This window comes from Legionella drancourtii LLAP12 (genome assembly GCF_000162755.2).
GTDB lineage: Bacteria > Pseudomonadota > Gammaproteobacteria > Legionellales > Legionellaceae > Legionella > Legionella drancourtii.
In genome coordinates, this window is sequence record NZ_JH413833.1 from 14,014 (window position 1) to 71,684 (window position 57,671).

Sequence of the window (57,671 nt, forward strand, 5' to 3'; positions counted from 1 at the left end):
AATCAGCATCATATTCAGAATCAGCATCATATTCAGAATCAGCATCATGTTCAGAATCAGCATCATGTTCACCAAAGCTACTACTTACATCTGAACTACGCTGAACATCTGGTTGTGCTATAGCCGTATCAGCCTCTATAATTTTAGCATGAGCAGCAGTCACAAATGATTGTTCAAAATCAGAAGGTGATGGTGGTAGTAGTATCTCAGCATCCTCACCAAGACTGTTTGCATTTGAGTCAAATACATCGGAACTACTTTGAGACGATGAGCGATTTGCGGTACTTACAAAACTCGGCATATCCTTATTATTGTCTGCCCCTTGAGTGGCGAAAGAAAAGGTTAAATTTTTAGTTACTAATTTTTTATCTTCTTTATTTCTTGCTTTACTAATTAGCCATTTGCCTAAAGGACTTTCAGGCCCAAATTCAGTAATAAACGTTGTACTGCTCTGTGGATGCTCATGAGCTACAGCCAAAGCTGCTTGTGCTAGCTTATATGCAGCTAGATTGTCTTTAACTCCTTTAAATACTAAAGCAAGCTCAGCATATGCTTGAATTTTTTGTTTGGCAGTAAAATCTTTCTCGATAGGTTTTGTGCTCTTTAAAACAAGCCAAAGAGGATTTTCAGTTTTTTGATAAAGTTTATTCAACGTATGGACATCAAATGTTGCTGGCTCTAATGTAAATGACTTTTTTAAATCCGCTCTGCGCAGATCAATCCCTAATGCCTGATGAATATCAGAATAGGCAGAAGGATCCCCTGACACTACAATAGTGATTCCATTTCTTGCATCTAATCCAAATATTCCGGGATAGGCTTGGGTTAGGACAGTTTTTAAATATCCAGAGGGACTCACAACACCTTCATGCTTAGTATTTTCTGATGGCGAGTTCATGTTAAGATCTAAAATAGATCTTAACATAACCCATTGTTTTTCCTTCTCTTTCATTTTAGGAGGAAGCTTACTGAATAGTTCTCTGGCGAACACGATAGCGGCTACTTTATTTTGAACAACATTAGCAATATCCTTTACGCTTTTAACGGTTTGTTGCGTAACATCTAGAAGATATTGATTCTCTGTTGGAAATTGCAATTCTTTGAATGGCATCTCTATCCGCATTATATTTTGAAACGGCTGTGCAGTAATAAATGGGATTTCTCTTTTTTGTTCTTTGCGAACATTGTCCGATACTTTATAGCTTGTACTTGCTGCAATATACTCATCTGACTTTAATAGTCCTGCCCGATACTCCTTATAGATATTGTTTATTTCCTGTTCGTAAACAGCTAATTCCCCAAATTGATCCATGATTTGCTTATATTCTGGTGATTGAACTCGTGAACATACTCTCTCTAGCAATTCCTTAGGCTCTATCCCTGTACCATCATCGTTAATTAATTCCGTCAAAGAAGGTAAATTCTTATACGAGCGAATTAAGCTATTTAATTTATCTGTATATATATCAATAGTTTCTAATTGCTCCTTTTTATTGTCCTTTCCACAAACTTGAATCTGATTTCTTAAAAAAGATAACTGAATACTTAGTCGTTGAAAGTCACTTACTAGATTTACCTCGTTCATTACTATTTCTTCGATTCTATGTACAATAATCTTAGGTAAATGATTTTCTATTGCCGAAACGGCCACATTCCGTTGTTTCCATATCTCCATTTTTTTTTGCACTGCATCATAATTTTCTTGAATACCCTGAATTGGTGGCATTTAAGCTCTCCGGGATAAATAGAAGTTTCCCCATTATTTTTAGTGTAGTATCATATTTCTGTGTGAACAAAAATATAACAGAAATTTTTGTTATATTTTCACTTAGAATGGTAAACATGAAGAAATTATCCCTAAAAACCTGCCGCTAACGGTAAATTGGTTACCGCCTCTATCGAGGTTAAGAATGTCGTTGCAGATAAAGCGATGAGGTTAGCAAGCCTGGCTACAAACAGGCTTGCTTTAGATTAACTTGACAGCTAAGGGTTGTAAAACTGGATGACGCGGTAAAGCCCAGACTTTTTTATTTCAATGCTGCTTGGCTGGATGAGATTCTTTTAGTAAAAATCCGGCAATCAACAAACTGGCCAAAAAGCATAAGGGCATGACTAATAAGGCAATTTGATAGCTTTGTGTGCTGTATACATGCACACCATTAACTACATGCCAAGAATTAGTGTGCTGTAGTATATAACCGACTAAAGGTTGAAATATTGCTCCGCCAATGAGTACAGACAAATTGTTAAAGCCAGAAGCTGTACCAACTAACTCAGGCGCATTATTTTCTTTGACTACGGCAAAACTTACTGTTTGGCCACCTGCTCCTAAACCTAATACAAATAAAACAAAAGGGGTCCAACCATAAGTTAATCCGGGTAAATAAAGCAATGTCAGCGTGGCAATTAAGCCCAAAGCCGCACTAAGAATCAAAGCAATACGTCGGCTTTCAATCTTATCACTTAGCCATCCTAATAATGGACTACCAACACCAATCCCTATCCAAATCATACTACACAAGCCAGAAGCGGCAACCACACTGATTTGAAATTTTTCTTGCAAATAAGGAACGCCCCAAAGTGCTGCAAATACAGCTATTGGCGTCCAAATCGCGAAAGCGTAACTACCAATAATCCAGGTATGGGCATGTTTACAAACGGCTACAAGTCGTTTCCATTCATCACGTAAATAATGTTGCGGAGCAGTTTGATTTTGCTGATGTGGGTAATCGCGTATGTACAGCCAAAAAAATGCGGCCAAAATAAAACCAATAACAGACAAAATGAAGCTCGCATTTCGCCAACCCACACCTTGAATTAGATAAGCTAAGGGTACTTCGCCAAACATAGCACCAACCGAGCTCATCAATTGGGCAATACCCGCTAAAATAGCAAAATAATAAGGTGGAAACCAACGCGATAATAAAACCAAGACACCAATAAAAGAAAATGCCGAGCCAATTCCAATTAAAAAACGACCAATACAAGCAGTAAATACACTATCTGTTGAGGCAAAAAAAGCGGAGCCCAAAGCGCAAAGAATAATAGCAAAAGTCATTAATTTTCTAGGGCCATAGCGGTCATATAAAACCCCTGCTGGCAATTGGGTTGGCGCATAGGCATAAAAATAAAAAGCAGAAATAAAACCAAAGCCCTCGCCAGTAACACCAAAAGTTTTCATCATGGACTCGGCCATAACGCTAGGCGCTACTTGTAAAATAAATTCATATAAATAAAACGATGCAGCCAGAAAAAATATAAAATAAGCAGTTGCAAGATTGCCACTCGCTCCTTGATTTGTCTTCTCAGTGTAATATGCGCTCAATTTAAAGTCACTCCGTTGTGGGTAGCACATTTAATCTTATAGCCATTTAGTTTGTCAACATGATTTTGTTGAATTCAATGTGCCTATTATTAGCCAGACTAGGATAATCTCTTAAAAACCGCATCCCTTCCCCATTGCTATTAAGTTAAGGATTTAGGCTTCAAATTTTTCAGAGCCTGTCGTCCCCGCTTAGGCGGGGATCCATTCCTCACTGGCTATAATGCCAATTCATGGATGGTTTCTCGCCTGCGCGGGAATGACAGATTTCCTTAACTTAATGGCAGTGATCCCTTCCCCCCAATGAACATAGCCATCAAGCTAAGGAGTTTAACCTTGTCTATCCTAAGCCCGAACAGCTTTGAAATCTATCAAAAAACATTTTTCCTTTAACTTGACACCATTCCCTATCTTGACACGCAGCTTCGAGATAGCATCATCAATTTAATTAGCTATGCGTAATTAACTATGCGGATACACCGCTCCTAAAATTGCTGGGCGTTTAGATCCAGTAATCGCACTTAAATCCAAGGCTTTCTTATTTATTGTCTGTGCCGCTAACCAAGCAAAGAGCATTGCTTCCAAATAGTCAGGACTAATCCCTATATCGGCAATACTCATAACAACCGTTTGTGGTAGTAAATCAGCAATCATTTGATGTAAAACGATATTATGCGTACCACCACCACATAAATACAATTCCTTTACTTTTTTCCGTGCATTAATAACCGTATCAGCAATAGTATGGGCAGTAAAGGCCACCAATGTTTTTTGCACATCTACAGCTTTATATTCAGGCTTTAAATAGGATTCTAACCACGCCAAAGAAAAATACTCCTTGCCAATGCTCTTTGGTGCCGCAAGTTGAATAAATGAGTCAGCCAGTAACTGAACTAATAAAGGCTTAATCACTTCACCCTGTTTGGCCCATGCCCCATCAACATCGTAAGCTTTTTCCTGATGCTTGGCAATCCACGCATCCATTAAACAATTTCCAGGGCCTGCATCCCAACCCTTAGTCGGTTCATTAGCATTGATAAAGGTAATATTGCTAATACCGCCAATATTTACTAAAGCAACATTAGCTCGGTCTTTGGCAAATAATTCCTGATGGTAAAGTGGCGCAAATGGCGCAGCTTGTCCACCATTTACTAAATCGCGCGTGCGAAAATCGGCCACTACAGTAATACCCGTTAGAGAAGAAATTGTATGGCCACAGCCTAATTGAAGCGTATAAGGAATACTACTACTTGTATCGTGGCATAGTGTTTGACCATGACTTCCTATAGCACAAATATCATCGGATAATAAGTTAGCTTCCTGCAATAAATCATTTGCAGCACCAGCAAATTCTTGTCCTATTAGGGTATTTAATTGGCAAATGGATGCGAGGCTTAAATCAGTACCATCAAGTACCTGATCAATACGTTGTTTCAGTGCATCACTGTATTTTTTGGTGATGCCGCACAGCAATTGATTGGAGGACATATCAACAAGTGCCGCGTCAATACCATCCATGCTGGTACCGGACATTAAGCCGATGTATAAAGCCATTTTAATCTCCACAGATAGAGAGGGATTATTGCAATTTATCAATCTCTGCCTATACCGCGCAGCTTGTCCGCGAGGTATAAGGATATGAGGTTTTCCCGAACTGATTAAGAAGTTACAGGTTATTAAAGTCTAAAACAATTATAAAAATTTCTAGTCGTTATTTCCGCTATTTCTGCATAACTTACCCCACGCAGCTCGGCTAAAGCCTCAGCAACATACTTTACTAAAGCAGGATGATTTTGCTTACCACGAAATGGTACCGGTGCTAAATAAGGCGAATCGGTTTCAATGAGCATTCTATCTAGCGGGATTTTTCGCGCTACTTCTTGTAATGCAGTCGCATTTTTAAACGTTACAATGCCAGAAAATGAAATATAAAAATTCAGATCAATCGCTTGATGTGCAATGTCTAGACTCTCCGCAAAACAATGCATAACGCCACCAATTTTTTGTGCGTTTTCTTCAGCCATTAATTTAATCGTATCTTCAGCCGCTTGTCGTGTATGAATAATCAAAGGCTTAGCTGTCATTAGTGACGCGTTAATATGTGCTTTAAAACGCGCTCTCTGCTCTTCTTGTGCCTCTTCAGTATGAGTACGGTAGTAATCAAGACCCGTTTCACCTAAAGCAATACACGCAGGGTTTGCCGCTAAATCACAGAGCATTTGTGCTGTAACCGGGTAATCCATTTCGGTATTCGGGTGAACGCCTACTGAAATACTAATATTGGGATAAGCGGCAGCTAATTGCTCCAATTTAGGGTAGTCGCTTAATTCCACACAAACACATAAAAAGTGTTGTACCCCATTGTCTTTTGCTTGCGCTAATACATTAGCCATATCCTGATTAAAATCGGTTAAATCCAAAAAATTTAAATGGCAATGCGAATCAACTAACATAAGTAAATAACCTCAAATTAAATAGTGTCTGTCAACTGGTGTGATTTTAGCATTCCCGCTAAATAAGTCTCAATTTTATTACATAAATAGCGACTATTTTCACTAACAAATTGCACTCCTATTCCAGGCAATTTATTTCCTTGAGCTCCCTTAGGAGTAATCCAGACTATCTTACCTTCAACCTGATACAATTCATGCTCATCCATTAATTTTACCGATAAGTTTAAAACGATGCTAAGCGGATACAAATGATGAGTACGAATAAACAAGCCTCCGCCTTTAATAAACGGCATATAAGCGGAATATAAAGACGATTGACTATCAAATGAGCAGCTTATTTGTTGCGTTTTATCCATATCGATGCTCCTATAAATCAAACAATAAATCTTCCAGGACTAAAGTGTGATTTACATTCATATTATGGCTTAGTTTTCGTTGCAATGTATTGATTTTATCGATTTGTGCAAAAATCATCAGCGGATTTAATAATGAGGCCAGTTTATTCAGCTGATTTATGGCAGGCCCAGTAATTGCGACTTGATGGACTCGCATCATCTGTACTTGTGAATAGACCAAATAAAAAAACCAGAGCAGCGTATTAAGCTCAAACTGCGTCCATTGAGCCGCCATGATACAAGGATGCGTTTTTTTTTCAATCACCGCAATTAAGCCATCAAGAATTGATTCAGCCTGATTCATAACTACTGCTTGCTCTGACTCTTGGGAATACTGCTCACCAAGCGTTAAAAGGTTGGTGGCGACTAAGTTGGTTTGCGATGAAAAACGAATTACTTGACAGCGGCTCAATACCGTAGGTAACACGGTGCTTAACTGCTGCGCCATCAATAAAAAAAGTGTGTGCTCCGCTGGCTCTTCCAAAATTTTTAATAATGCATTTGCCGAGGCCGTATTCATTCGATCTGCGGACTCAATAATGATTAAGCGATGAACCGCACGTTGCGGCGTTAAATAAGAATAATTTTGTAATTCCCTAATCTGATCGATTTTAATTGGCCCACCATTTTTTTCCGGCTTAATCCATTCCACATCAGGATGCTGATTGCCGGCTGTCATTTGGCAATCAACACATGCATGACAGGGTTTATGTTCTTTATTCTTACAAACAACCAATTGGATAAATTGCTTCGTAAAATCCAGAAGCGCACGATCGAATGCGCCAACAAATAGCATTGCCTGTGGGATACGCCCCTGCTTCCATGCTGATTGCAAATGCTCCCATTGTGCTGGATAAGTACTCATGCCTTATGCTCTATAAACTCTTTCAATACGCATTGAATCGCCAGCTGAACTTCATGCAATGGCAAACCAGCATCAATGAGTACTGCATTAGGATTAGTACGCACATGATGAATGTAACTGCTATGGACTCGATGAAAGAAGTCAATAGACTGTTGTTCTATACGGTCAAACTCACCGCGAGATTTAACCCGCTTCATCCCTTCTTCAGGGCTAATATCTAAATACAAGGTCAAATCTGGTTTAAAACCATCCAAGGCAAAGGCTGATAACTGTTGGATCATTTGTTCATTCAAACCACGTCCACCACCTTGGTAAGCCATGGTCGAGAGTTCAAAGCGATCGGCAATAACCCAGGTTCCTTGTTGCAACGCAGGCTTAATTACTTGTTCAAGAAGTTGTATTCTTGCTGTATACAATAATAATAATTCACTTTTATCATCTAAAACACCCTTATATTCAGTGCCCTTAATGATCTGCCGCAATAACTCACCAATGACGGTACCACCAGGTTCACGAGTAGTAATCGTCTTAATTTCCAACCGAGTCAAATAATCAATAACCGTACTGACCGCGGTAGACTTGCCGGCGCCTTCCAATCCTTCAATAACGATTAACTTCCCGGTTGCAGATGACATTAAGATCCCTTGTGTTGGTATTGATGTATCGCCTGTCTTTGTTGCAGGTAAGTTTCAGAAAATTGATGGGTACCATCACCTTTAGCAACAAAATATAAATAATTAGACAATTGTGGATGCGATGCAGCATCCAACGCTTCTTTACTCACCATGGCAATAGGCGTTGGAGGTAAACCTCGATAGCGATAGGAGTTATATGGCGAATCAACCTGCATATCATTATGGGATAACTTGCCAGTATACGCCGCTCCTAAGCCATAAATAACTGTAGGATCCATCTGTAACGGCAATTTTTTTATTAATACGATTAACCATAACCCCCGAAATAAGCTGACGCTCTTGAGGCACTGCTGTTTCTTTTTCAATAATTGATGCCGCTGTGAGTAATTCATACGGATTTTTATAGGGTAAATTGGGCGCTCTATTGGCCCATACTGTATTTAAATAACTTATCAACTTACGATGAGCATGTTCCAATAGGCTTTTACTACTGCTACCACCTTGATATTGATAGGTGTCCGCTAAAACCAAACCTTCTGCATTAGAATGATTTTCCTGAATTAAAGACCAATCGCTCGGGTGATAATCTAGGTAAGATGCCTTTGCCAGATCTTGCGCTATTTTCTGCTGAGTTGTACCGGCAATAATGGTGAAGTTTTGTGTTAACACATCTCCAGAGACAACTCGGTAGAGCAATTGTATTGCTGTCTCACCGGGTTTAATTTGATACACGCCCGCTTTTAAGCGCTGTGACAGACCGGTAACACGAATAATCATGAGTAGTGGTCGTTGGTAATGAATTAAATTCTTCTCTTTTAACGTTTGTACAAATTGCGATGCCGATGTAGTACGATCAAGGTTGATAATAACTGGAAGCTCTTGTTTCGCTAAAAGCGGTTTGGCTACTAAACTGTAAAAATTCCAAAATAAATAAGAAAAAGACACAAAAAACAGTATTACTCCATAAAGTATCAGTTTTTTATGTCTTATAGAGGCCATTTAGACTCGCTTAAATACTAAGCTACCGTTGGTTCCACCAAAACCTAATGAATTACTCAACACATAGTCAATTGTTCGCTCTTGTGCTTTATGTGCGACGTAATTCAAATCACAGCCTTCATCTGGGTTATCCAAATTAATGGTTGGTGGGGCAATTTGATCTTGAATTGCCATAATACTGATAATGGCCTCTACAGAACCAGCCGCACCTAATAAGTGTCCAGTCATGGATTTTGTAGAACTTACTGCTAAATCATAAGCATGGTTTTTAAATATACGCTTGATTGCTTTAGTTTCATTTAAATCATTAAGATAAGTAGAAGTTCCGTGTGCATTAATGTAGTCAATTTGCTGAGGATCAATGCCTGCATCGTTAATAGCGGCTTCCATCGCACGTGTAGCACCATCAGCGTCTTCATCAGGCGCTGTAATATGATAAGCATCACCCGACATACCAAAACCAGCCAGTTCCGCATATATCTTCGCGCCACGGGCTTTTGCATGCTCATATTCTTCTAATACGAGAATACCAGCCCCCTCACCCATTACAAAACCATCTCTATCTTTATCAAAAGGTCTGGATGCCTTTTCTGGTTCATTATTGCGTTTAGACAAAGAACGTACTGCAGAGAATCCGGCTAAACACAGAGGCGTTAAGGTCATTTCCGCACCACCGCAAACCATAACATCAGCATCACCGTAAGTGATCATACGCCCTGCCAGACCAATATTATGTGTTCCAGTAGTACATGCAGTAACTACAGAAATATTAGGCCCCTTCAGGTTATGTCGAATTGAAATCTGTCCGGCAACCATATTAATAATACCTGCAGGAACGAAAAATGGAGAAACTTTACGAGGACCACCAGCTAACAGCCTGTCTTCATTATTGGCAATTGTTTGGATACCACCAATACCGGCCCCCACCGCGACACCAATACGATTTGCATTCGTTGCATCAATTTTCAGCCCCGAATCCAATATTGCCTCATCTGCAGCGGCAATACCGAATTGGGTGAATGGATCCATCTTTCGCGCATCTTTAAGCGGCACATAATCTTCAATGTTAAAGTTTTTAACTTTAGCCCAAATTTGTGTACTGTACTCAGCAGTATCAAAATCTTCAGCTACTGTTACTCCACTAACACCGGCTAATATGTTCTGCCAAGTATCTTTTACATTTAATCCGACAGGGGTAAGCATCCCCATACCGGTAACAACTACGCGCCGCTTACTCAATGAATACTCCTCGAAGAATTAAGCTTCTTCTTTATCTAAATTAGATTCAATATAATCAATTGCTTCTTGAATCGTGGTAATTTTTTCAGCTTTCTCATCAGGAATTTCTGTTTCAAATTCTTCTTCAAGAGCCATAACTAATTCGACAGTATCTAAAGAATCAGCACCTAAATCATCAACAAATGATGCATCATTTTTCAGGTCTTCTTCTTTAACGCCTAATTGTTCAACAACAATTTTGCGTACACGATCTTCAACAGTACTCATAACTTGATTTTCCTCTTTCGGTTGATAGAAACTTTTTAAAATTCTGGGGGTAAATACCATTCCCATTTAACTACTTAGTATCTCGCCTAAACCCCATACTACAAGCATTTAACGGTCAAAGTTAAATGGAAGTGGTATAGTTTATTCATTTATACAGATAACGCAAGTGCATTAATCCATGTACATGCCACCATTTACATGAATCGTACTACCTGTAATATATTTAGCATCATCGGATGCCAAAAAAGCAACAGCATTCGCAATATCTTCTGGTTGTCCTAATTTGCGTAAAGGAATTCTTTTCAACATTTCTTCCTTTACCATATCAGGTAACGCAGCCGTCATATCCGTATCAATAAAACCAGGTGCAACAACATTTACAGTAATGTTCCTGCTACCAATTTCTTGCGCTAAAGACTTAGTGAAACCAACAACACCAGCTTTTGCGGCCGTATAATTTACTTGGCCTGTATTTCCACTCGAGCCCACAACAGAACCAATAGAAATGATACGTCCCCAACGCGATCTAAACATCGGTTTTATACAAATTTTAGACATTCTGTATATGGAATTCAAATTCGTTTCAATAACATTGAACCATTCATCATCGTCCATACGCAATAATAAATTATCAGCGGTAATTCCCGCATTATTGACCAGGATTGCTGGAACCTGCCCTGCTTCTGCTAAAGTCGCCATTACCTGTTCTATTTGCTCAGCACTTGTAACGTTAAGAACAAGGCCTTTTCCAGTCAAATTTTCTTTTTTAAAATATTCATCAATTAGCTCAGCACCTTTTTCAGTGGTTGCAGTGCCATAAACAAATGCTCCGTTTTGTGCTAGCTTCAAAGCAATGGCCTGGCCGATGCCACGGCTAGCTCCTGTTACTAAGGCGACTTTGCCCTCTAAATTCTTCATTGACGTTCCTTAAACAAATACATGCCATGAATTCGTATTTATGTAGATTAACCACCTACATGAACTACAATCATACCCACACCAACTTAAACTAATTGTTCTACTACTTGATCTAAGTTAATAGTATCGTAAATGCTAATTGAATTTAAAGATCTGTCTATTCTTTTAATTAAGCCACTCAGAACTTTTCCAGGACCGCTCTCGAGAATCAATTCAACATTATTATTCTTGAAGAATTGAATGGTTTCAACCCAACGCACAGGACTATATAATTGGGCTTTCAGTTTTTCTCTTATCTCTTGTACTGACTGATAAATACTCACATCAACATTGCTAACCACTTTAATCACAGGCTTTTTGAAGTCAACCTCGGCTAAATATGCAGCAAAAGATTCAGCAGCATCAGATAATAGAGGGCAATGACAAGGAACACTCACAGGAATAATTTTAGCAAGTCGTGCTCCAGCATCTTCTGCCAAGGCAATAACGCGCAGCACCGCTGGAGTATGACCGGCTACTACGATTTGCTCCGTTGAATTAAAATTTGCAGGGGTAACAACTTCATTAGCCTGACTAGCTTCCAGACACAAAAGGTTCACTTGTTCTTCATTAAAACCAATAACAGCAGCCATGGCGCCAGCACCTAGAGGTATAGCTTGCTGCATAACTTGGCCACGATGCGCTACCAAACGAGCGGCATCCATTAAAGACAATGCACCAGCACAAACCAAGGCAGGATATTCACCTAAACTATGACCAGCCATAAATTCAGGCTTAGCAATGCCCTGCTGTTCTAAAAGTCGATAGACAGCAACATCTGCAGTTAGCATAGCAACTTGAGTATATTCTGTTTGATTAAGGCGCTCTGCTGGCCCGTGTTGAACGAGTTGCCATAAATCATAGCCCACGGCCTCAGAAGCCTCTGCAAAAACATCCACAACAATGGGATATTGCAATTCAAAATCAGCCAACATACCTACAGATTGTGATCCTTGCCCAGGAAATACAAATGCTGTTTTTACCATAATAAAATTAACTCCGAACTAAAATTCAACTTAAATTTCGTTTTGAGCAACGTTAGGATTCTTTAAAAAGGCGTCATATTGGTTCATGCCAAAGTCAAGAAAGCCTATATTTTGCTCAGGATGACAAATATTGTGTTGTCTAATAACGAATAACCATAGCGCCCCAAGTCATTCCACCACCAAAAGACTCAATCAATAATAACTCGTCTCGTTTAATTTGATTGCTTCTAATAGAATGGTTCAGAGCCAAAGGAATAGAAGCAGCAGAAGTATTGCCTTGAGTACCAATAGTAACAATAACTTTTGACATAGGAAGTTCTAATTTTTTGGCTATAGCTTGAATAATGCGCATATTAGCTTGATGAGGAATTAACCATTGAATGTCCGACTTTTTCAATTGACTAAGCTCTAAAACTTCATCAACAACCCCGCCCATTATATTAACGGCTAATTTAAACACTTCATTACCGCGCATATTAATTGTTGCGCGCTCCATCAGAAATGTTGCGTTGGCAAGGTTTAAAAATTTTTCGGCATCATAGGAAGCATGTAATACACTCCCCAAGATACCTGGCTTATCACTAGCACTTAAAATAACTGCTCCAGCACCATCGCCAAATAATACACAGGTCGACCGATCGTTCCAATCAACGGCGCGCGACATACTTTCGCTGCCAATAACCAGAACATGCTTTGCAGCGCCTGAAGCAATATACTGCTTTGCAATATCCATTACGTAAACAAACCCGCTGCATGCAGCACCTACATCAAACGCAGGAATAGGTTTTTCAATCTTTAATGCATGTTGTACATAGCAAGCAACACCAGGAAAAAAATGATCTGGAGTACATGTTGCAACGACAATTAAGTCAATTTCATTTGCATCAAGACCGGAAGCATTTAAGGCCTGCTCCGCTGCTTTCGATGCCATATAGGACGTCGTTTCATGTTCTTGGGCAATACTGCGACTACTGATACCTGTCCTGGAAACAATCCATTCATCACTGGTATCCAACATCGATTCCAGTTCAACATTAGTAAGTTGTTTTTCAGGAATATAACCCCCGGTACCACTAATTACAGCATTTATCATAACAGCAACCCTTGATTTATAAAGTCGTTTATTTGGGCTCGTACTAAATCAATAACGTCATTTTCTACTTCCAGAATAGCTTGTTCTATAGCATGTTGAAAACCAAATGCATTGGCTCCACCATGGCTTTTAACAACAATACCATTCAAACCCAACATACTAGCTCCATTATAACGCGAAGGATCCAGACGACTTTTAATATGTTTTAATACAGGCAATGCAATAAAACCAAGCATTTTAGTAAATAGATTGCGATTAAATGATTCTTTAAATAAATCCAGGAACAATCGGGCAAGGCCTTCACTTGCCTTTAATGCAACATTGCCGACAAATCCATCACAAACCACTAAATCAACCGAACCTGTATAGAAATGATCGCCTTCTACATAGCCTACATAGTTCATCATAGAACATTCTTCGAGCATGTGCGCTGTGCGTTTGACCTGATCATTGCCCTTCATTTCTTCAACGCCTATATTTAACAAGGCAATTTTGGGATTTTGTTTATTTGCAACAGCCTGAACTAATGCGGACCCCATCACGGCAAACTGAAATAAATGTTCAGCGCAGGAATCAACATTAGCCCCCAAATCAATAACCCAAGTGCGACCTTTCATTGTAGGAAGCTCTGAAATAATTGCGGGTCTATCAATTCCAGGTAATGTTTTTAAAACATAACGCGCCGTAGCCATTAATGCCCCGGTATTTCCAGCACTAACACACGCATGTGCGATGCCTTCTTTAACCAGATTAATCGCCACACGCATAGAGGAATCTTTTTTATTGCGCAAAGCATGCGAAGGCAATTCGTCCATAGCAACCACTTCAGAGGCGTGGACTACAGAAAATTGCTGCGATGATGCAACACCCAGCTTTTTTAAATAAGCATTAATCTTGTCTTGAATACCAACAAGAATAAGTTTCAGGTTGGGGTTATCTTTAGCTGCGCACACACAGGCAGGAATCACTACACTTAAACCATGATCCCCACCCATTGTATCAATTGCAATGGTGATATTTTTCAAGAAAAATTACTCTTGATCTTCATAAACGTTATCAGTTTCGATAACTTTTCTACCACGATAGTAGCCATCTTCAGTCATGTGATGACGACGATGAGTTTCACCAGTAGTTGAATCTACAGAGAGCGTAGGCTTTGTTAAAGCATCATGCGAACGTCGCATATCACGACGTGAGCGTGATTTTTTGTTTTGTTGTACGGCCATTGTATTACTCCTAAACAATTTGCATTCATAAATAAAGCGGGAATATTACCGATATTTTAGCATCAATCCAAGTATTAATTGCATAAAAAATCAATAAGAGTCATTTTTTTCGGTTAAAAATTGATTTATTTCACTACGGCAATCAGTAATTTCTGGATGAAATTGTGGCGCATAGAGATGTAATTCATCAATAATTAAATCGTCCAGATCAACCTGAAAGCTGGGCGAAACGATACATTCATACTGCTCTAACAGTTTTTCTGCACGTTCTTCATCCCGACATATCGCAATCGTTGTATTATTGTCGTAAGCGTAATTAAACTCATCTAAACAACGTTGGCATTGAAGCTGGAGTGCTCCATGAACATGAAGATGAATTAAATAAAAATCCTCTATTGCTTCGACCCAATAGCTCACCTCCAGTGTACAAGGTACGGTGATAAAATGAGGTAGTCGCTCACTAACGGTCACTGTTTTGGTTTGTTGGCCGTATTTGACCATTTCTTGTATATGAAACATTATTACTACATCCTAGATAAATTTTCTCTGCATATTTTCTGTTTTTATGAGATAATGAACAGTTTGCAATGTAACTATTCAGGTGATGAATCGTTACAAGTCTTTAATAAATAATAAGCGGTATCTGAATTTTATGAAAGCTAAAATTATTGTTGGCATGTCTGGTGGGGTTGATTCTTCTGTTGCAGCCTGGCTATTGAAAGAGCAAGGATATGAAGTTGAAGGCTTGTTCATGAAAAATTGGGAACAAGATGATACAGATGGATTTTGCCCTGCAGCCCAAGATCTTGCGGATGCCCAAGCGGTATGCAATCAACTAAATATTCCGCTGCATAGCGTTAATTTCTCAGAACAGTACTGGGAACGCGTTTTTATGCATTTTCTAAGTGAATATGAGAAAGGACGAACACCTAATCCTGATGTTCTGTGCAATAAAGAAATCAAATTTAATGCGTTTTTAAATTATGCTTTAGACCTTGGTGCGGATTACATTGCCACGGGTCACTATGCTAAAAATAAAATTAGTAACAATATCGGGCATTTACTTAAAGCAAAAGACCGCGACAAAGATCAAACTTATTTTCTGCATGCAGTAGATCCTGCCGCTCTAGCAAAGACGTTATTCCCTATTGGCGACTATACCAAACCAGAAATCAGAGAATTTGCCAAACAACTCGGGCTCGTTACGCAAGCCAAAAAAGATTCCACAGGGATTTGTTTTATTGGTGAAAAACGATTTAAAACTTTTTTAAAAGAATTTATCCTGGCAAAACCAGGTGAAATTAAAAATATGGATGGCTCTGTGCTTGGAAAACACGATGGCCTTATGTTTTATACCTTGGGTCAACGACAAGGATTAGGAATTGGTGGTACCCAAAACTCCACGGAAGATCCCTGGTACGTCGTAGATAAAGACGTAGCAACCAATACTCTGTATGTGGCTCAAGGAAGCCAACATCCTATGCTTTATGCACAAGGTCTAATTTGTGGTCCCATCCATTGGTTAGCAGACTGCAAGGATAATTTACCCCTAACCTGTTATGCAAAAACACGATACCGACAAGCAGAACAAGGCTGTATGATTTCACCGCCTGATGGTGATTTGCATTATGTAATGTTTTCTAGTCCACAAAGAGCCGTAACCCCCGGCCAATATATCGTTTTTTATGATAAAAATCAGTGCCTAGGCGGTGCTACGATTGAGCAGATTATTAGGTAATTGAATATCTATGATATACTTAAATGATACAACCTGGAGTTAAAATGGCAGCTATAGATATATCCCCTACTACCAGCGACATCCGTTTTTCTGTTAGTGCTGCAGACAAAGTGTCTGAGTTAATTAAAGAAGAAAATAACTCAAAACTTAATTTACGTGTTTCCATCAGCGGTGGCGGCTGCTCTGGATTTCAATACGGATTCAGTTTTGATGAAGAAGTTAACGAGGATGACACTGTAATCATACAACAATGTTCTGATGGCACCTCTTCTGTAAAATTACTAGTAGATTCCATGAGTTATCAGTACCTTCATAAGGCTGAAATTGATTACACTCAAGGTATAGAAGGCGAACAATTTGTGATTCGTAATCCAAATGCGAAAACCACCTGTGGTTGTGGTTCGTCATTCAGCATGGCTGATGAGGATGATGAATAACTTAGTGTTTTGGGTTGGGCCACATGGCCCAACCGGCCTAAAATCAATAGGGTTTAATAATTACTTTGGTGCCAATCTTCATAAAATTCCGGCTTAACCAACGCGCATCACTAGGAATCAAACGCACACAGCCATGACTGGCATTATAATTAGGAACTTCATAAGAACCATGTATTGCATAATTTTTGCTAAAATACATGCAATAGGGCATAGGCGCCCCACCTCGTCCAACAGGATACCTACTTGAGCGACACCCAGCTCCTCCCTTACTCCATACACGATACACTCCCGCAGGCGTTTTGCAGCCTCGGTGAATATCCGGACAATACTTCCTTCCTCCCGAACCCCTCCCTGTACGAACTACTTTACCTTGTTCATTAATAGCTTTCCAAGATAAGGTGTTAGGATTAAAAATAAACGTATTGCCTGCCGAATATGCGGAGCAAAATGGGAAAATAAATAATAAAAGTAGTAAAATGCGAGGTACTGACAGTGCCGGGAGTTGCTTTTCCATAATATTTCCTTTTTGTATCCTTCTCACAGTTTATTTTAGTTTAAATTTCAAACAAAACAAATTCGTTTCAGGAAAAAAAAATTATATGTTCTACTATTAACTTGAGGGAAATTCATTAAGGATAATAGATCATGCAAAAACAATCACTTATAGCAATATCTATGTTACTTGGCAGCGGTTTAGCATGTGCAAATACCACTGCGCCAAGTACCACTGCAACTCCAGCTGCTGCACCGATAACGGCACCAGCGACAGCGCCATCAGATGCTTCATTTGAAATGTCTAAAGCTACATGGTTAACAACTATTGTTCCAATGTTACCAAGTCTTATTTGTAAAGGATTTATGGGGGATCCAGACTTAAAACAACGACTTGATGCAATTAAAATGAGTTATGAGCAATGCGTCAGCGCCATTCCTGAAAGTGTCAGCAAATGCCAAAACCAACTCTATGCAAGTATTCCAGAACAAATCAGCAGTACTGATGCAGCTACTTGGGGAAAAAAATTCGGTGAATGTATTGGTAAAGATTTTGCGATGAAATACCTGCTGCCTAAATAGAGGCAATAGCTCATCTTGATACATTCTGAGTAAATGAGCCACATTCACTCAGAGTGTGCCAAGTTCACATCCCCATTCTCTTGGCTTCATATTCAAACGTCTAAAACAATTTATTTAGAAACAATAACTCACACAAAATTATTGTTTCTTAAAATATTATTCAATTACTTAATTTTATTCTAAGGAAAAAAGCATATACTTGACTATATTTAAGGCATGTAATTTAAACATAAGGCGGAACGAATGTACTCAGAAACCTATGCTCATTTAAAATCCAAGTACAACTATGATAATTTTGAGGTAATTGCCGAAGCAATTGAAAAACACTTTAGCGACATATTTAAGCTTGCTGTACTGGATGATATAGTCAATAGCACAGGGAGTTATGTTCGGCTCTTTGATGCATGTATGAAACAATTAACTGATTTGTATACTGTTGAAGAAGTTGTTAGCAAACTTTACGAGACACTCCAAACTCCCCCCATTAAAAATAAGCTTGAAAAAGAATATATTTTCATCCCACCAATGGGACTGCAAGGATCAAGACAAATCAATTACTTAGAAAAATTAGCAACCAATGATGCTAAAATAGCAGAGCCACTCTCATTTATTGATATGATGCGTGTAGCCAATGGATTACGCCACCTAAAGAAAAGTAAAGATGTTGTTGGTGTAGTCCATTTAAATAATTTAATTGTTCCCAATGCACTGGATATCGAGAAGCTAAAACAAAAAGATGCGCTCATCGTTAATTTTAATCGTGATTTGAAGGGTACTCCTAAATGGGGTGTAATTAATTTGCTCGATAAAACTTCCCCTTTAATCTATTGCGAAACCCCATTAACCGAACGTGAAAAATCAGAAATACAAAACGCTTTAGGAATTCAACTGACAAAGGACCAATTTAAGGGAGCAACCGCCAATAGCCTACCCTCAACAGGATATATGGCAATAGCCTGGTTGGATCATAATGTTACCAAAGCCTGGAACTTCGACGTCAGCACTGATTTTACGGCGTTGTTTAAAGAATTTATTACCGGATATTTTGGTGGAGATAACCCGGGTTTATCTTATGAATTTATTGCAAATGAGCGCACTAAATATTGTACTCATGCCTTCCAAGAAGTATTAAAAATCACAGATTTTCATGAAAAAAGTTATGGTTCAGATTATACTCAACCAGGTTTTGGCCTATCACGTACCACATGGATTGCTGGTTTAGGAAAGGCTGATAATGAATCATTTCGTCCAGGAGATCTTGGCAAAGCAGTCCAAATCATTGGTAATGCTAACTGGTCCTATTCGCAAATGGAACCGCTACTCCATCAATATAACCGAACTTTACCGCCAGGGTTTGCAGCAACCTTGTCAAGCCATCAGCTCGCTCCGGGTTTCCCCTTGGTACTACAAACTGCTACCTCTGTTACCTTGAATATCCCAGAAAATTTAGATACAGATGCATTAGAAGATACGCACCACATTGAATGCGCAAAAACAAATACCTCTTCAGGATGGCTTAATGCTCTCTGGAACAAACTTGGAATGCAACAAGGAGGCACTAAAACGCAATTCTACGCAACAATGATCGTATTAGGTCTTGTGCGCTCTAAAGCAAAAAAACAAGTACTGTCCCTTAATGTGCCAAGTAACTATCAACTAAATAAAGAAGAGCAGCAATTTGTCATTCAAACGCTATTAGAAAACCCCTATGTTACTGAGTTTAAAATTAATGAAACACTCAGTGCCACAAACAAATCATTAGAACAAATTAAGCATGCGTTAACGCCAACATTTGCACGTAACCGTTGGTTAGCTGCAAATGGCTATCGTCCTCCATTGATTGATAATTATTGGCGTCAAGCAGCGCGATACTGGCTGGTTCATTTAAATCAGGTATCCGATCTATTGCAACCCAAAAGGGAACACGAATTATTTAAAAATTGTGTTCGGGAAATGGGGCTTCAAGGTTTAAAAGAAGTTTTAGAATTATTAAATGATGATGTTGAACGCGAATTTTTTGAAATGCTCTATGGTAAGGATAAACCTGCTTTTTATGCTGCTTGTCTACCAGAGCAATACCCGGAATATTTAGACACCCTATTAAACCACTTACAGATCGAAGCTTATTTTCCATTTGGTGAATTAGGAATCTCATATCAACCTGGAAATAATCAAAAATTAGTTTCTGTAATTAATGAATTCAACAAACTCAAACAATTTGAACGAGTTTCTTTCACTGATTGCTTAAAAAGAACCAGTTATTGTAAAGAATTTCTCCAAACATTAATTGAAGAAGCGCAGAAACAAAAATGGGTTGGCTTAATTGTTATCCCAGAATTAGAAGAGCAATCCAATACCAGTGAATCACGCCGTGAATTACGAGTGATGTATACCTTCTTAAACGATATCATTTTGCACAACCGCCATCTGAAAGCAGCAGAAGAAGAAATCAGAAGTATCAATGAGGCCACTGATTTTACGATGCCCGGAACTGGGGACGATGAAATCAAAATTAAAAACAAAGGATCAACAAGCCGATGCAGCTGCTAGTGAAGAAATTGATCATATCATTGAACGTGGTTTAGAAAGCATCAATAAAAATAGTAAATGGCCATTAAAGAAAGGCGGTGTAGTCCAATTACAATTGCAACAACAGCAACAAATTGAACAAAACCGTCAAATGCAACAAGAACAACAGAAAGTTGTTATTAATATACTTGAAGAAGCGATTGCAGGCGATCTGGTCGATTATGCAAATATTGACAATTTGCTAAATAAATTCCTCAAAGAATTTGAAAAAGAAAATACTGTAGAGCACAATGCAGCTGCCCTAAGAACACATAATGAATCGTTATTACAGGGCTTTTTCCATACTTGGATTAACGCGAATCCGAATGTTAACGCTACTCATGTTATTAGACAAATGACTGTTGAGGCGGCACAAGCTTTACTACGTAAGCATACTCGATTGTCCTCTGGATTAAACCCTGAAAACCTACCTAAAGGATTTTATACTCAGCGCTCAAAAGATGGTAATTTAATTTTATGCTATAGCCCTGAGTTATCGTATGTAAATCCTCCTAATGCATTAACCATTGACTTATCGATAAATGTTCCTAAAAACGAAGCATGGGAAGGTGATTTTCGTCAATTTGATTTAAGTAAATACAGTACATTTACAGCGCAATTCGATGAAGCTGACTGGAAAAATATTGTTCTTTTTTCCTGCATGCAACCGCCCAAAAGCAGCTACGATAATGAGTATAATCTATTCAAGGATGACAACGGTAACCTAATTGGTAAAGTTGATATTACGAGTAGTGCTAATCGTAAAAAAATCATTGATTTCTGGCCGGTATTTTTACAAGTATGGCAATATGGTGGAGCCAAAGGCGTAGAACAGTTTATCGCACAACCTAGTACTAGTTTTACTCTTACAGATCATGCTATTAAAAAACTATTATTAAGCAAAGTCCCTTCTATGGAGTTAAGAAAATGGGCTTCTGAACTTGACATGAGTGACAAGTATCTACGTGCATTAGGACAAATCTATTATCGTTATGGCGAATTAGGCCTGACTACATTCCTAAGTAAACTACGCCAGTTTGAAGCCGTATTAGGAGTAGAATTTTTTGATCATTTTAATGAAAACCTATTAGCCCGCAGTGAAAATTTCAACTGTTTTGTGAATAAAAATTTCATCATGACTCTAGATGACATGATGGACAAACTGAAATCTCGCGAAGCAAAAGGAAAGTTAGACGCCTGGAAAAAAGTGATTACCCACCATATGCATGCGGTGGGCTGGGACAATATTGATGCTTTATGGCGTGGATATAGTCATTTTGTCGCCGAGCTAGAACAGCTAGGACTGAAACTTGAAGGTGATGAATTTGATAAGATTAAACCAGAAAATATGCTCATCTGCATGGATAGAATACTCAACAGCTTAAATCAAATCCCTGACTATGATATGCAAAAGCAATTTCTTGCCAAGCTTGATCATTTTGATTTAACTTACGGCGGTGTGCATTATGCGTTACAACATGAAGGCTTCAAGTATTTTGATAGCGAATTGGAATTGCATGATTTTGATTTAGGCTCTCCTACTTATACACCTGATTTAGTATCACTGTATCAATGGACAGGTAGTGACGCAACCTTGAAAATGAAGCGTACGCTCGCCTCAAAAGCACAATTTAGCCAGCAAGCATATCACCTTTTAGTAGAAAAACTAGGTAATGATAAAGTAGAATCAAGACATCAATTGCTATGGTTATTGCATACTCATTATAGTGCAGTAAACATGCCCGCTATTCTGGAGCAACTTGATCTTGTGGCATCCGATTTTCAAGAGCTCATTGCGCGCCATCTCGATGATGCAATTTACATACGAAATAATAAACGACTTAATATTAGCTTTGATGCACTGCAGGCTTTAGCCTCTGTGATAAGGAAAACGGATGTTTCAAAACTATTAAAAGCCTATCCCAATGGTACGTTTCTTGAGGCGGTCAGCATTCTATACCAATCTCAGCGTTGGAATGATCAAGAAGTAAATAAAATAATCAATTTATTTAGTGCACACCTACCTAAATCAGCAGATTATCCAGATTCCTTTTACCGTGAAGGTTATAAGTTGGCTACGTTATTTGGCATAACTGACCCAACCCAACTCCAAGAATTTTACACTGCAACTAAAGATTTACGGCCAATAGTACAAATTGAATTACGACTTTTAATAAATCAATTGCTCTCAGTGGATTATGCAACGACTAACTTAGATGCATTAGTAAATCATGCAAATTGGGACGCACTCATTCATTGTATTAAAGCGATGAAAAGTGATATGGCGCATACAACGATTCATCGTATTGAACTCATTGATCAATTCGATACCCTAGGCATTCAATTTAAGTACTCCAAAAGCGGAGAATTCCGCGCCCTTGCGTCAAGCCCAGAAGACAAACCGGCTGAGCTCGGATTCTTTGTGGATCATGAAGATCGCCTCTGGGAGTTTATGCTGAAACATATAGTTGTCCCAACCGAAGGTGACGCTAAAGAAGCATTGAAACCAATTGTCCGCTTTTTGAAAAAATTGCAATTAAACCGTACCTATTTAAATGAGATTGAACCTCTATTGTCTTCTTTAGAAGAAGCACAAGAAGGCCATTATTGGAGTGCAACTTATTTCTACCAATTATTGCGTGCCTTACAACCTGAAAACGATCAAGCATTATTCCCCATTTCCCTACTTAAAGTGATCTTACAAGAAGAATCAATCGCACCGAGAAAGATTAATAATGTCGAAAAAGATTTTCCTGTTGAACTCGCAGAGCCACTGCAAACTATTTTGAAAAATTCCGTGTTTAACCGCCATCAACAAGGAATTCTTTGCCAGATAGCCCTGCGTGAATACAACTGGCAAGGTACTATTGCGTTGCTAAATCAAATCATGGGCACTTTATCAATCGATGGATATGCAGACAGTAGAACTTATGCTTTAGAAATATTAGCAAAAAGTAAAAACTTTTCCGATCTGGAAACACGCTACGAAAATTGCCGATGGTTATTACAACATACACCAACTACAGAAATTGCTCCGCAATGGACAAAAACAACGGCCTTATGGTTAAAAGCATTAAGTTTACGTAAACAAGAAGAAGATTTATTTAGCAAAATAAAAGCGCAATTTGCAGATAATGGGGGTAAGCTCTCCTTAGTTTTGCATATTCTAGCCTTCAGTACCTTAAGCCCCGGGTTAAAGGATAGTGAAAGCTATGAGCATGAACTAAATAAAAAAGCAGCTAAGCTGGTTGACAGCCTAGGCGACATGGAATATAGCGATTTAGTTAAATTAGCTAAAGCCTATCCTCAACAGCCCTCACCTTCGGCTGATGACATTCTGCGTTTAATTAAGAAACAGAAAAAAGAAGGCCTCAGTTGGAGCGCAAGTTTTGAAACCTTTGAACGTCAACCATTTACTGAGCCACGAACTGATTATGGATTAGTAGCCGCTACCCGTGATGCCGATTTACAGCGTATGATTTCTGAGACCAAAGTAAGCGCTGAAGAGGCACGCCAAGGACTATCTATCGAAAAAACAGCGCGACTTACTTTAATTTTCGGCTACTTAAAACAGCTGGAAAATGGTACTGAACATCTGAAAGGAAGTGAGAAATCTATTTCAACGATGGCTCCTCAAGAATTAGCAAAAGCATTTCAGACTTTATCCAAAGTATCCCCTCAGGATGATTTAACACGCGCACAAATCTGGGCCATATTGTTTGAAGTTCTAGGACGGACTACCCGTAAATACCCCCATTTAGCACAACAATTTGCATTAATAGCGAATGACATTGGCGTTGATGCCTCAACTCGTGTTTTACAATTGGCTACAGGTGAAGGTAAAAGTCACTTCGTAGCTATGCGCGCAGCACGCCATGCAGGCCAGGGAAAAACGGTTGATGTATGTACTGCAAAACGAACGCTTGCAGAGCGTGATCTTGAAGATTATCAAAACTTATTCGATTATTTAAATATTAAAACAGCGTATATTCATCCTAAGTCATCGCGCACGGCCTATATGGATGCTCAAGTTCATTACGCTACCTTAGGTGACTTATCGCTCTTTTTAGATGAACAAAGTTATTCTGGACAGCCGATTGAAATCGACCCAAGCGATCGTGTGGCCTTATTTGACGAATTTGACTTTATCCGTTTTGAAGAAGGTCGCAAGACTGAATACAACTATGCAAGACCGACTGGTAAAACCCCCAAGCAAATGAATTGGTTTTATCAATCAGTAAATAATTTTTATACAACTCACCGTGAAGAATTAAATAAAGAAGGTGAGATTCATATAGAAACATTACGTAAGTTTGTTCAATCACTCAAAGCAGATGTGGGTGAAAATGAGGAACGCTATAATTTAATTCGGCCAATGCTGCAAGACCCTCTGCAATTGGTACAATGGTTACAATCAGCATTTGAAGCCCATAATTTAGAATGGGGTATTAGCTTTACAGTACGCGAAGAAAACATTGAGGTGGGTGATGAATCCTACCCAATGCGAGAAGTTATCCCCTTATCGTCCGATAACCAAAAGATGGTGGGATCAACCTTCAGCGCAGGTGTACATCAATTGTTAGCAGTGCGTTTAAATACTGAAGCACGATTGGAAAAAAACCCCCAAAATTTCCATATTCATCCAGAAAGTAACATCATTAGTTCTCAAGTTGCTGCACAGCGAATGAAAAAATTATGGGAACGTTGGGAAGGTTTTTCTGGTACGATTTCCGCAGCACAAGCAGCTACATTATATCGCGAACAGGGTACGCAAGTATTACACGTACCGACCAACCAACGTGACTTACGTTTATGGCATAAACCTAATTTCCACAAGACTGACGACACACGTCTGACAAGTATTATCAAACAGATAAAGACCTGTATCGATAAAAAACAATCCATGTTGTTCTCTTGTAAAAATGACAAACAGGTGCAAGAACTACAAGAGAAGCTAAGTAAAAAATTTAGTGCACAAGAGTTAGCACAACATTTTATTTTCTACACGAATGAAGAACACCGTACTGCAGCTGAAGTCTTAGCAGACAAAACCGTAAAAGAAGACTGGCATGGCGGTAAAAAACAACATGGAGTTGGTCTTGTCGCCTCAGGATTTGGTCGAGGTGATAACGTAGGCGTGGAAGTCGTCTTCTTATTCGATGTAAATGATACCAACGACAAACTGCAAAAAGGTGGTCGAACCGCCCGAAATGGTGCTGAGGGTGAAGTATTCCAATTTTATTTAGAAGATGATTTAGTCCAGGAAGAACAACGCCTATGGGATTTATTGGACGTGCTTGAACCAGATACGGTAAATCATTTAAAGGATCAATTACTCCATGTTCTAGGTGACAGTGATAACGAACGTTGCTTTGAGCGCGTTATGCTCTTACGTGAATATGTGTTTAGCTTACAAAATGCAGCAAATCAAGGCTACCATAATGCGCTTGCTCAATATTCATCATGGGGCATGAAAACATTAGGTAAAATTGAAGATCCTGCCACTCGCCAAGCATTAACCGCTAATTTTAGTCTTCAGCTAAAAAGATTAGATAAATTATGGATCAATATATCCAGTAAAGATAAATTAACTGTAGATGAAAAAATCGCAGAAATTGAAGAGCAAATTACGGGACTATCAGCCGATTTCACCACGCGTTATGAAGAAATCGAATTAACGGTTACTCCATTTGATTTGGATACGCATCAACCAACAGAAATTCAGATGGTTGTTCCGGAGGCACCTCACAAGCCATCCGCTGAAGATCGCGCAGTTGCCTCTATTTGCAGTGTAATGGCTCGTTTACCCGATTTAACACTGCGGGATAGTCATATGGCCAGCATACCGCAATTACTTGGCGCTGTGGCAATAAATCCTCAGAAACTAAAGCAATTTGCAATTCGGATTGCTTCATGTACAGCAACCTCTGAATTCCTCCATAAGTTGCATCTTGCCGCTATCCAGGCAACGAAACCATCAAAAGCCTGGGAAACGCTTGAATCTGCTGCCGCTCCAGAAATTGAAGGACATGAATTATTTGATGGTGTTTCTGATACGGTGAGAACTCGCTGTGCTCTTGCCTTAGATGCGTTGGTGCCTTCATTACAAGAACAAACCATTCAGTCACTAAGTGCTCCAACCCTGCTATCCAAAGAAACACGGATAAATGAAATCTTACCTCTTCTAGAGTATTTAGGTAAATTCTCTGTAAAACAGCAGAATAAATGGGGGGCTGATTTTATTATGCAAATGCATGCATTACCGAATCAAATGACTCCCGAATTACTGTCATGGTGCCTTGATGCAAGCCAACCAATGAGTTGTTCAGACTTCACTGTTTTTGGCACCATTATGCGCCTAACGTCAGAAAAAAATGGACCTTTGGAAAAAGAGGAGCTTACTGAGCTATATATGCAGTTGGCGCGAGCTACCAAAGCAGAGCCCGAGCAACGCGTTCGCATGCTTACCAAATGGGAATCATGGACCCAGTACATCCCCAATGATCAATATAAGAAATTTTTAACCGCTTTTTGCCATTCAATGGAACATTTTAAAGAAGGTGAAAACTGGGATACATTTACAACCTTAGTTAGAAAAACGCAAGACTGGATCAATAAGGGTGGACAGGCGAATTATGTTCCTGAGCTATTAAACGTATGGAATGGCCTAGCTAATCGCGTAAAAGATTTACCCGAAATGAATGAGTATTTGCAATGGACCATGAGGCTTGGTGGCAAAGCTTGGTTTAAAATGATTAATGCAGCAATGCATCTATCACCTACAGAGGCATTCCAGACCCATCTTCATCAATTTAAAGAGTATTGGAATTCACTGGAAGCAACTTCATTGAAAAAACAAGCGAAAATCAATAAATTCCATGAATGTTGCGATAAAATCAACCTCTTTTATCAAACGATTAATGAGCTCAGCCAAGAGCAACAAACACTAATGAAGAATCAATTCTTGGCATTAGATAATGAAAAATTTACACTCATGATTGATTTCATTGGGGAGTTGACGACCAGCCAGCCACAAGCTTTAGCTGAAATGTTATCTTATCTCAATGATTCCAGCATAACTTTATCGCGTAGTAAATTACTCAGCAAAGTTATAATCCAGGCAACCGATTATCATAAGCGTAACCCGCAATTTGCCCATGAGCAATTAATGGAAGCGATTCAACGCTTTAAAGAGTGCGATGAAAATACATTAGAACTCTTACTGCAACTAATGGATCAAAATAAAGAAACCGCGCAAACAGTTGAACCCTTATTTGATAATACAGTCTTCCACTTGGATAAACATGTGCCTGCTGCGGCAAGAAAAAATGTAGAAGACATAATTCAATTATTTTACCAAGCGGCAAAAGACACTAATGGCTATCTGAACGCAATGGCGTTAAAACCTTCTATACTTGCTCTATTTGACTTTACCAAGGATTCTAAAGAGCGTCAAAATCAGCGTCTGATTTTTATGCACTTACTGCAACAACAAGTCTTTGTTAAGGATAAGTTATCTTCTGAAAAGCAAGATTATAAATGGAGCTACGAACGCAATGAGCAGCTTCTTCAACATGGGCTTAACTGTTATATTCAGCATACGCAGCATGTCTTAGCGGCAAAACCAGCTAAAGCAAATGTTCATCAAAAACGTGATTTAACGGTGAAACAGCAACATGAATTATTAAAACTGACTGATGAACTAGCAATCATTGGCAAACCATCTCTCCGCATTGATCCTCTGAAACAAGAACAAAATGCGGCCATTCTATCTCTAGGATTAAACAATTTGCTAAAAAATTACCAGTCCACTTGGTTTAAATCTAAAGAGCGAGTGGAGCAAGCATCTGAATTACAAGCTTCATTAAAGATCGAAGACGCCCCTAGATATCAGGATGTATTACGTGCGATTAGCGAAGCAAAGCTTAAAGCAATTCAAAGCGATGAAGCACAAAATCAGGTCCGTTGGTTTAAAATGAATAGCAGCGGTCAAAGTCGTTACTTTAATACGTTAAATCAAATGCAAGATTTGGTTTTACGTCAGTGGTCACAAGATATTAAAGAACTTCATGGCCTTACAGCGTATAAAACCCATAATCAACAAGAGTTTGTGCAGTTAGTTCACTGTTTCCAAAAGGCGGCTGCTAAATATTATGACGAAAATTACCCGACCCCTGATAATCCACGATATCATGAAAAACGACAAAAATTAGGTCGCTTCTTTGGGGGGGGTAAAAATCGAACTGCTCTAGAAATTTTACTTACAGTTTTAGGGCAATTCGAGGGAGAAATACTAAGTGATGGTCTTTCTGAAGAAGGGGTAGAAAATCTGATAAATGGATTAAATCAATATGTATCGACACTTCCTGGCCATTTGGTGACGCTAGCGAATGAGATATTAATCAGAGGTGATTCATTACAACTTAATCTGAGTGAACAAGCTGATCATGAAGAGATAAGATCTACGTTTAAAGGCGACCTTTAAACTATAAACCCTGTGGGTTGAGTCATTTGACCAACCCACGTTATCTATTCGTCCCAATGATTAATTCCTGATTTTTTAGTCAGAAACTCTACAAAAATTTGATGTTGATCGAGCTCATTAGCCTCAGCAAGTACTACTATGGGATTTGCCAAACGCAGCGCGGCAATTTCCTGTACCTTAACGGTGGTATTATTCGCATTCTCCTCAACGTCTGCAAATAAACTGCTTTGACCACCAGTCATCGCTAAATAAACAAAAGCCAGGATCTCAGCATCGAGTAACGCGCCGTGAAGCTGACGATTGAAATGATCAATTCCAAAACGTTTGCATAAGGCGTCCAAACTATTACGCTGCCCAGGAAATTTGTCGCGAGCATAAGTTAACGTGTCAAAAACATCACAATAGTCTTCTAATTTTTTCTTCCATTGCACATGGCGTAATTCAGAATTCAAAAAACCCATATCAAACGCCGCATTATGAATAATTAATTCGGCACCACCTACGAATTGCAAAAATTCAGAAACCTTATCAGCAAATAAAGGTTTGTCTTGCAAAAATTCATCACTAATGCCATGTACACGAAAAGCACCTTCATCAACTAAACGCTCGGGATTAAGGTAAACATGGAAGTGTCTCCCGGTTAATTTTCTATCGATTAATTCCACGCAGCCAATTTCAATGACACGATGCCCTTGCTCATGGCCAATACCGGTGGTTTCTGTATCTAAAACAATTTGTCGCATTAAATTACTCTCTAAGCTCTTCGATACCTTTATTAGCCAAAGCATCTACTAATTCATTCTCAGTATGGCCTGAATGCCCTTTAACCCAATGCCATTTTATTTGGTGCTGAGAGGCCAAATCATCTAACATTTTCCACAAATCCGCATTTTTAACCGGCTCTTTTTTGGAATTGCGCCAACCGTTTTTCTTCCAACCAGCCAACCAATCCATCATTCCTTGTCGTAAGTATTGAGAATCGGTATATAAATCAACAACGCAAGATCGTTTTAATGCTTCTAAACCTTTAATAGCGGCCATGAGTTCCATACGATTATTAGTAGTATGCGCCTCGCCCCCATGTAAGGTTTTTTCCTGACCTTGATAGCGAAGCAATACGCCCCAGCCACCAGGGCCAGGATTTCCTTTGCACGCACCATCTGTATAAATTTCAATACTCACTTAACCCTCTTTACGCTATAAATTGTAAAACATTCGATAAACGCCTTCTCCCAGTAAGGAATATAGGTCTCAAGCTAAGCCCTATTCCTACGTTCCGCGGCTTATCTGCGAAATCCAGAGATCTGCTCTTTGCGCAAGATCATTAGATCCCGCGAACATGCTGCGGGAAGCAGACAGAGGATTTCCTTAACTTAACGCCTATACACAACTAAGAGGAGAAGGTAATTTTTCATTAAATAAAACTAGTGTTCCCCAAGAACTCCTCGCTCAGAATCTTCTGTTTAACCGCTGCAATATCAGGGGCAAAATAACGATCACTGTCATAAGGCGCAACGCAAGAACGCACCTTATTATACACGTCTTCCAGTAAGGGGGCAGTTTTTAAAGGTTTGTGGAACTCAATTCCTTGACAGGCTGCCAATAATTCAATCGCCACAATTGTTGCTGTATTATCATTCATTTCATGTAATCTTCTTGCGGCATTCGTTGCCATGGACACATGATCCTCCTGATTAGCTGACGTTGGTAAACTATCAACTGAATGAGGATGAGCAAGTGCTTTATTATCACTAGCACAAGAAGCCGCCGTCACATGAGCAATCATAAACCCAGAATTTAAACCACTTTCTTTAACTAAAAAGGCAGGTAAACCACTAAAGTGTTTATCAATTAATAAAGCAATACGACGTTCCGCATTCGCACCAATTTCAGCAATTGCTAAAGCAAGATTATCGGCAGCCATAGCAATAATTTCCCCATGAAAATTGCCACCAGAAAGAATATCGCCCTGTTCGCTAAACACTAAAGGATTATCAGAAATAGCATTGGCCTCCACTGCTAGCGTCTCTTTAACAAAACGAATTTGATGCAATGCCGCCCCCATGATCTGAGGTTGACAACGTAATGAGTACGGATCCTGAACCCGAGAACAATCTAAATGAGATTCACGAATTTCACTACTGGCTAATAATTCCCGATAACGAGATGCCACATCACGCTGCGCCTGATGCCCACGTATCTTGTGTATCCGATCATCAAAAGGAACATCACTGCCTCGGGCTGCATCTACAGATAATGCACCGACAATTGTTGCTGTTTCAAATAGATTTTCAGTGACAAATAGTGCAGCAATCGCTAAAGCCGTCGAAACCTGCAATCCATTAAGTAAAGCCAAACCTTCTTTAGCTTCTAATTCTAGTGGTGTAAGACCTGCTATTTTTAAACCATCCACTGCACTTATTAGTTTACCTTGATAACGTACTTCCCCGACACCAAGCAATGGCAACGACAAATGCGCTAATGGAACCAGATCCCCTGAAGCACCAACGGAGCCTTTAGCAGGAATACAAGGATAAACCTGATGATTAAATAAAGTAACCAACGCTTCAATTAATTCCAGGCGCACCCCAGAATAACCTTGAGCTAAGTTATTAATTTTAAGCAACATGATCAAGGCAACCACGTCATCTGCAAGCAAGTCACCAGTGCCACAAGCATGAGACAAAACAATATTACGCTGTAATTGTTTTAAATTCTCAGGTGAAATCGTCTGATTCGCTAAAGAGCCAAAACCGGTATTAATTCCATAAACAGTCTTTTTACCCTCAAGTACTTTTTTTACGGTTTGATGTGATGCATGAATTACATCAAATGCACTTTCGGCAAGAGCACAAGGTAATTTTTTACTCAAAACAAGCTTAATCGACGCTAAGGTCAATTGGCCTGGTTGAAGAATAAAACGCTCGGACATTAATTAACTCCTTTTGATACAAAGAAATAGACCTCAAGACTCCATCGGCAACCACAGTTTGTTTTCTTGCGCACACTGCTTCGCCAGTGCATAACCAGCATCCGCATGGCGCATAACCCCTGTTGCCGGATCATTATGTAGAACTCGAGCCAGACGTTGTGCTGCCTGCTCCGTTCCATCAGCGACAATAACCACTCCAGCATGTTGCGAGAAGCCCATACCAACGCCACCGCCATGATGAATGCTAACCCAGGTAGCACCGCTAGCGCAGTTTAATAAGGCATTCAATAAAGGCCAATCAGATACTGCATCACTACCATCCATCATCCCTTCGGTTTCGCGATTTGGACTGGCAACAGAACCTGAATCTAAATGATCGCGACCAATAACGATTGGAGCCTTAACCGAACCATTTTTAACCATCTCATTAAATGCCAAAGCCAGACGCGCTCGATCCTTTAAGCCAACCCAGCAAATGCGTGCCGGTAAACCTTGGAAGGCTATTTTTTCTTTTGCCATATTCAGCCAATGGTGTAAATGCTTATTATCAGGAATCAGTTTTTTAACCATCTCATCGGTAGCATAAATATCTTCAGGATCGCCCGATAAAGCAACCCATCGAAAAGGTCCTATACCCTCACAAAATAATGGGCGAATGTACGCCGGTACAAAGCCCTCAAAAGCAAAGGCATTTTGTTCACCGGCTTCAAAAGCCATTTGGCGAATATTATTACCGTAATCAAAAACAGGAATTCCACGTTTTTGAAATTCGAGCATGGCATGTACTTGAATTGCCATGGATTTTTTAGCCTCATGAACTACTTGTTCTGCAGCGGTTTGCCGCATCTTGGCAGCATGTTCTAAAGTCCAGCCAATGGGAAGATAACCATTTAAAGGATCGTGTGCACTGGTCTGGTCAGTAACCAATGCAGGGGTAGCACCACGTGCTACTAATTGTGGGAAGATTTCCGCAGCATTTCCTAAAATTGCAACCGAGAGAGGTGTTTGTTGCTGACAGGATTCATGTATCCAGGATAATGCTTCATCTAAATCACGAGTATACCGATCTAAATAGCGTGTTTTTAAGCGCTTTTCAATGCGTGCGAGATCACATTCAACGGCTAAAACGCTAGCGCCCGCCATCGTTCCGGCTAAGGTCTGTGCGCCTCCCATACCGCCTAAGCCACCAGTCAAGATCCAACGTCCGGCTAAATCACCATCATAATGTTTACGTGCAGCAGCGACAAATGTTTCATAAGTCCCTTGGACAATTCCCTGAGAACCAATATAGATCCAACTCCCGGCAGTCATCTGGCCATACATCATAAGGCCTTTTTTATCTAATTCATTGAAATGCTCCCAGGTAGCCCAGCGAGGAACTAAATTGGAGTTGGCAATTAATACCCTAGGTGCATCTTCATGGGTGGTAAAAACACCAACGGGTTTACCTGATTGGATCAATAACGTTTGATTGGCCTCTAAAGATTTTAAAACCTGTTCAATTTTAGCAAAACAATCCCAATTACGCGCAGCTTTTCCCAAACCACCATAAACGATCAACGAATCAGGATCTTCTGCTACATCCGGGTCAAGATTATTACAAAGCATACGTAATGCCGCCTCAGTCAACCAGCTCTTAGCCTGCTTGTCTGTGCCACGATTTGCTCGAATTACCCGCGCAGTTTTGTTCTCCTCCATAAAGCGTGCTCCATTGCTAAAAAAATTACACTCATCATACACCAGACACATTTTAGATGCATAGAGATTAACTTAGTTCATCCTTCCTATTTCATTGCTATTTCCAGGGTTTTTATTGATTAATTTAAAGGTTCTGTGTATATTAAAAGAACACTTATCTAGGTTGAGTAACTCCACGTTCCTACCAATAAAACTTACTCAAATAAAAGGATAGTATCCATGTATCAAAAATTAGTAGAGCATTTACAAAATAACTTATTAGAAAATTATAAAGCAAGAATACTCTCTACATGGATGAATGAAAAAAGTGATGTAATTGATAGCGAATGCGATGCAGAAATAACAAGAATAAGAACCGAATGGGCGCGCAATAACCAGTGTCTGGTCCCCAAAAAAAATCACACCCTAATCACTGTCGATGGTGGTTATCAAGTAGATGAGCAAGAATATAACAATCTGTCAATTGATTATTATGGGATTCGTGACTCCATTGATAATAAATACAAAACACAATTTATTAACGACCATTGGAATTCAAAATACAATGCATTACAGAACCGCTTTGAAGAACAACTAAAAAAGCTCGAACATGAAAAAATTATTGAGCAATTTTTAGCACGACATTCCTGGCTGCAAGAAGAACTTAACTCCGCTATGGAGTTAAGCTATGCAACGCCTATTGCCTACGAATTTTTATTTACATTCACACAAAACCAGCTCGACGAACTCGAATCGCCACATAATTCAAAACCATGGTCATGGGAAACAATAGAGGAAATTCAATCTGCTGCGGCAAAATGGCCACCACTAAATAAAGCTAAACTAGCACTTGAAATAGAAGGTTTTCCCTATAAAAAAATCGCTCAGACGTACTATGCGAGAAATCCCTCTCTGCGTAGTGCAGTTGAGGCTGTTCGTAACGTTCAATTTATGCTAAGAAATACGGGAAGATTTATTAATTATGTCCCTAGACGTATTGATATATTGCGTTATTTAGCAAAAAACTACGCATCCCATACTCAAGCTGAATTAGCCGGTGGTATTTTTACCCCAGGCACAGCGCCCTATGGTGCGGAAGAATTAGATAAATTATCGAAAGCACAATTAACACATCTAAATACCCTAATCGTTAATATCGGTAAGGAGACTGAACCTGTTTGGATTAGCTTATCGAAAACCAGTGCCTCTTCTGCAGATTGGGAAGCCTATATCCCTGAGTCATTGGATGGTAATTCCATGCTTGCCCTTGCTGAAGCCAAATTATCTTCATTTATTCAACAAGGAAATAAAGTCACATTTAAAACTGTCGACTATAAAGATAATGCCCAGCAAAATAATCTTCAAGAAGCAAATGATTTAGCCATATGGCATGCTGTACTTTTAGGTCGCGTTGTACCATGGCAACACGAGGATCATGCAAAGCGCCCGCCTCTTAGCCAATACCGAAACACCATTCCTGTACCCCTCTTTCTCGAATTAGCTCACAAATCATTCCAGCCTCCTGGTTATGGTAAGGGAAATCTAGATGAAGTTGATCAAGCATTTTCACGAAGAACGCCCTTTTCCAATGCCAGCCTCGAAGAAGAACTTGGTTACCTTAAAGTTCGTGAGTATCTTTTAAATGACGCTTACTTTTATACAGAGCAAGCACGAGAAACCAAGCTCATGACGGCTTTTGATCAGCAACAAATTATCTTGTCTTCATCAACAAAAGGAGCGCTGCCTGATCAACTTAAGCTCATTAACCAGGCAAAAGAATCACTGTTAAAACATGCTTTATTCGTTATTTACCATAATGAAAATATAACAAAGCTGGTCATGCCCGCCTTACCTAGTGCTGGAATTTATAATCAAGATTTACCGCTTGAACAATTATTTAACCTCAATGCCTCTCTTTTAACCGTGCAACCATCTCATTTACTCCCCTTAAAAGAAGATGACAATTTCCTGTCTCTGGCCATGCAGTGTTCCGCGCGTAATCGATTTTTAAGTACCGTTTTAGACTCATCATCCTGGAATGGAATGAGTGAACTCTCCAAACGCGCCAAACTTTGGAGTACTGCGGGACGTGAGATGGTACATTTTTATAGAAATCAGAATAAATACGTTGAATTGGATTTCATTAATGAATACCAAAAGCTGAATGCTCAATGGCGCACGACATTTTTTGATCATTCGCAAAAACCAAACGATCCTAAATCGCAATCCCTATGGGCTTTGGCGCAAATAGCACAAATGGGCATCAAAGGCCTGGATGAGCTATTTCAACATTTAAACCTTAGTTACATTAATGCTTGGGATAATACCTTTAAAGAGCCAGCACCTAATTTACCAGCGGTTTTTGATTTAGTAGGAAGCCTTAATAGTGATCCGGTAGCCTATACCAAGCATTTAAAAAATAAAATACAAGCGCTTGATAGCAATAACTGCAGCCCCATATTTAAATCATTATCGTTTATTCTTCCTCCTTCTATAACCGCAGTACACAATGACCTGATTGATATCTTTGCACTCATAAATCGACAAAAAATACGTCTTAGTGATGCAGTAGATGAAATTACTTTATATAATCTGAAAATTGCAGATTATCAAGAAGCTAAGAAATTCCTCGAACATATTGAGCAACTAGCTCAAGACCATTTTGCGCCATTACAAATTTTAATTCATATTCCTGATTGGGATCGCCAAGCATTTTCCAATAGTCAAGATTGTGAACTCAAAGCAAAATATAAAACGATTCAGAATCTGATTCTGGAGAATCAACGCCAAGCTAAATTTGCAACATTTACAGAAAACACGAAGAACATTCATTTACTTGCCAAAGGCGAAGTAAAACCTGAGCTTATCCTTGAAGAACATGCAGCGAGGAAACCACAACCATGGTCTGGTGAGGATGTAACGTACCCTTTGACCTCGCAAACACCAGGACTCCAGCAACAACTCCAACAAGCCGTGGAACAAGAATACATGGTGGAAGAGGAACAAGAGCAAGAACAAGAGCAAGAACAAGAGCAAAAAATTGAAGAATACATTAGTGATGAAAGTTTACTCATTACCCGCGAAACCATTGACACCATAGCAAACTGTACTGCGCTCTGGGACGCAGTTCCTATGCACATGAAACAATTCTCAGGTTGGGAGCAAAAAAACCTACGCCAATTATTTTCCCTTTGGGTAGGTAGTGATGTTGATGCAGCGCATGTCATAAAAAAAATCGAACCTGGTGCAGTACAAAAAATAATGGAACAAGCATCCTCTTTCCGCCTAGGGATATCGCGAGATAATTTACCTGCAGGCTTTTATTTAGCCTATTCACGCAAGGATAGAGGCATTATTCTTTGTTACGATAAAAAACGCGAAAAATTGGATTTAAAGACACGAACTGAACAAATAAAAAGAAAAACGAAATCCCTTTACCGTGCAGTTTTATGAGCCGATGAAGCCGCAAATCTTTAGAGGCGATTTTAGACAGTTCACCCCTGTAGCTTCGCTAATAACGACACAAAAGCTCATGTGGAAATATGTGGCTACCGATGATCAAGATCAACAGCGAATAAACAATGCGCTGGGTACACTTGAGCAATTAGCATTAACCACTGCTCCAGAAAACGCATTAACTCAAATGCAAGAGTTTACACTCACTGGCCAAACCGGGGAGCAACCTGGAACTTTGGAAGATTGTCGCTCCGCGTTAAAAATTTGGGCCCAAGGAAAATTAAACGCACCTGTCGACGTATTGGATGCTTTATTTGATAATTCAAGCCAAACTGTCTTAACCGCGGATAATCTTTTCGCCTTGGGGCAAATATTTTATGCGCATGAAGTAAGTCATTTAGAAATGGCGTCTAAAAATGCTTCCGATAGCTTTTTTGTGCTCGCCCAACAAATACATCAAGCATTTGGCCCACAACATTTTGCAACATGGAAACGCTATTTCATCGACCCATCGCAGAATTTAAATGAGTGCCTGACTAAAGAAGAGCTAGATACCGTAGCGCTAAGTATTGTGACCTTAAAAGATGATAAGCCACTCCACAATATTTGGTGGGCTTTAATTAGCGCTCATGGAGCATCTACCGGTCTTACCCGTTATAGCCCTTTATGGCGCAGTTTTCAAAAATTACTAACTTATACAGAAAAGCATGGTCTGATACTCAATGAAACAAGCATGCTCGAGTATTTAAACAATGCAACTGATTTTCAAGCACAAGTCTTCCTCGACCGCTTATACAATGTCTTACGCAATAGCGAAAAAGAACTATTAAAACAAAACATCCAACAAGACATTCTAAATAATATTCATCATATTGATTGGCGTCATAATGGATTTTATTACGCATCTCATTACGAAAAATATCCTTATTGGTATGTATCACTTGAGTTAACTGAGTTTAAAGCACACGATAAGCAGGTTAATCCAAGTTATTTATTAAGTTTGGATAATACTGCACAAAAGAATCCGCATGACCTCGTTATTAGCAGTTTGCGTTATCTTAGTCAAAGAATGCGTATATTGACCACGGATTTTAACTGGCTACAAGAAGTAATTAATCGAAATTTAGTAGAAACAGGTCTGTTGGCTACCCAAAAGGGACCTTTAGCATTGCGTCTATTCGTCGTTTGTTTATCTCAAGGATTGGATAGAACTTCACATATTGACGAAGAGTTAATCGTTAATCAAATTAATGCCTTACAATCTATAGATACGGATATCCTGACTTGGTTGAATAAACAAGTACTTTTGGATGGAGAACTTATTCCTGGCTCATGGCAGGTAAAATTTGAACATCTAGCGACGTTAGCAAAGACAATTCAGACCTCCACACTAAAAAATAATATACTGAGCTTAAGTAATTTTGAAGCCAGAGAATTTATCAACAACTGCGGGCGTGCTTTACAGTGTTATTCAAGCAAACATGTTGCAGACACTTATTTTTCTAAAACATCCTACCCATGGCTTAATCAAAATGATCCTGCACAATCTGCTTTAAGTGAATTATTCAATACTCTAGAACGAGATCATTTACAGTCTGACAGCACCTTATTAAGTGCATACCCTTGGCTGCTCCTTGAAAAAGATAAAGTAAGTCAAAGATGGGGTGATCCGCTTTCTGCTGCTGGCTACAGGAGTTATTCGTTCTATGAGCAACAACGTATATTAAACAAACAACTAAGATCCATTGATTTTGCTAAATCATCGCATTTACCTTCATACCAGGAGCTGGTAACGCTTAGAGAGCAAATGCGAGTTACCTATGACGCCTCAGCACGCAAGCAATTTATTAGCGAGCAACTTGAAAAAGGATGCAGCATTACCAATCAAGATGCGGCCTACCGTTTATTGAATCCAGAAGAACAAAAAACGGCTCATGAATACCTAAGCAAGTATCTAAAAATTAATTTTAAATCGCAAAATATTAAATTATGTGAACGCTTATTTACTGAATGCATTGCCGTGAGCGTTGAAAGCGCCGCAGCACATAAGCGCTTGGAAGCATTCTTAAAATTACTAGTAAGCATTGATAATAAGCCTCATTTCAACGATTTAGGGCTGGTCTTAGGTTTGCTCATAGAGCAATCCCAAAAAGGAGTACAAAAATACTACTCCTTAGAGCAACTGACCAGTTATCTGGATTGTTTAATTGATAGAGAACATGCGGCCAACGATCACTACCCAATCCATATTTTAACCACTGTTTTACACCAATATGACAGCACAACAAATCAACATTCATCATTATTAAATAGCAACTTAAACGAATTAAGATCAGAAATTTATCCAATACAACTCCAGAAAAATATTGCGGATATCGTGCGCTCCGAATTACCGAGCCAATACAAACCTATACTCACTAAATTTGCCCTGCATCATCCTGAGGACAGTCTTTTTGTCAATACGGCAAGAAGAACACTCCAATCGCTGCATCAAGAAAATGCAAGTCCACAATGGATAAAAGGCATTGGTAATTTTATCAGCGCCATTACCGATCATGAACTTCCTTTGCTCTACTCAAAACGCACAAGAATTTTAAGCCAGATTTCTCTTTCTTTTGAAAGAGCCACTAGAGAGTACAGCGGTTTATCATCACAAGATAACGAGCATTTGCACAAGCTCTGGCAAGACAGCCAACTGAGACTCATTGAAATTTATCAACAAAAAGACAGCAAGATTAATGGCGATGCAATTGATTTCTTTGCTCTTCAAGAACGGCCTAAAGACGCATATATTCGCATGATCGTCTTACAAGCTCTTGAACTTGAGAAATTAAACCTTACCGAAAAACTAGTCGATCTAGAGCATCTTAAGTCCCAACTGCAACGCCTTGATGAAAAAGAGTTAAGTGCTTTAGCAGTCTACTGCCATTCATTGCCGGTGCCTTCAATCGAATTATTTAATAAACTGACTAATCCGCAAGAATTTACCAGTACAGAACAATTAATTCACCGATTCGAAACAATAGAACAAGCAATCAAAGATAAAGAGAAAAATACATCAAAAAGACATTACAGCATTACAGCGCGTGATAATGCGGATTTAATCCGTGTATTTCAGGGCTTAAAACAAAAAGGCAAAGGCGTTATTGCTGAAGACCAACAAAAAAAATTACTCGAGCTACTTTATTACGTTAATGCGTTCAGCCAGGTTAATTATTTGGGCACGATCTCTTTTAGCAATTTACAAGCACTACTTCTAGAGCAACGTAACGTGCTTCTAGATAATGCCGCAACTCCAGATGAAAAAAGTATGGCCTCTGCGCGCATGCTGGCGTGCATGCGTGAAGTGCTGCTACGTAAAACCGGTAAATGGGTCAATCACACGCAAATGCTGGATCTTATTTATGCGGCGCAGCATAACAGTGAAAGCCTACTCCACCAGGTGCGTACAGGGCAGGGAAAAAGTATTATTTCTCTGATGCGTGTTTCCTATCTCGCATTGAACGGCCTCGTAGTCGACATTTTCAGTTCGAAAGACAGCTTATCCAAACGCGACCAAGAAGAATTCAGTCACGTTTTAGATGCAATCGGCATCCGTAATTCATACATTACCCCTAGTTCACCTGCAGATAAATATCAAACGAATGACAGCCCAAAAAATCTTGGCGCCGTTAATTTTTGTACTATTGGTAATGCCAGCCTCTTCCAATCAACACAAATTTGGCAACACATTAAAAACATTAATTTAGACCCTAAATTACGTGTTGCTTTTGTAGACGAATGTGACTTCGTACTTAAATTTGAAGACACCCAGTTTAACTATTCTGCCAATAATGGTGCCGAATCTATTTATAATTTTGATGAATGGGTTTATCGCATTGCGTATAAATATTTCATAGAAAATAAAAACAGTTTCCCTCAGGATGAACAAGAGGTATTGCGAATTTCGCGCAACGTCCACCTAAAAGCACTGTGTGAATTGCTACAACAAGAAGCTAAAAACAGCCCTAAACAATCTGATTTTATCGAAAAATACATTGTTCCGGCTGCTGATGGTGATCTCAAGGCCGTTGCAAAGCGGGATAATATATTAAAGAAACTCCTTGTTGCCGCTAACTCCGCACAAAATTTAAAGGAAGACGTTCATTTCTGTATACGCCCGGATCAACAAATAGCAGGACAAAGAACTGTCATTAACACACGTTTTGCCAAGGTACTTATTGGTAACCAAATTAAGCATGGTTCAACCTATAGTGAGTTGGTACATCAATTCTTGCACGTACGTCTCAATGAGGAAGCCATTGCTAAAGGCCAAGCACCTAACTTTTTTGTCGAACCAGACAGCCAGGTCGCCCTCTCAAGTAATGCCAAGTATGACCTGAAAAAACACTATCAAAAACTGGAAGGCTGCACCGGTACAGCCGGTAACAAAGAAGACTTAAAACTGTATGAAGAAATTTTTGGGATTAAACATGTAATTAAATTACCATCACATGAAGAGTTGCGCAGTAAATTCTTGGGCGTTATTTATGCTAAGGATAAAAAACAACAAATTAATGCCCTTGTTGAGCACCTACTGCAATTTAATGATCGCCCCATTCTGATGACCTGTGAAGATGATATTGCCGTGAAACAAATGGCTACTTTAGTTAAACAGGAACTGGAACAACGCGGAGTATTTAATCCTGATAATTTTATTATCGATACAAATGACAGTGGTTTAGCAGAAAGTGAGGTGGTACCACGCGCAGGGGCAGCAGGAAAAATCACCATCAGCTCAAGGATGGGGCGCGGAACAGACATCAAGCCAGAAACCGAAGAAGGACTGATGGTCTTACGTACCTACCCTACACTTCCGCAAATAGTCAAACAAGAAACTGGACGTCAAGGAAGAAATGGAGCCAAAGGAACCAGTATTGATATCATTAATTACAGTGATGTATTAAAAGAGCATAAAAAATATACGAAAAAAGATTCTCCTCAGCAAATACGCTTAGCAGAAATAATGCATGAGGAAGAACAGCATCTGGCGCAAAAACTCCAGAAACATATCAATATTGGCTCGGTTAAATGGGAATGGCTAGCCGATTCCGAAGAAATGAAAGAAAAATATTTAATCACACGCTCAGTACAACAATTCAAATATGAGCTTAAAAAGAAAAATGAACTTTACCTGCGCCGTAAAGAGTTCCTGATTGCTTCTTTGTCTGGCGATGTAGCAGACGTTATCAAACGTAATTTTGATAACACGGCATTCCCCTTAACACAATTTAAGGATGATTGGCTTGAATGCAATCAAAAAATTGAAGCCTTATGGAACATCCGTCTGGCAGGAAAAGCAGGCGATAGTGAAGAAGTTTATGTCGAGTTTATCAAGCATGTAGCCATGACATGGAACATTTTTTGTCTACGTTACAATGATTTAAATTCAGCGTTACTTGCAGATCCTGCCAAAGCCTTAGGAACAAATATCGAGAGACTGGGCAACAAAGTCAATGATGAAATCAAAAAAAATATTGAGCAGTACATTCGGATTTTAACTCTGCAAAAAGAACAAAATTTACTCCTAAGCGAGGAAGCAGGTAAACAACTTAGGACATTAAGAAATATAATCATTAAAGAAGTACTCTCAAAATGTGATCCTGATGAAAATATAGATGCAGATCGTGAACTCTTCGAAAGAGCAAGCAATTTACGCGACTTAATCACCGATGTGCTGCATGATGATAAAGAGCAAGTATCTTTGGCCGCCAAGGCGCCCACGGCTCAAAAGCCGACAACCTCTACTCATGGTCCTGAATTTAAGTCCGTTGTTTCCTTCTACCAAGAATGGATAAAAGGCGCTGAGCGCTATTATTTTGCTGCAGGCATACCCGAAAAAACGCGCCAAGCGATTTATGGAAAATCACCATCTCATCTGCCACTTTTCTTCCAATCAATCTATGAAACAAGTCTTATGAAGAATAAAGAAGCAACAAAACAGTTATTTGATGCATTATCTTCATTACCTAAACCACAGTTATTCCTGGTCCCAATTAAAAACTTAGCGCATACGATCACGCATTTATCAACACGATCAGAACATCCCGATTTTCAAAAATACCTTGACTGCCTCAATGTGTTTTTCAACATTGAACAACTGCAAAAAATAACCCCCAGAATGTCAACACCAGCAGATCTTAAAAAAATTGGTTTGCTGTTGAATATGGTCATGAAAATTTCTACAAATAATTTCATTGAGCAAGACAGTAGAAAAACATTCGAATTGATTACAACGCTTTCTCAACGCATTCGCGAAGACTTTTGGGATGTTTTTGATAAAAAACTGGCTGCGGATATTGAAGCAGTATTCACCTACAGCCCTGAAACAACGGCTCTATTAACCGAGAAAACGCTGGATTTGGATCTATACCACATAATTAGATCCATTAATCAGAATAAAGAGCATGCGATGCGTGAGCAGCGAATCGTACAAATTGGAAAATATCTCCATACCCATCATAAGGAACTAGCAGAAGGACACTTGGGTGTACTAAGACCGCTATTTCAAATGGTACTCGGTGACGCTGCAGAAAATTATCTCCCTAACCCACAAGTGCTGGCGGGAATGCCTACAGAAAGACAAAAAGAGTTTTGGAACTTTATTGCACAACGACAACCGGTATCGCAAAAATCAATCGACGAACTAGTGCGGATTTTACATAACGGCTTAGATACAGCCGAGTTTGAGCAACAGATTTTTACACCAATGATGCAATTACCCCCCTATGTCTCGGTGGGCTATATTGCTGAACATTTAAAAGGGAACATCAGTCGAACAAACATTACTGATGGTCAAAGGGCATTAGCACAAATTAAAGAAGCAGCTTTAGCATTTACCCAATTTGCACACCAAACTGGGCTTATTACCGCAGATCAAAAGTATGCACACGATACTCATAAATTATATGCTGATTTTGTAAATGCATTTAATTATTTTGAACCCGAAGAAAATAAACTATTCTTTACGCTATGCGCTAAGAAAAAATATGCAGGTCTGCCACTACACTCGCTACTTGCTCTGTGTAATACATGGAAAAGAAAAGGGATTAATGATTTACATGAACTCTTAACACTTGCTGTTGATGTGATGAATATCCCCGCCGATTGCCGCGATCCCATCATTGAAGCCTATAATAAGGGACTAAATGATGGCGAATCCCTGCATCGTCTAAAATTATTCATTACCCAGGTTAAGGGTCTCACTATTGGCAACACCTTAATGACAAAGCTATGGAACACGTGGCACGACAAGGTTATAACATCAGAACAACATCTGAATATAAGTGTGCAGTTTGCGCAAAAGGCTGAAGGGACATTATCGGTTACTGATATAAATGCACTCAATATTTATGACACATGGATTAGCAATCCAAACGATACAAAAATGCTGGATGATTCCGTGGAACTAATTAAGGAAATTGCGAAATTTAATATGCACTATCCTAATGTGCCACTGCTTGCTGAATTTGTAGAAGGTCCCAAAGACCCACATATTAGAGAGCGCTACCACCAATTTTTACATGCCATAAAAGATAAGGACCTTAATGAGGCGACCCTATTTAACCTGTCCCAAGCATGGCTCTCAGGGAGAATCGCTAATTTAACCCTGTTGCAACAAATCATTAACACCAGTCAATTAGCGCAAAAACTACAGCAAAAAGAAAATTGGGCTGATTACTTTATGTATGCGGCAAAAAATAACGTTGAGCGCCAGGGAATTATGCAACTTATCCATCATAATATTTTGGATTTAGGCAGTGCTTTTTCGAAAAAATGCTATGACGAATACGGACAATTAGCACTTAGGGAAATTAAGACGCCGGAACATTTATCCCAAATGACGTTAGTGCAAAGAAGAACTTCGTTAACGACGAACTTTAAAAAAGTAGTTGTGTTTACGCAGGAAATAACAAGCATTAATAATGATATTATTCCTGAGAACGCACCCAAAAAAGCAGCTACTGGTGAAATGAATCAAAACAGCTTGTTCTTTGCGGAACAACAAGCTGCTTATAAGAAAGAATGGTGGGTTAACAGTACGCGTAAACAACAAGCGAACTCCCTATTTAAGAATTTAAATACCATTTCAACCAATAATAAAGCCGATTTCTATCAAGAATCCCTAAAACATATCTGGACAGCGCAAAGAGAAATTTTAGAAAGTGATATTGGTACAACGAGAAATAAAAAAGGATACAGCAGGCTCTATGACATCACCGTGCAAATGTCCATCCATCTCATGAAGCAATATATTGCTGATGCGGACATAGGCATTCAAGATAAGCTATGGCTAAATGATTCATTACAAAAACAAATAGGTAAACATATTAGCCTATTAGCAGAGCGCTTACCTGATGCTCATGAATACAAAGCACTATTTAGTACCTATACCAATAATTGCGAAAAAATGAAACCAGGATCAACTGAGTTCATGGTATTTCAAGAACAGTTACAGGAAGTAACGAGCAATAAAGTTCCCAAACATTTGCGCTATTTGGTAACTAATATTGCGTATTTTATGGATCTAGCTGGCGACAATGGTGCCTATAAAGAAAATAAGGCACCCAAAGCATTGTAAGATTATTTTGAATGCGGTAGGAACACTACTGCATTCAGGCTTAATGCTCTAAATAACAGGAATTCTATTTTCTCAAACGAAAAATACCTCTTCATCTCCCCATCGAACCAGAGATAACAAACCATATAGCCACTCTAAAAATGCTATGTTATACTGAAAATAACGTCTATTAATTGTGTTATGATAAATTGTCTAATTCAGAAAAACACCCTAAGTCGCTGCGCGTATTTTTTGCTACAGAAATGTGGGAACGATATGGTTTTTACGTTGTTCAATCGCTTCTTGCTCTTTATTTAGCCTTGCATTTTAAATGGCCGGATAAAGAAACTTATGCCTTAGTAGGCTCATTTACAGCGCTCACCTACCTCTCTCCAGTTGTCGGTGGTTGGATAGCAGATAAATTACTTGGTCAAAAACGAGCCGTCTTGTTAGGCGCTGTCGTCCTTTTTATTAGTTATTGCCTTTTATCAACCGTAGACAGTACAACCATCTTGACTGCCTCTTTAGCGGGTGTTGCTGTCGGAACAGGTTTATTAAAACCCAATATTTCCTCACTTTTAGGCAATGAATACCTGCAAGGTTCCGCCCGACGTGAAAGCGGATTCACTATTTTTTATATGGGGATTACCTCTGGTATTATCTTGGGAACTACCCTCCCAAGCATACTTAATGAATATTTAGGTTGGGCTGCCTCATTTACCAGCGCAGCAATTGGGATGATTATCGCATTTATCGTATTTTTACTTGGCATAAAAATATATAAAATTAAAGATTATAATTCTTTTGTATTTCAATATAAAAAAATCTTTACCGCATTCGGATTAATGCTCCTATTATGGTCCTTATCTTTTTATATTTTGAACTCACCACAATTAGCGAATCTAATCTTTGGCCTTGTTGTCTTATTCTCAGCAAGCTATATTGTCTATGCGGTAAATGGTGAAAACGCCAATCAATCACGCAAAACGCTCATTATCGGCTTATTGTGCATTATCTCAGTCGTCTTCTGGTCTTTTTATTTCCAAATGTTTATGTCACTAACGCTCTTTATTTCACGAGTTGTGGAACCAACATTTTGTGGTATTCAGTTTCCTGCCCCCTATTATGTCACCATCCAAAGCATTGGCATGTTGATTATTGGTTATTTTTTAGCAAAGAAAAATCCTCAACTCAATTTAAAAGAACGCGGTTTAAATATTGGCAAAAAATTTCTGTTTGCTATTTTTATTACCACCGTAGCATACGCTATTATCGCGTTGGTTAGTAATTTCACCGAACGCTCAGCCTTATTATCGCCATTGTTAATTATCCCAGCTTATCTCATGTTTTCTTTAGCAGAATTATTGCTCTCTCCTGTTGGCTTATCGGCAATTACCCTTCTTGCTGATAAAAATAAAGTCAGCACCATGATGGGGATCTTTTTCGTTTCCTTAGGTATTGGTGGATTTTTATCTGGGAAACTGGCTTCATTAACAGCCATTCCAGCAGGTGAAACGAACGTTGCCATATTAAAAACGCTTTATGCAACAGCATTTGCACAACAGTTAGGCATCCTTTGTATTGCCGCATTAGGGTGTCTCATACTCTTTGCTGTAATTAAATTTTTACTCACACATATGCAACTACCAGAACATTAATTTTGCAAATATTGGGTCAACATCTAACCTCACAATTACGTAGCACGGGCCATTTAACCCAACATTGGCTCTTCCTTACCCGCTTGGCGTTGCGATGAGCACTGCTGTTGGATCAAACAACCCCTGCTACATTATTGATAGAAGTATAATATATTACTTTAAACGCCTAGCAACTCCCAATAAATACTGATATCATTCAGCGCTTTTTGATAGAAGATTTCTTATTATTATGTCAGCACAAAATCCAATGTTACCTAAACTAATCCACGCCCTTGAAGACATTCAAGCAGTAGATATTAAAGTGATTGATGTCCACAAACAAACAACCATCACAGACTATATGATTATTGCCTCAGGTCGTGCCTCACGTCATGTCAAAGCTGTAGCACAAAAAGTAATGGAAGACATGAAAATGGCTGGTTTGCCTGCATTAAACTGCACCGGCATGGAAACTGGCGACTGGGTGCTTGTCGATTTCGGCGACTTTATCGTTCACATAATGCAACCTGAAAGCAGACAATTCTACAACTTAGAAGGTCTTTGGGAAGAGCAATCTAGCTAATAAATGCCATGTTAAAAATTACCGTTATTACTTTAGGCAATAAAATGCCCGACTGGGTGACCCAAGGCTCCAATGATTATGCCAAACGCTTTAATGACGGGATTCAGCTGAAAATAGTTGAAATTCCGTTAATTCGCCGCAGTAAATCTTCTGATCTCGCACGTATCATGGAAAAAGAATCTGTCTTGATTAAAGAAGCCCTACCTACGGGTGCACGGATTATTGCATTAGAAATTGAAGGGAAATCATTTGGCAGCGAAGAATTAGCCCAGAAAATAACCCAATTACAACAAACCTCAAGTCATCTCTGTTTTCTCATTGGTGGTCCTGAAGGCCTCTCTCAGGAAGTACTTAAACTATGCCATGAGCGCTGGTCTTTATCAAAATTAACCCTTCCTCATCCTTTAGTGCGAGTTATATTACTGGAAGCCTTGTACCGGGCTTGGTCGATTATCAATAATCATCCTTATCATAAATAACCAGGGTCTCTAGGGTCTGTTGAAATTTAATTTAATTTTCTAACGTCAACCCAGATGTTGTTTATAGTAAAAAAAGCCATTTTGATATACTATGCTTTTTTTTGCTCCATACTAACCCTCTGTGCGTAATGAGTCTTAATCAATCGTTTAGAAATTATCAAACAGAATCACAGCATCAACGTTTTAGACTTAATTTGCTGGTTGCTTTTATCATCATTTTATCGTTAATTCTGATATTACGACTTGCATACCTGCAAATCTCAGAATTTAAAAAATACCAAACCCTCTCCTTAAAAAATCAAATGAATATTACCCCTATTGCGCCCCCCAGGGGTGTAATCCTCGATAGAAATGGGGTATTAATGGCAGAGAATATCCCAGTCTATGTTCTTGAAATTATCCCCGAACACGTCAAAGACATGCAGCAAACACTAAAACAACTGCATAAGCTAATTCCATCGATTAGTGAAGATGATATAGACAGCTTTAACCGAGCAAGGAAACAAAATCGCTCGTTTATGCCGATTCCAATTAAATTAAAATTAACCCAAGAAGAAGTAGCACTTTTTGCAATTAATCAATACCATTTTCCTGGGGTTAGCATTAAGGCGCGTCTAATGCGTTATTATCCGCTAGGCGAAATCACCGCGCATGTATTAGGCTATGTGGGACGTATTAATATTCAAGAACTAAAAACAGTTGACCCCACCAATTACCGAGCGACCAATTTTATTGGTAAAGCTGGTGTTGAAAAATACTATGAAGATATTCTCCATGGTAAAGTCGGCTATCAAATGGTTGAAACGGACGTTAGTGGACGCACATTAAGGGTCATTGATAAAATTAACCCCCACTCGGGCGCTAAACTTTACTTAAGTATCGATACCCGTTTGCAAAAAGCAGCTTATGAAGCCCTAAAAGATAAACGCGGCGCCGCCGTAGTTATTAATTCTAAAAATGGCGAGGTTTTAGCAATGGTGAGCTCACCTAGCTTTGATCCCAATATTTTTGTCAGCGGAGTGAGTTCAAAAGAATATAAAAAATTATCCAACACCCTACAGCGACCTCTGTTTAATCGAGCAGTTCGTGGCGTTTACCCCCCAGCTTCGACCATCAAACCTTTTGTTGGTTTAGCCGGCTTGGATAAAGGATTCATCACAACATCAACCACAATCTATGACCCAGGAAAATATAAACTATCGAACTCCAGCCATTACTATAGGGATTGGAAAAAAACGGGACATGGTATGATTAATTTTAAACGCTCAATCACTGTTTCTTGTGATACGTTTTATTACCAATTGGGTAATAAAATGGGTATTTCCAATATTGAAGACATGCTGGTTAAATTTGGTTTAGGCCATTTGAGCCATATCGATCTTTATGAAGAAGCATCAGGAATTGTGCCGAGTTTACGCTGGAAAAAACAAACTAAAGGCGTAACCTGGTACCCTGGCGACACCTTAATCACGGCCATTGGTCAAGGTTTTATGCTGGCCACACCACTGCAAATTGCCAATGCTACAGCATCCTTAAGCCAACATGGACAACGTTTTAGACCACATTTATTAACTAAAACGGTAAACAGTGATAACGGTGAAATAAAACGTTATAAACCCATTGAAGAATATCCCATTTATCTTAAAGATGAAGACAATTGGGATATTGTTAAAGAAGCCATGCACAGCGTACTTACCAGCAATGAAGGAACTGGTTACCGATTTGGACGAAACCCACCCTACCCTGTAGCAGGAAAAACTGGAACGGCGCAAGTATTTAGTGGCCGCCAATATGAAAAAACAAAGTATGAAGATATACCCGAAGCGTTACGTGATAATTCATTATTTATTGCCTTTACTCCAGTAGATAAGCCTGAAATTGCATTAGCAGTAGTCGTTGAAAATGATGTTGTTGCTTCTGTAGTTGCACGCAAGATACTCGATACTTATTATGAACTTTATCCGATGAAAACGAATCATGAACAGACGACACACTAAACCCGTTTATCGCTTCACTGCGAAATCACTGCATTTGGATCTCCCTTTATTGGGCTTGCTGCTGCTCTTAATTAGCTTTGGCCTGTTGATTTTATACAGTGCATCTAATGCCAATATGAGTATGATTTTTCGTCAATCCATGCGCTTGGTTATTGCATCACTTATTATGATTGTGCTTGGTTTTATTCCACCACATAAATATAAAATCTGGACACCCTGGATTTACAGTATCGGTCTGGCCTTGTTAGTTGCCGTAATGCTCATGGGTAAGATTGGTAAAGGGGCCCAACGATGGCTGGAATTAGGTTTATTCCGCTTTCAACCGTCAGAAATCATGAAACTGGCTGTGCCCATGATGGCCGCCTGGTATTTTGACCGCCAAACACACCCCAGTAGTTTAAAAGCTATTTCTGTTGCCGGACTTATTATCGGCATTCCGGCTTTACTGATCGCCAAACAACCTGATTTGGGTACGGCAATTATGGTAGCTGCAGCAGGGTTTTGCGTTATATTTTTAGCCGGTATCCGTTTTAAAGTAATTTTATTAATTATTCTCCTAATCGGCTCAGCAATACCCATCGTGTGGCATGTGATGCACGATTATCAGAAACAACGCGTTTATACATTGCTCGACCCCGAACAAGATCCCTTAGGTTCAGGTTATCACATTATCCAATCCAAAATTGCGATTGGTTCCGGTGGTCTTGTCGGAAAAGGCTGGTTGCAAGGCAGTCAATCGCATCTTAACTTCTTGCCAGAACATGCGACAGACTTTATCTTTGCCGTAAGTGGTGAGGAGTTTGGCTTTGCCGGCGGCTTTGCCATCATTGCGCTCATTGTTTTAATTTCATTAAGAAGCTTAAACATTGCCTCCCACGCCCAAACAACATTTACCCGCCTCCTGGCCGCAAGTCTTGCCATGTCTTTCTTCATGTCTGGCTTTGTGAATATAGGGATGGTAATGGGTATTATTCCCGTAGTGGGAATTCCTTTGCCTCTAGTAAGTTATGGTGGCACGGCGATGGTGACCTTTTTAGCCAGTTTTGGCATATTAATGTCGATTAGCTCGCATAAGATTTTGTTTAATTGTTTGCGTTAGTGAATTTAACTACTCGTGCAAGAGGGCACCAATGTTGCAAAAATGATCCGACTTACAAAATCCTACGTTTTGGGTGGATTTCAATTGTAAATACCAAATTAAATGATACTTATATACGTGTTCCATGCATTCAAAGATTGAACTGAACATACGCATGATTTCAAATCTTTTAATAGCTTGGCCATAAGCTGGATTTTTATGCGTATTAATCGCACTGATATCACACGAGGGATTACTCCTTATTAGTTTTTTAAGAGACTCTTTAGCAGCAATAGTATTGCTGCTAAAGAGTCTCTTAAAAATCAATCGCCCCCTCCTCATCCACTGCAAGAGAAAGATATAGTACACCATTGTTTCGGTGTTTGAATTTATAACCGCAAGCTTATCGTCTGCACCATTATTTAAATATGCCATTCCTTTTTATGGTGTTATTCTCATCATCACAAGTTTTTTTCTGTGTTACAAAAAAGTTATTTAAAACTTTGCGGCCAATTTCCGTTGTGTTTCGATTCAAGGCAAGGGCTACACCTTCTATAAGATTATTTACTCATGTTACGCACACTCCATTTTAAGCGGCCATATTTTTAAGCTCCTGCCACGCAATCTGACTTGCTCTAAGGATTAGTTTGTACTTGATGGCAAAGTGATTTAACTGAGTTTTTATCTTCAACAGTTCCAACTTGCAATAGGCAATAATAGAAGCATAAATATGATTACACTGAGTTTTGACGGTTCGAGTGGGTGACTTGGTTAGCTTGCATTTTGCTTAATTGACTTGTGATACTCTTCAATCCGCCACCGTTTCTGGTACACTTCATAAAGACGTTCGGCACTACTTAGCCTGTCATTAGAAACAAGATAGAAAATTCCTGTTGAACCATTTTCGTTTTTGAAAATCTTTTTCAGAAGCCTCACGGGGAAGTCTAGGCCTTTAAGCCAGACTGTGTGCGCTATATCCTCGTCAAGTTCTAATGCCCTTACTTGTTCGTACCATCCGTTTTTGGCATCGTTTTCAGATAAGACTAATATGCGATTAGACTTGAGCCCAATGATTAACGATTTTTGAAGGTTGAACCATATTGGCCTTCGAGCCAAACCAGTTGTCGGCCAGCACATAATCAAACATTACCTGATTGGTAATGGCTTGGGCAATCAGGTTTTGAAATAATTGATTTTTGGTTACTAATGACTTTCTTCTCGTTTGTCTGGTTTTAATATCACAATAGGCAATTTCTTTTTTTAATCACCTCATATCCTATGGGTACACTGAAGTCAGCATAGCGAACCATGCAAGACAAGATATTTATCCCTTTGAGTACAGCTCCTTTGACATGAGAGTAATACCAGAAATTCACTTCATTCTCATCGGTATATGGTTTTTCTTCGATGGAATCATCAAGTATCAAATATAAATCAGCACGAACCGATCAATATATACTCAACACACCCAGAATAACAGCAAGTTATAGGCTACAATTAATACAAATAATAGATAGTGAGTTTAAAATGATGCGCGGAGTAGAACGTGATTATAGTGAGTTCACACACTTGAAAGAAGATTCATGTGCAAAGGTTAGCCAACAAAATGCAACGCAAATGCTTGACGGTGCAAAAGATCAAATAATAAAGAAATTGCAAAAACTGGATGTTAATAATATTAAAGAGGTTGAAGATTTATATTTAATTGTTGCCCAACTAACCCATGCAGCCTCCTATGTAGCCGCGATAAACAAAGCAGAGAGAAAAAGGACTTCATTTGATGATGAGATTGAAAGTATTGGCCTTGATGATATCGCTCCTATATTACTAGATACATTCAAAGATCAGCCACAAACATTAAATTTAGCCAAAATAAATTTAATTGATGACACCCATAAGCCGAGCAAACAAGCTTGGGCTGGCTTACATTGCAGGATGGTACTAGTGGCTAACGCAACAAAAGCACATCATGTAATGGCAGTTTTAAAAGATAATATCCCAACTTACAAAAGTCATCTTGAAAATAAACTTAAAGAAAATGGAGTGGTTATACCCCCCCCCAAGGAAATGCACGATGCCCCCCCTACAATAATCAAAAAACTAGTCACTAGATATCACGTCGTTTCAGATATAGAAAATAGAATTAAGGATAAAGAAAGTTTAAATGAAAGCGATATGAAGTTTGTAAAAGAAAAAATAAAAATATGCCTTGCTCATAAACCAGATTGGTCTGAAAGACCTTTTCTTCAAAAACTCACAGACGTTTTAAGTTTCGGTATAAAGCCTCTATATAGAGCATTTTTTTCCAAAGAAAAAGAGTTACAAAAGACACTAGAGCAATCGATTACGCAAAAATAGAAATCAAACCGAAAATTGAGTAGCCAACTGTTCATGGATTGGCAAAAAACAAAATTTACTCTTAGCCAGGCGTTGGCTTGCTTGTGCCATCGCCAATCAGGCCTGTCCTCCCAAAGATTTAGTACCCAATACCAGCGCATGCTAAAGTGCTTCCTCAGCCCGGTTCAAAAATAAATTAGCCCTGTCCCGATTTCTTATCCATAACTCGCGTTAACTTAATGGCAGAGGGACTCCCATTGATTATACTCAGAGCAAAGCCGCCACCGGCGCATAACTACGTCGATGAATCACACAAGGACCGAGGTGCACTAAAGCTTCTCGATGCGCAACAGTTGGATAGCCCTTATGCCCTGCAAACCCATAGCCAGGATAAATGGCATCAAGCGCCTCCATTTCTTCATCGCGTAGTACCTTCGCTAAAATCGAAGCCGCACTAATTTCAGGAATTAAACTATCCCCCTGAATAATTGCCCGGCAGGGAACAGCTAACCTAGGTGCATGCGCGCCATCAACCAATACCTCATCAGGTTTAATCGGTAAGGCCTCTACCGCTCGGCGCATCGCTAGCAATGTTGCTTGATGAATATTTAGTGCATCAATTTCATCAACTTCTGCCCTGCCATAAGCAAAAGCTAAAGCGCGTTCTTGTATTTGTAATGACAACAACTTGCGTTTTTTAGGGGTCAATTTTTTAGAATCAGCAAGTCCTTCTATTGGTTCTTTTAAAATAACCGCTGCTGTAACTACGGCGCCCGCCAAAGGACCACGCCCCACTTCATCAACACCTGCAATTAGTGCGTTTTTATTCATTATTATTCCACTCAGCTCAATATAGGCCTAATAATACCCATTTAAAATTGATTTATCACCCAGGAAATGCGATCATTACGCACAAATTATTAGCAAATAAACTTATTTCTATGAATAAAATTCGCTGCGCAGTTGTCGGTGTCGGCTATTTAGGTCGATTTCATGCACAAAAATACCAACTTATCCCTAATGCAAAATTAGTTGCGGTCTGTGACGCAAGTCAAACAGCAGCAGAAGCAGTTGGACATGAATTAAATGTTCCGGCCTACACTCAATATCAGGAATTATTTAATCAAGTTGATGCGGTAAGTATTGCGGCGACAACAAGCAAGCATTATGAAATAGCTAAAGCCTTTTTAGAGCAAGGCATTCATGTTTTACTTGAAAAACCAATTACAGAAACCACCGCGCAAGCTGAAGAATTAATTCAACTGGCTAAAAAGCATAATGCAAAATTACAAATAGGACATCTTGAGCGTTTTAACTCAGCTCGGCTCGCACTCGATAATTATTTAACAATACCGCACTTCATTGAGGCAGAGCGCCTAGCGCCCTTCACGCCACGCGGTGCTGATGTGAATGTGGTGCTTGATTTAATGATTCATGACATTGATCTGATTCAGAATATGATAAAAAGCCCTATTGTTTCTATTCTGGCACAAGGCACGCAGGTACTAACCAAGACGATTGATATTGCTCATGTACGTCTTACTTTTGCTAACCATTGTGTTGCTAATCTAACCGCCAATCGTGTCAGTCTTAAGACCTCACGTAAAACGCGAATATTCCAAGATGATTCGTTCTTATCGATTGATTATCAGAGTAAACAACTTTCCGTATTTAAAAAAGGGACCGGTGAAATGTTTCCTGGGATTCCTGATATGGTTCATGAAGAAAAAGAACTGGAAAAAGGTGATGCTTTGTTAGAAGAAATAAAAGCATTTCTCCAATGCATTGCCGAGAATAGCGACCCCATAGTTACCGGAGAAGATGGTCTAGCGGCATTGCAAACCGCAGAACAAATCACTGCATTGATTCATACTAACCTGCTTGAACGCCATGCAAAAAGCTAAACGCGTTGTCATCATTGCCGGTGAAGAATCAGGAGATGTTCACGCATCGGTCTTGATTAAACAATTAAAGGCCAGTTACCCTAATATTGAAATTAGTGGGATTGGCGGCAAGCACATGCAAGAAGCTGGTGCAGAATTAATCTCTGATCTAGCACGTTTCGGCGTTACAGGAATTACTGAAGTTATTCGCCATCTTGGGGTTATTCGTAAAGCATTTAAAGCCATCAAGAAACATTTAAGCGAACAAAAACCAGATTTACTTATTCTAGTCGACTACCCTGGCTTTAACTTGCGGTTAGCAAAATATGCCAAACAGAAGTTAGGACTTAAGATCGTATATTACATTAGTCCGCAAATTTGGGCTTGGAAAGCAAAGCGTATTCATCTCATCAAAGAATGTATTGATATGATGGCGGTTATTCTCCCTTTTGAAAAAACAATCTATGATAAAGCTCAAGTACCCGTACGTTTTGTGGGGCATCCTTTGGTTGAAAAAATAGCTGCCGTTGAAGATAAAGCATCACAACGAAAGACCTTAAATTTACCTTTAGACGCTCAAATTTTTGCGCTTCTCCCTGGCAGTCGCAGCAATGAAATTGAGCGACATATGCCCGTATTACGTGATACAGCAAAGCGCCTACATCAACGTTATCCTGACTTACAATTTGTCATTCCGATTGCTGGCACTATTAATGCAGAAAAAATAACGCAGTATTTTGCCCAAAGCACCCTGCCAGTGACCTTTATACAAGGCCAGGCATTAAACTGTATGGCTGCCGCAGATTTTGTAATTGTTGCTTCTGGCACGGCATCACTTGAATGTGCCTTATTAGAAAAACCAATGTGCATCATTTATAAATCATCATTCATCACCTACATTGTGGCCGCAAAACTCATCAAGGTAAAATTCCTGGGATTATGCAATCTTTTATCAAATAAAATGATTGTGCCTGAATTTTTACAGTATGATTGTAATCCTCATGAATTAAGCAAATACATCACTCAATTCTATAATGACAACACGCAATCTAAAACGATGCTTGCTCGATTAGCAACACTTAAAGACTCTTTGTCTTCAGAAAGATCCGACTGCTCTTTGTTTGCCCTAATAGAGAGTCAATTGCTCGAAAAAAATGCATCATTTTAGCTTGAAAATATAGAATATCAATTATCCTTCATGTACAATTAATTTTGCTTTCACTGTAAATGTAAGCAATTGGACTGTCGCTGATTTAATTAACAATAAGGAAGTTAAGATGAATGTCATTGAAACACCTGAAACTACCCAATCAATCACCAAACAAGATCAAGGTCTTCAAGATCTAGTGTATAATCTTGTTACTCGTTTCCTTGCTGAAAATAAAAGCAAAAATATAGACGATCTTTATGACATGATACTGTCTGAAGTTGAACCTCCATTATTACAAGCGGTAATGGAAAAACGTCGCGGTAATCAATTACAAGCAGCTAAAATGCTAGGAATTAGTCGCGGCACAATTAGAAAAAAACTACAAAGATATTTTGGAACAAAATACTTCCGCTTAACGGATGAATAAGGTATAGAAGAAAGAGGCTCGTTCATCGAGCCTCTTTCATTTTATCTCCATGAATAAACAATCTTTTTTTCCCTCTATATTTTAATAACTGTTGACTCTTGAATACCTTTATATAAGATAGCTTCTAAAGAATTCTAGGAGGATCCTCATGTTATCTGATGTCAATATCAGGGAGTTAAACCAGCAAGTAACCGATAAGTACATCGGTACCGCAACATACTCTACCCTACTACACAATTTAGTAGAAAAATCGCCTATTTCTGCCATAGTAAATGATATCAATACTCAGTTAGCTTTAATTGTTAAAAGTGATAAAACCAATATTGAGTCACTTTTAGTAAATAAAGCTTACGCATCGCAGATGCAACAAGATATAGAAGAAAATCAGAGTGATGCTCAAGAGATGAGGAACGATTTATTATTATCCTCCCAATTAACTCTGGAGGCGACGGCTCTTACGAAAAAAATCTCAATGTATGGATTAAGAATACAGAATGACAGTGCGAATATCGACTACCTGCAAGACAAAATAAGAGAACTAAATCAACAAATTGCAAATTATGGTGCGACTCATCACCAGCCAAACACCGATCCATATAAACAAACAACCCATGGTCATTCGCACGGACAAACAACCCATGGTCATTCGCACGGACAAACAACCCATGGGCATTCACACAGACAAACAACCCATGGG

The 57,671-nt window shown here is 39.1% G+C and carries 38 protein-coding genes and 3 pseudogenes (1 of these 41 running past the window's edge); 17 read left to right on the top strand and 24 right to left on the bottom strand.

Annotation, left to right across the window (positions count from 1 at the left end; all coding sequences use genetic code 11):
* The 16 genes and pseudogenes from LDG_RS19705 to LDG_RS12050 form a co-directional block, all read right to left on the bottom strand.
* Window positions 1-1,726, bottom strand: a pseudogene (locus LDG_RS19705) (hypothetical protein); the annotation flags it as partial.
* Window positions 1,727-2,032: 306 nt separating this feature from the next.
* Window positions 2,033-3,325 (bottom strand): MFS transporter, encoded by a 1,293-nt coding sequence (locus tag LDG_RS11980; RefSeq protein WP_006871639.1) that lies wholly within the window; start codon window positions 3,323-3,325, stop codon window positions 2,033-2,035.
* Window positions 3,326-3,784: 459 nt separating this feature from the next.
* Window positions 3,785-4,876 (bottom strand): anhydro-N-acetylmuramic acid kinase, encoded by a 1,092-nt coding sequence (locus LDG_RS11985; RefSeq protein ID WP_006871640.1) that lies wholly within the window; start codon window positions 4,874-4,876, stop codon window positions 3,785-3,787.
* A gap of 122 nt (window positions 4,877-4,998) precedes the next feature.
* A complete protein-coding gene (locus tag LDG_RS11990; protein ID WP_006871641.1) occupies window positions 4,999-5,775 on the bottom strand; it encodes a TatD family hydrolase in 777 nt (258 codons plus the stop codon).
* Between the two features lie 17 nt (window positions 5,776-5,792).
* On the bottom strand, window positions 5,793-6,131 hold the full coding sequence (locus LDG_RS11995; protein WP_006871642.1) for a PilZ domain-containing protein: 339 nt from the start codon (window positions 6,129-6,131) through the stop codon (window positions 5,793-5,795).
* 10 nt (window positions 6,132-6,141) lie between these two features.
* Entirely contained in the window at window positions 6,142-7,035 is an 894-nt protein-coding gene (locus LDG_RS12000; protein ID WP_006871643.1) for a hypothetical protein, read from the bottom strand.
* Window positions 7,032-7,670 carry a dTMP kinase gene (gene tmk / locus LDG_RS12005; RefSeq protein WP_006871644.1) on the bottom strand — a complete coding sequence of 213 codons (639 nt, stop codon included), beginning with the start codon at window positions 7,668-7,670 and terminating at the stop codon, window positions 7,032-7,034. Before tmk ends, LDG_RS12000 begins: the two co-directional genes overlap by 4 nt.
* Window positions 7,670-8,669 (bottom strand): annotated as a pseudogene (gene mltG, locus LDG_RS12010) (endolytic transglycosylase MltG). The gene tmk and the pseudogene mltG overlap by 1 nt, the downstream one beginning before the upstream one ends.
* Window positions 8,670-9,908: a beta-ketoacyl-ACP synthase II gene (gene fabF / locus LDG_RS12015; protein WP_006871647.1), complete on the bottom strand. Its 1,239-nt coding sequence runs from the start codon at window positions 9,906-9,908 to the stop codon at window positions 8,670-8,672. It lies immediately after the preceding pseudogene.
* Window positions 9,909-9,926: 18 nt separating this feature from the next.
* Window positions 9,927-10,235, bottom strand: coding sequence for an acyl carrier protein (acpP, locus tag LDG_RS12020; RefSeq protein WP_456085363.1), 309 nt, complete (start codon window positions 10,233-10,235; stop codon window positions 9,927-9,929).
* 111 nt (window positions 10,236-10,346) lie between these two features.
* Window positions 10,347-11,093, bottom strand: coding sequence for a 3-oxoacyl-ACP reductase FabG (gene fabG, locus LDG_RS12025; RefSeq protein ID WP_006871649.1), 747 nt, complete (start codon window positions 11,091-11,093; stop codon window positions 10,347-10,349).
* 86 nt (window positions 11,094-11,179) lie between these two features.
* On the bottom strand, window positions 11,180-12,118 hold the full coding sequence (gene fabD / locus LDG_RS12030; RefSeq protein ID WP_006871650.1) for an ACP S-malonyltransferase: 939 nt from the start codon (window positions 12,116-12,118) through the stop codon (window positions 11,180-11,182).
* 139 nt (window positions 12,119-12,257) lie between these two features.
* Window positions 12,258-13,211 (bottom strand): beta-ketoacyl-ACP synthase III, encoded by a 954-nt coding sequence (locus LDG_RS12035; RefSeq protein ID WP_006871651.1) that lies wholly within the window; start codon window positions 13,209-13,211, stop codon window positions 12,258-12,260.
* A complete protein-coding gene (gene plsX, locus LDG_RS12040; protein WP_006871652.1) occupies window positions 13,208-14,236 on the bottom strand; it encodes a phosphate acyltransferase PlsX in 1,029 nt (342 codons plus the stop codon). The genes LDG_RS12035 and plsX overlap by 4 nt, the downstream gene beginning before the upstream one ends.
* A gap of 6 nt (window positions 14,237-14,242) precedes the next feature.
* Window positions 14,243-14,437 carry a 50S ribosomal protein L32 gene (gene rpmF / locus LDG_RS12045; protein ID WP_006871653.1) on the bottom strand — a complete coding sequence of 65 codons (195 nt, stop codon included), beginning with the start codon at window positions 14,435-14,437 and terminating at the stop codon, window positions 14,243-14,245.
* 90 nt (window positions 14,438-14,527) lie between these two features.
* A complete protein-coding gene (locus LDG_RS12050) occupies window positions 14,528-14,956 on the bottom strand; it encodes a YceD family protein (RefSeq protein WP_006871654.1) in 429 nt (142 codons plus the stop codon).
* Between the two features lie 133 nt (window positions 14,957-15,089).
* Between LDG_RS12050 and mnmA the strand changes: the two genes are divergently transcribed.
* Together mnmA and erpA are read left to right on the top strand one after the other, a co-directional pair.
* A complete protein-coding gene (gene mnmA, locus LDG_RS12055) occupies window positions 15,090-16,175 on the top strand; it encodes a tRNA 2-thiouridine(34) synthase MnmA (protein WP_006871655.1) in 1,086 nt (361 codons plus the stop codon).
* Between the two features lie 44 nt (window positions 16,176-16,219).
* A complete protein-coding gene (gene erpA / locus LDG_RS12060; RefSeq protein WP_006871656.1) occupies window positions 16,220-16,612 on the top strand; it encodes an iron-sulfur cluster insertion protein ErpA in 393 nt (130 codons plus the stop codon).
* Window positions 16,613-16,655: 43 nt separating this feature from the next.
* On the opposite strand, the gene LDG_RS12065 is transcribed toward erpA, so the two are convergent.
* A complete protein-coding gene (locus tag LDG_RS12065; protein ID WP_040535687.1) occupies window positions 16,656-17,126 on the bottom strand; it encodes a L,D-transpeptidase in 471 nt (156 codons plus the stop codon).
* Window positions 17,127-17,241: 115 nt separating this feature from the next.
* On the bottom strand, window positions 17,242-17,340 hold the full coding sequence (locus LDG_RS20745) for a hypothetical protein (RefSeq protein WP_407635278.1): 99 nt from the start codon (window positions 17,338-17,340) through the stop codon (window positions 17,242-17,244).
* Window positions 17,341-17,362: 22 nt separating this feature from the next.
* On the opposite strand from LDG_RS20745, the gene LDG_RS20330 reads away from it, so the two are divergent.
* The 3 genes from LDG_RS20330 (at window position 17,363) to LDG_RS12080 (ending at window position 28,739) form a co-directional block, all read left to right on the top strand.
* A complete protein-coding gene (locus tag LDG_RS20330; RefSeq protein WP_407635279.1) occupies window positions 17,363-17,686 on the top strand; it encodes a hypothetical protein in 324 nt (107 codons plus the stop codon).
* 243 nt (window positions 17,687-17,929) lie between these two features.
* On the top strand, window positions 17,930-20,236 hold the full coding sequence (locus LDG_RS12075; RefSeq protein WP_006871659.1) for a hypothetical protein: 2,307 nt from the start codon (window positions 17,930-17,932) through the stop codon (window positions 20,234-20,236).
* On the top strand, window positions 20,187-28,739 hold the full coding sequence (locus tag LDG_RS12080) for a hypothetical protein (RefSeq protein ID WP_006871660.1): 8,553 nt from the start codon (window positions 20,187-20,189) through the stop codon (window positions 28,737-28,739). Before LDG_RS12075 ends, LDG_RS12080 begins: the two co-directional genes overlap by 50 nt.
* Window positions 28,740-28,783: 44 nt before the next feature.
* Here the strand turns inward: LDG_RS12080 and dnaQ are convergent, their stop codons facing one another.
* From dnaQ to hutU, 4 genes are all read right to left on the bottom strand, one after another.
* Entirely contained in the window at window positions 28,784-29,482 is a 699-nt protein-coding gene (dnaQ, locus tag LDG_RS12085; RefSeq protein ID WP_006871661.1) for a DNA polymerase III subunit epsilon, read from the bottom strand.
* A 4-nt stretch (window positions 29,483-29,486) separates the two neighbouring features.
* On the bottom strand, window positions 29,487-29,921 hold the full coding sequence (gene rnhA, locus LDG_RS12090) for a ribonuclease HI (protein ID WP_006871662.1): 435 nt from the start codon (window positions 29,919-29,921) through the stop codon (window positions 29,487-29,489).
* 232 nt (window positions 29,922-30,153) lie between these two features.
* On the bottom strand, window positions 30,154-31,671 hold the full coding sequence (gene hutH / locus LDG_RS12095) for a histidine ammonia-lyase (RefSeq protein WP_006871663.1): 1,518 nt from the start codon (window positions 31,669-31,671) through the stop codon (window positions 30,154-30,156).
* A 33-nt stretch (window positions 31,672-31,704) separates the two neighbouring features.
* Entirely contained in the window at window positions 31,705-33,369 is a 1,665-nt protein-coding gene (gene hutU, locus LDG_RS12100; protein WP_006871664.1) for a urocanate hydratase, read from the bottom strand.
* Between the two features lie 219 nt (window positions 33,370-33,588).
* Here hutU and LDG_RS20635 point away from each other — a divergent pair, with 219 nt between their 5' ends.
* From LDG_RS20635 to rodA, 7 genes are all read left to right on the top strand, one after another.
* Window positions 33,589-36,801: a hypothetical protein gene (locus LDG_RS20635; protein ID WP_006871665.1), complete on the top strand. Its 3,213-nt coding sequence runs from the start codon at window positions 33,589-33,591 to the stop codon at window positions 36,799-36,801.
* Window positions 36,802-36,805: 4 nt separating this feature from the next.
* Window positions 36,806-45,424: a hypothetical protein gene (locus LDG_RS12110; protein WP_040535689.1), complete on the top strand. Its 8,619-nt coding sequence runs from the start codon at window positions 36,806-36,808 to the stop codon at window positions 45,422-45,424.
* 188 nt (window positions 45,425-45,612) lie between these two features.
* Complete coding sequence (locus tag LDG_RS12115; RefSeq protein WP_006871667.1) at window positions 45,613-47,061, top strand: peptide MFS transporter; 1,449 nt, start codon at window positions 45,613-45,615, stop codon at window positions 47,059-47,061.
* 229 nt (window positions 47,062-47,290) lie between these two features.
* Window positions 47,291-47,623 (top strand): ribosome silencing factor, encoded by a 333-nt coding sequence (rsfS, locus tag LDG_RS12120; protein ID WP_006871668.1) that lies wholly within the window; start codon window positions 47,291-47,293, stop codon window positions 47,621-47,623.
* Between the two features lie 8 nt (window positions 47,624-47,631).
* The gene (rlmH, locus tag LDG_RS12125; RefSeq protein ID WP_006871669.1) at window positions 47,632-48,102 is read left to right on the top strand and encodes a 23S rRNA (pseudouridine(1915)-N(3))-methyltransferase RlmH; all 471 of its coding nucleotides are present in this window, start codon (window positions 47,632-47,634) and stop codon (window positions 48,100-48,102) included.
* 128 nt (window positions 48,103-48,230) lie between these two features.
* On the top strand, window positions 48,231-50,099 hold the full coding sequence (gene mrdA, locus LDG_RS12130; protein ID WP_006871670.1) for a penicillin-binding protein 2: 1,869 nt from the start codon (window positions 48,231-48,233) through the stop codon (window positions 50,097-50,099).
* A complete protein-coding gene (gene rodA, locus LDG_RS12135) occupies window positions 50,080-51,198 on the top strand; it encodes a rod shape-determining protein RodA (protein WP_040535691.1) in 1,119 nt (372 codons plus the stop codon). The genes mrdA and rodA overlap by 20 nt, the downstream gene beginning before the upstream one ends.
* Before the next feature lie 568 nt (window positions 51,199-51,766).
* On the opposite strand, the pseudogene LDG_RS20830 reads toward rodA, so the two are convergent.
* Window positions 51,767-52,604 (bottom strand): annotated as a pseudogene (locus LDG_RS20830) (transposase); the annotation flags it as partial.
* On the opposite strand from LDG_RS20830, the gene LDG_RS12150 reads away from it, so the two are divergent.
* A complete protein-coding gene (locus tag LDG_RS12150; protein ID WP_006871673.1) occupies window positions 52,585-53,535 on the top strand; it encodes a hypothetical protein in 951 nt (316 codons plus the stop codon). The pseudogene LDG_RS20830 and the gene LDG_RS12150 sit on opposite strands and share 20 nt — an antisense overlap.
* 246 nt (window positions 53,536-53,781) lie before the next feature.
* Here the strand turns inward: LDG_RS12150 and rnhB are convergent, their stop codons facing one another.
* Complete coding sequence (gene rnhB, locus LDG_RS12155) at window positions 53,782-54,345, bottom strand: ribonuclease HII (protein ID WP_006871675.1); 564 nt, start codon at window positions 54,343-54,345, stop codon at window positions 53,782-53,784.
* A 110-nt stretch (window positions 54,346-54,455) separates the two neighbouring features.
* Between rnhB and LDG_RS12160 the strand changes: the two genes are divergently transcribed.
* From LDG_RS12160 to LDG_RS12175, 4 genes are all read left to right on the top strand, one after another.
* Window positions 54,456-55,418: a Gfo/Idh/MocA family protein gene (locus LDG_RS12160; protein WP_040535701.1), complete on the top strand. Its 963-nt coding sequence runs from the start codon at window positions 54,456-54,458 to the stop codon at window positions 55,416-55,418.
* Entirely contained in the window at window positions 55,405-56,565 is a 1,161-nt protein-coding gene (gene lpxB / locus LDG_RS12165) for a lipid-A-disaccharide synthase (protein ID WP_006871677.1), read from the top strand. Before LDG_RS12160 ends, lpxB begins: the two co-directional genes overlap by 14 nt.
* A gap of 109 nt (window positions 56,566-56,674) precedes the next feature.
* Window positions 56,675-56,974, top strand: coding sequence for a helix-turn-helix domain-containing protein (locus LDG_RS12170; RefSeq protein WP_006871679.1), 300 nt, complete (start codon window positions 56,675-56,677; stop codon window positions 56,972-56,974).
* 148 nt (window positions 56,975-57,122) lie between these two features.
* Window positions 57,123-57,671, top strand: the 5' portion of a protein-coding gene (locus tag LDG_RS12175) for a hypothetical protein (protein ID WP_006871680.1). Its footprint extends 1,218 nt past the window's final position; the window shows 549 of its 1,767 coding nt (coding positions 1-549); the start codon lies at window positions 57,123-57,125; the stop codon falls past the right edge of the window.

What these genes read in the sequence shown, in the direction of transcription:
- LDG_RS11985 (WP_006871640.1), bottom strand. Translation starts at nt 4,876, where the DNA reads ATGGCTTTATACATCGGCTTAATGTCCGGTACCAGCATGGATGGTATT.
- LDG_RS11990 (WP_006871641.1), bottom strand. Translation starts at nt 5,775, where the DNA reads ATGTTAGTTGATTCGCATTGCCATTTAAATTTTTTGGATTTAACCGAT.
- LDG_RS11995 (WP_006871642.1), bottom strand. Translation starts at nt 6,131, where the DNA reads ATGGATAAAACGCAACAAATAAGCTGCTCATTTGATAGTCAATCGTCT.
- LDG_RS12000 (WP_006871643.1), bottom strand. Translation starts at nt 7,035, where the DNA reads ATGAGTACTTATCCAGCACAATGGGAGCATTTGCAATCAGCATGGAAG.
- tmk (WP_006871644.1), bottom strand. Translation starts at nt 7,670, where the DNA reads ATGTCATCTGCAACCGGGAAGTTAATCGTTATTGAAGGATTGGAAGGC.
- acpP (WP_456085363.1), bottom strand. Translation starts at nt 10,235, where the DNA reads ATGGTATTTACCCCCAGAATTTTAAAAAGTTTCTATCAACCGAAAGAG.
- fabG (WP_006871649.1), bottom strand. Translation starts at nt 11,093, where the DNA reads ATGAAGAATTTAGAGGGCAAAGTCGCCTTAGTAACAGGAGCTAGCCGT.
- fabD (WP_006871650.1), bottom strand. Translation starts at nt 12,118, where the DNA reads ATGGTAAAAACAGCATTTGTATTTCCTGGGCAAGGATCACAATCTGTA.
- LDG_RS12035 (WP_006871651.1), bottom strand. Translation starts at nt 13,211, where the DNA reads ATGATAAATGCTGTAATTAGTGGTACCGGGGGTTATATTCCTGAAAAA.
- rpmF (WP_006871653.1), bottom strand. Translation starts at nt 14,437, where the DNA reads ATGGCCGTACAACAAAACAAAAAATCACGCTCACGTCGTGATATGCGA.
- LDG_RS12050 (WP_006871654.1), bottom strand. Translation starts at nt 14,956, where the DNA reads ATGTTTCATATACAAGAAATGGTCAAATACGGCCAACAAACCAAAACA.
- mnmA (WP_006871655.1), top strand. Translation starts at nt 15,090, where the DNA reads ATGAAAGCTAAAATTATTGTTGGCATGTCTGGTGGGGTTGATTCTTCT.
- erpA (WP_006871656.1), top strand. Translation starts at nt 16,220, where the DNA reads ATGGCAGCTATAGATATATCCCCTACTACCAGCGACATCCGTTTTTCT.
- LDG_RS12065 (WP_040535687.1), bottom strand. Translation starts at nt 17,126, where the DNA reads ATGGAAAAGCAACTCCCGGCACTGTCAGTACCTCGCATTTTACTACTT.
- LDG_RS12075 (WP_006871659.1), top strand. Translation starts at nt 17,930, where the DNA reads ATGTACTCAGAAACCTATGCTCATTTAAAATCCAAGTACAACTATGAT.
- LDG_RS12080 (WP_006871660.1), top strand. Translation starts at nt 20,187, where the DNA reads ATGAAATCAAAATTAAAAACAAAGGATCAACAAGCCGATGCAGCTGCT.
- dnaQ (WP_006871661.1), bottom strand. Translation starts at nt 29,482, where the DNA reads ATGCGACAAATTGTTTTAGATACAGAAACCACCGGTATTGGCCATGAG.
- hutH (WP_006871663.1), bottom strand. Translation starts at nt 31,671, where the DNA reads ATGTCCGAGCGTTTTATTCTTCAACCAGGCCAATTGACCTTAGCGTCG.
- hutU (WP_006871664.1), bottom strand. Translation starts at nt 33,369, where the DNA reads ATGGAGGAGAACAAAACTGCGCGGGTAATTCGAGCAAATCGTGGCACA.
- LDG_RS20635 (WP_006871665.1), top strand. Translation starts at nt 33,589, where the DNA reads ATGTATCAAAAATTAGTAGAGCATTTACAAAATAACTTATTAGAAAAT.
- LDG_RS12110 (WP_040535689.1), top strand. Translation starts at nt 36,806, where the DNA reads ATGAAGCCGCAAATCTTTAGAGGCGATTTTAGACAGTTCACCCCTGTA.
- rsfS (WP_006871668.1), top strand. Translation starts at nt 47,291, where the DNA reads ATGTCAGCACAAAATCCAATGTTACCTAAACTAATCCACGCCCTTGAA.
- rlmH (WP_006871669.1), top strand. Translation starts at nt 47,632, where the DNA reads ATGTTAAAAATTACCGTTATTACTTTAGGCAATAAAATGCCCGACTGG.
- mrdA (WP_006871670.1), top strand. Translation starts at nt 48,231, where the DNA reads ATGAGTCTTAATCAATCGTTTAGAAATTATCAAACAGAATCACAGCAT.
- rodA (WP_040535691.1), top strand. Translation starts at nt 50,080, where the DNA reads ATGAACAGACGACACACTAAACCCGTTTATCGCTTCACTGCGAAATCA.
- LDG_RS12150 (WP_006871673.1), top strand. Translation starts at nt 52,585, where the DNA reads ATGGAATCATCAAGTATCAAATATAAATCAGCACGAACCGATCAATAT.
- rnhB (WP_006871675.1), bottom strand. Translation starts at nt 54,345, where the DNA reads ATGAATAAAAACGCACTAATTGCAGGTGTTGATGAAGTGGGGCGTGGT.
- LDG_RS12160 (WP_040535701.1), top strand. Translation starts at nt 54,456, where the DNA reads ATGAATAAAATTCGCTGCGCAGTTGTCGGTGTCGGCTATTTAGGTCGA.
- lpxB (WP_006871677.1), top strand. Translation starts at nt 55,405, where the DNA reads ATGCAAAAAGCTAAACGCGTTGTCATCATTGCCGGTGAAGAATCAGGA.
- LDG_RS12170 (WP_006871679.1), top strand. Translation starts at nt 56,675, where the DNA reads ATGAATGTCATTGAAACACCTGAAACTACCCAATCAATCACCAAACAA.